We start from the raw sequence: 55,805 nt of genomic DNA, 5'->3' as shown, positions 1-55,805 counted from the left end.
GGCGCTCGCATGCGTGTCCTGCCACACCGACAGCGCCCACATGTGGAGATGCGTCCGGTTGAATGCGGCGGCTCCGGCGACGATGCCATCGTAGTCATGCGGGAAGCGCTGCGCTTCCATCAGCGCATTCTGGCCGCCGGTCGAGCATCCCGCGAAATAGGCCTTGTTCGCAGCCCGCGGATAGAACGCCTTGACGATCTCTTTGCCCCTCACCGTCATCAGGTGGATCGCGCGGTAGCCGAAATCCTTGATCCGTTCCGGATGCCCGAACAGGCCGGTCGACGGGTTGGCCGGATCGCCGAACGCGATGGCGAGGGCGTTGCCCTTGTTGCCGTCGGAGCCGCAGAACAGCGGATTGCAGCCGGAGGAACCGGTGCCGAGATCGGTGTTGGCGACCGCGTAGCCGGTCTGGATGCTGGTGGCGAGCTCGGAATAGGTGATGACGCCCTGATAACCGCCGCCGCCGGTGCCGAGGAAGCGTCCGTTCCAATTGTTCTCCGGCAGCCAGACCTCGATCTTGATGTTGGAATCGGCGGTCGGCGTCAGCGTCGCGGTGACGCGGCAAAACGGCGGCAGTCCGGTGATCGGCGTGGAACCCGGCGGCGTGAACGTGCCGCCGGTGACATCGGTTGCCGAGGTGATCGTGGTGTGCATGAGGTTGAGCGTCTGCAGATTGGTGCAGGGCGAGGCAGCGGCGGGCGTAGCTATGATCGCGACTGAGGCGAATAGGCCCAGCGCCGCAGCGACGAGATCGGGTCGATGCATGGTCGTCCTCCCGGATTTCGTTATGGTTTTAAGGACGCAGGCTAGCTGCGTCGCATAACCGGCTGATGACGATCGGAGGTTGTGCGATGCGGCACGCTGCGCCGGCCACGCTTGCCGTCCCGCAGGGTCGAGGGGTAAACAATCACAACCGGTCAGCTCAGCAGCTGCCCGACAGGTCTTGGGCCTGCTGGTCATGATACGCATGATCGTATCGCGTCGCCGCCCGACCTCAGGAGAGCAGCATGAGCTACTACTTCGCCAAGACGGTCGATCTCCCATTTCAGCAGGCAGTCGATAAAGCGATCGCCGAACTCAAGGCGCGCGGATTTGGCGTGCTGACCCGGATCGATGTGCAAGCCACGCTGAAGGAGAAGATCGGTGCCGACTTGCGACCTTATGTCATTTTGGGCGCCTGCAATCCGAAGATGGCTTATCAGGCGCTGCAGGCCGAAAACAAGATCGGCACCATGCTTCCATGCAATCTCGTCGTGCAGGAGATCGATGGCAAGACCGAGGTCGCCGCCGTGGATCCGGTGGCGTCCATGCAGGCCATCCAGAACAATGCACTGGCAACGATCGCGGGTCATGTCGCCGGCGAGTTGAAGGCTGTGATCGAGGCGATCTAGCTTGCGGCCTGGTCGCTCGTTGCGAGACGGGCGGCCGCGCTGTTCAGCATGCAGCGACGTCGCGTCATCGCACGGTCAGTCGGGAATGCTCGACAATTAGTTCGCCGCGCTTCTCCATCTGCGCGAGCGTGCGATAGAGCGCCTCGTGGGTCAGTCCGAGTTCTGCCGCCCAGTCCTTCTTGGATTGTTTCAGGTCGATCGCACCTCGCTCGCCCTCGGTCTCGATGAAATGGAGGATGCGCTCCCTTGCCGTCTTGAGGCTTAATCGTTCCGAATGAGCGCGCACCCTGCGAAGCTCGCGCGCCAGATGGGCAATCCACCCGTCGCGGAACGCCTCGACGGATAGCGCCTTGCTGAAGGCCCCTCGCGGGATCGCCAGCACGGTCGAGGGCTCCGCGGCAATCGCGCCACAATGGTAGGCCGGCTGATCGATGCTGGCTTCGGCGAGAAAGCCGCGTCGCGTCCGCTGAAGGATGGTCTCTCCGCCGGAGCTTGATCGGCGGACAAGCCGCACATCTCCTGAAAGCACGAAGAACATGGCCTTGGGATGGTCGCCCTGGTTGAATACCGAAGCATGGCGCGGGATATCGAGCAATCGCGTCACCCGCCGGGCAGGTCCGGGCAGCGCAGCCAGCACGGGCGATCCGAGCGTCAGGGACTTCCAATCGAGGACTGGAGCCGCCCGGGTCTCGTTCGGGGTTTTCTCGATGGGCATATGATCGTGATCATATGCGAGGCGTCGTCTCGTTGCTATCCTTCAAGCCGTCCATCGGGAAAATTCGTCATGCGCGCTAGACTCGCTCTCCTGGTTTCGGGGACGCTGGTTCTGTCGGTCGGATATGCCGGCGCCCAGCATCAGATGCATCATGACCATATGGACCACGGCTCGTCCGAAGCCGACGCGCGCGAGTTCGTCAGGTTTCCGCCGGAGCTGGTCGACCACACCACCGCGAACATGCGCGATCACCTCCTCGCGCTCCAGCAGATCAACGACGCGCTGGCCCGCAACGAGCCGGAGACGGCGGGAAAGATCGCCGAGGAGAGGCTGGGCATGAGTTCGTTGCGGCTGCATGGAGCCGCTGAGGTTGCGAAGTTTATGCCGCAAGGCATGCAGGATGCCGGAACAGCGATGCATAAGGCGGCCAGTCGCTTTGCCATCGAAGCGCAAAACGCCGCAGTGGCAGGCGACCTGAAGCCCGCCCTCGGAGCGCTCGGCGAGGTCATGGCCGCCTGTGTGAGCTGCCATGCCAGCTATCGCCTGAAATAGCGCAGTCCGCTATCGGCCGGGCGGCGGGCACGCGCTTGCAAGCGTTGGGTGCCGTTCTCGCACATAGATCAGACCGCGCGCCAGCGGATTGCCTCCGTCATACGTCTTGCGCAACCGCGGGCGCCACGATCGCATCGGCACACGCATTGTCACATCCTCGGCCGGCCACTATGAAAGTCATCCGAGCCAAAGCGGCACATGTTCTGCGTCGCGCCCCCCATCGAGAAGTCCGCCATGCACCTCTCCCACGATCCCGCCGCGCCCGCGGCGCCACAGATCTCCTTCGACCAGTTTCTCGCCGTCGATATCCGCGTCGGCACCGTCGTGGCGGCCGAGCCGTTCCCGGAAGCGCGCAAGCCGGCCCTGAAGCTCTCGATCGATTTCGGCCCGGCCATCGGCATCAAGCGCTCGAGTGCGCAGATCACGCAGCATTATGACCCCGCGACGCTGATCGGCCGGCAGGTCGCGGGCGTCGTCAATTTTCCGCCGCGACAGATCGGCAAGTTCATGTCGGAGGTGCTGACCTTGGGCTTTCCGGACGAGCAGGGCCATGTGGTGCTGTTCGCGCCCGATCAGCGCGTCCCCAACGGCGCCCGCCTTTTCTGATCCTTCAACCGTAAGTCACAAAGATCGTGGATACTACTGTCGCTCGTGCTAACCTGCCGCTCTCCAGTGTCGGCTCACGCATGTCTCTAAGACAGTTGCACCTGCTGCAATCCCCGATGGGCGGCACCTTGGTGCCGGGCGGCGCGACGTTCCGCGTGTTCGCGCCGCACGCCAAGGCGGTCTATGTCTCCGGCGACTTCAACGATTGGGCCCAGGACGACAGCTGTCGCCTGGCGCCGATCGGCGCCGGCTTTTGGGCGATCTTCATCCCGGGCTTAAGGGACGGCGATGCCTATATGTACTTCATCGAGGGGACGGGTTCGGCTGGCTACAAGCGCGATCCGCATGCGCGTCTTCTCACCGTCGAGCCGCCGTTTCCGTACTGCCGTTCGGTGCTGCGCAATCCGTACGCTTTTCCCTGGCATGAGGTCGATTTCAAGCCGCCGGCCTTCAACGAACTCGTGATCTATCAGCTCCATGTCGGCACTTTCGACATGAAACCAGGCAATCCCGACGGCTGTTTTCTCGATGTGATCGAGCGGGTGCCGCATCTCGCTTCGCTCGGCGTCAACGCGATCGAGCTGTTGCCGATCCAGGAATTCCCGACCGCATTCAGCATGGGCTACAACGGGACCGACCTGTTCAGCCCGGAAACGGAATATGGCGAGGCCGACCCGGCCCACCTTGCGGGTTACCTCGCGCGCACCAACGACATCCTGGTGAAGGCGGGGCAGGCGCCTTACGAGAGCGCGGACGTGCTCCGCCATTGCGACGACCAGCTCCGCGCGCTGGTCGATGTCTGCCATGTGCACGGCATCGGCGTGCTGTTCGACGTGGTCTACAATCACGCCGGTGGCGGCTTCGACGAGAACAGCATCTGGTTCTTCGACCGCCAGCCTTACGGCAACGCCAACGACAGCCTGTATTTCACCGATCAAGGCTGGGCCGGCGGCCAGGTGTTCGCTTACTGGAATGCCGACATCCGGCAGTTCCTGGTCGACAATGCGCTGTCGCTCTATCGCGAATATCGCATCGACGGCCTGCGCTTCGACGAAGTCAGCGTGATGGACCGCTTTGGCGGCTGGGCCACTTGCCAGCAACTGACGGCGGCGCTGCGCGCCGAGAGGCCGGAGGCCATCCAGGTCGCGGAATACTGGCCGGTCAATCCCTGGGTGGTGAAGGACCATGCCGAGGGCGGCGCCGGCTTCGACGCAACCTGGAGCGATCGCTTGCGCGAGAGCGTGCGCGCGGCTGTTCACGCTGCGGCCGGGGGCGCGACCGCGCCGGTCGCGATGCAGGCGATTGCCGAAGCGATCGCCGACGACAGTCTTGGCAAACGGGCCCGCGCGGTGCATTCGATCGAGAACCACGACATCGTCTATGCCGGCCGTGAGCCGCGGATCGCGCGGCTTGCCGACGCGCTCTCGTCGCGCTCCTGGTATGCGCGCAGCCGCAGCCGCGTCGCCACGGGCCTGCTCCTGACCGCGCCGGGCATCCCCATGCTGTTCATGGGCCAGGAGCTCCTGGAGGAGAAATCGTGGAGCGACACGCCGCATCCCGACACCCAGATCGCCTGGGCGCGGCTCGACGGCGGCGATGAGACGACGCTGGATTTCCTGCGCTTCACCCGCGAACTGATCGGCCTTCGGCACAGCCTGAAGGCGTTGTCAGGCGAGGGCAGCGCGATCGTCCATGTGCATGATGGCAACCGCGTGCTCGCCTTCGAGCGCTGGGCGGAGGGCTCGGATGACGTGCTGATGGTGGTCGTGAGCCTGAACGAGACCGCGTGGACCGATTATGCGATCGGCTTCCCGGCCGGCGGCGCGTGGCACCTGGTGTTCTGCAGCGAGGATTATGAAGAGGGCGCCCATCCCGCGGAGAACCGCGAGGTGATGGCGGAAGGCCCGCCGATGCATGGCCGGCCCTGCTCGGCGCACCTGACGATTCCCGCCAATGGGCTGTTGGTGTTTGCGCGGGGGTGATGGCCGTGGCCGTGGTTTGCAGCCGTCACACGATCAGGCGGCCCTGACGTTCGGCAAGCGTAATCGTGGCCTCGGCGCCGGAATTGAAGTCGAGCCGGTCGGCCTCGATGCCGTCACTGAAGATGACGCCGTTGTCCGGCATCAGCGAGCGCAGCCGCAAGCTCTCATCCGCGCCGAGGCTGCCGCAGACCAGGCGCGTTTGCGAACTCCGGCTCGGGAACGGCTCGCGCACGGCAAACCGCAGCTCGCGCGCGTCCCAAGGCAGGGCGTCATAATGGGCGCTCGCGGACGGAGCGCCAAAACTGCCGGCGATCGCCAGCGAACCGGTGACGATGCTCTTGAACCAGGCGGTCGAGCCGAGGCCGGTGGCGACGATCAGGCCGCTGGAGGATTGACGCTCGCGCTCGCCCCCGGTCGCGATCTCGTAAACGGCAGAGACATGCGAGCGCGCGCCGATGAAAAGGTCGTTGACGGCGTACAGCGTCTGGCCGTCGGAGAGACGCGCCTTCGCCATCGTCACTGCCTTCGCCGCGCGCTTGTCAGCCGCGACCTCCGGCAGCAGGGTAGGGAGGTCGTTCGGCTTGAACGGCAGCAAAATGCCGTCATAGCGGCCGGCGTCAGGGTTCAGTCCGATCAGCGGCTGGCCCTCGAGATATTTCATCGTGTTGGCGACGACGCCGTCCTGGCCCAGCGCCACCACGATGTCATGGGGGCCGAAGAGAAAGTTGGGCAGGAAGCCGCGGTCGATGATCTGGTAGCGGCCCCATTGCTCCAGCGTCTGCACCGCACGGAGCCGTGCGGACCGATAGACCTCGTGCTCGCGTTCGTAGTCGGAGAAATCGGCGCCGAGATGCTCGACATAGAACTTCGCCTGCCCGGCGGTGAGGAACCTCGCGACGAGGTCCTCGAGCCGCGTCTTTCTGACGACCAGCACCACCTTGCGGTCATTGGCGGCGGACACGGGCGGCCTCCCGGTCGATCTGGGCGGGCTTGTCCATCAGCGCGTTCAGAAGCTCCGGCGAGACGTTCAATTGCCCGATCTTTTCGGCCTTTTCGGCAAGGCCAGAGAACGCCTGCGCGATCAGCTGCCCCGGCTGCATGCCGCTCGCAGCGAGCGCCTGGATGACCCGGGTGTCGACGCCCTCGAAGATCTTCATCAAGGCGCCTACCCGGTAGGCCTCGGCATCGGCGAGGGTGCGGGTGTTGGTGGCGTTGAGTTCGACGAAATCCCTGCGCCGGCCTTCCAACGCGATGTCGGCGACCATGCCGGCCTCGCGCAGCTCGTTCTGCTTGGCCGCGACGCTGGCCTCCGCATCCATCTGCGTCTCGCGGATCGCGCGCTTTTTCTGCTCGACTGCAATATCGGTGTCGAGCTCGCTTTCGCGGATCGCGCGTTCCTGTTCGACGGCAAAATTGCGCCGGGCGAAGATCGCCTCGTCGGCGGTCTTCAGGATCGCCTCGCGCGCTTCGGCCTCCAGCGCCTTGGCGGTTTCGGGCGTCGGCTTCACCGCGCGCACGGAGACGGCGAGGATTTCCAGGCCGAGGGCCTCGACATCGGCGCGGCTCTTGAGGCCGTTTGCGATGGTATCGGCGATGTGGTCGGAGGCGCGCAACGCTTCTTTCAGCGTCATCTCCTTCACCGCCTGTTGCGCCAGCACCTCCACCGCACCGAGGATGCGCTGCGGCAGCTTCTCGGGATCGTCGGATTCATAGGTCTTGCCGTCCGCCCTGAGGGTGAAGTTCAGCATCGCGGCCGCCTTCCTCGGCTCGTTGATGCGGTAGGTGACATGGCCCTGCACGGTCAGGGTCTGAAAGTCGCGCGCGGTTTCCTGGAAGATGAAGGCGGCGTCGCGGCTGCCCACCGGGATCGCGACCAGCGAGGTGACCGGGCCGTAATAGAAGGTGGAGAGGCCGGCGCCTTCCTGGGTCACCTGGCCGGCGCGGTATTTGAGCAGGTAAGTCGTGGGCTGGGCCTTGATGAAACGAATGCCGAACATGGCAAGCCTCCTATAAGTGCGTCACACCAACTAAGTAAGTTGGACAGTACAACTAAGCATGCTATTGTCAAGCGGCAAGCGAAGGGAGTCAGACGTGGCCGAGAAGCCGGGACAGAAGGCGCAGCAGGAGAGAGGCCGGACAGCGGCGGGCTTGGACTTCCCGCGGCCCCTGACCACGGTGGACGTCGTGATCTTCACCATCCAGGCGGACGCGCTGCATGTGCTGCTGGTTCAGAGGGGACAGGGCAACAGCGAGCCGTTTCCGGGGGGCTGGGCGCTGCCCGGCGGCTTCGTCGATGTCGCCAAGGACCGCGATCTCGAGGCCTGTGCCGCGCGCAAGCTGAAGGAGAAGACGGGCGTCGCCAGTCCCTATCTCGAACAGCTCGGAAGCTGGGGCAGCGCGGCGCGCGATCCGCGCGGCTGGTCGGCCACACACGCCTATTATGCGCTGATGCCGGCCTCCGTGGCGGAGCGCGCGCTGGCCGCGGATGCGCAATGGTTTCAGATTCTCGGAGAGCGAGTCAAAGTCAAGCTCGCCTTCGATCACGACGAGATTCTGGCGGCCGCCGTGCAGCGGCTGCGCAACAAGGTCGAATACACCTCGCTTCCGGCCTATCTGATGCCGGAGGAGTTCACCTTGCCGGAGCTGCAGCGCACCTACGAGATCGTGCTCGGCCGGCCGCTGGAGAAGAGCGCATTCCGCACCCGCATGCTGTCGGCGGATCTGATCGAACCGGTCGCGAAAATGCGCAAAGGACCGAACCGGCCGGCGCAGCTCTACCGGCTCAAGGCGGCGAAGACGCCAGTGTACTTCACGCGGACGTTCAATCCGCCGGAATGATCCTTGCCGGCGGCGTGATGATCGTTCGGCAACAGAGCGTCCGATCCGAGGTCAAACCATCCGGCCGGACGCTTGCGAGGCGATGAGAGGGGAGATCGCTATCCAGCCGGTTCAGGCCGAATAGTCCAGCACCAGCGAGGTGCCGCTCGTGCTCGACGAGGTCGAGCCGTTCGCGCCGTAGGATGACGAGGAGGCGTTCTTGTTGGCATCCTGCAGGGCAGCCAGCAGCTTCTTCAACAGATCCGCGATATCCGAATCCGTGCTCGACGATGACGACGAGGCCGTGCTCGAGCTGGTGCTGGCGGAGTTGTCACTCGTCTGGGCCGCGGATGCGCTGCCGGGACCGGCTGAGAACGCGCTGGCGAACACGTTCTTCAGCTCGCTCGCCTGATCGGAGGTGAGCTTGCCGCTCGACACCTCTTTGTCGATCAGGCTGTCGATCTTGGACTGCATGTCCTGCGGCGATGGCGGCGCGCTGGAGCTCGTGCTGGACGACGAACTGCCGGCGCCGCTTTTCAGCGCGGAATCGATATCGTCGAGCGCCGAGGATAACGCGGTCTGGTCGGACGAACTGACCTTGCCGGAGGAGACCTCCTTGGCGAGCTCCTGCTTCAAGAGGTCGAGCGGCGAATAGGCGGTAGTAGAGGCAGCAGAGATTGACGTCATGGCTTGCTCCCAGGTCAAACATCAAAGCCTGTGAGCAGGTAAAATCGCCCGGAATTAACGGGCTCTTGCGCTGTGTTTCCCGATATGTACTGGCGCCGGTCACACACATAATGAAGCAATAAAGTCCGGCGCCTCCGTGGATTTACGTGCCGCTCGACGCGCTGGCACCTTCCCGGCGAGGCGTTTTGCATCCGCCGACCGAATCAGCCGAATCGAACTGATTCGCGATATGCACGCGAACATGCGTGCAAAGCCATGTCGGCTCTCTTGCGAGCCCGGCATATGAGGATGATGATACCTTGTAACTAACAAGCGCGTCCCCTTGCGCGCGGAAACGATGGCGGCAGACAGAAAATTAACACTGATCGCGAACTAATTGCCCGTCGGAAAATCCTGACCGCAAATGGACATAAGCATGAAGCTGCTCGCCGGCCTTTCGATCCGCATCATTCTCGGTTTCATCATCGGGGCACTTGCGTTGCTCTTGGTCGGGTGTCTCGGAGTGAACCTGGTGGAATCCTTCGGCCGCTATCGCGCCGCCCAGCGCGTTGCGCAGCTCGCCGCTGCGGACCAGCAATTGTTCGCGACGTTGATCGGCTTCCGCATCGAACGTGGCACCTTCCTTGCGACGCTGGTCGCCGATGGCGCGGCTGATGCCGCTGCGGATGCGCGGATCGCAGCCAACCGTCAGGTTTCGGAGAGCGCTTATAGGAACGTGCTCGAGGCTCTGTCCGGTCTTGCCGATCCGAGGCTTGCCAACCGGCTCGGCGCGCTGGGCGCGGCGCATGACCGTCTTGCGGCGTTGCGCCCGGATGCCGAGCGAGCCATCCATCTGCCCAAGACGTCGCGCGATATGCAGGCCGCCGACGCCTTCCGCAAGGCTGCGCAGGATTATCTCGACGGCATCCTCGTCTTCGCCGCTGATCTCGAAGAGACGCTGAAGCTGGTCGACCCGGTGGTCGACCAGATGGTCAACATCAAGCAGTCTGCCTGGGCCGCGCGCAATTTCGGCGGCCTGTTTGCGGTAAGGATCGAGAACGCAGCCGCCTCCGGCAAGCCGTGGAGCCCGGCTGAGATCGTGGCGGGCGCCGAGGATGTCGGCCGGCAGGCCCAGGCATGGAGCCAAGTGCTGGTGGCAGCGGCGCGACCGGATGCGCCGCCTGCGCTGCTCGACGTGGTGAACCGCTCCAAGCAGCCGGATGTGCAGGCGATGGCCGCGCAGCAGGCCGCCTACGTTTCTGCGCTCCGTAACAACCAGAGGATCGACGTCACATTCGCCGACCTCTCGAAACTCAATACCGCCATCCTGAACTACAGCGTCGAAGCAGCCAATGCCGCGCTGGCGGAAATGGTCGCTGTCGCCGGGGCGCAGATCAGTGCGGCGCGCCAGGGCCTCGTCGCCGCCAGCGTGACGATGCTGGTCGCGATTTCAGTGGCGGTTACGGGTCTGCTCGTCGTGCAACGACGCATCTCTGCCGCGATCCTGGACCTGACGGCTGCGATGCGACGGCTCGCCGACCGCGACTATGCAGTCGAGTTGGTCGGCCTCGATCGCAGCGACGAGATCGGCGAGATGTCGCGCACCGTCGCCGTGTTCAAGGAGAGCTTGATCGCGGGCGATCGTCTGGCCGGTGAAAAGGAGGCCGATCAGGAACGCAAGGAACGGCGCCAGAGTGCGGTCGAGAAGCTGATCAAGGCGTTCGAATCCACGGTGACGACATCGCTGCGGACGCTCGCCTCGGCTTCGACCGAGTTGAACGCGACCGCGCAATCGATGTCGGCGATCGCGGACCAGGGGCGCTCGAAGGCCTCGTCGGTCGCCAACGTGTCGGAACAGGCGTCCGGCAACGTGCAGATGGTTGCAGCCGCCACGGAGGAGCTCTCGGCCTCGATCAACGAGATCAGCCGCCAGGTTTCCGAATCCACCGCGATCGCCGGTGCTGCCGCGACGCAGGCCGAGAAGACCAATGAGCAGGTTCGTGCGTTGTCGGACGCCGCGCAGCGCATCGGCGATGTCGTGGCTTTGATCAGCGGCATTGCCGAGCAGACCAACCTGCTCGCGTTGAACGCGACGATCGAAGCGGCGCGTGCGGGCGAAGCCGGCAAGGGTTTTGCGGTGGTGGCGGCCGAGGTGAAGACGTTGGCGAACCAGACCGCGAAGGCGACCGAGGAGATCATTGCGCAGGTCACCGATATCCAGGGCGCCACGCGCTCATCGGTCGAAGCGATCCAGGCGATCAGCAGTACGATCCAGCGCGTCAATTATATCGCCTCGGCGATCGCGGCCGCCGTAGAGGAGCAGGGCGCAGCGACACGTGAGATTGCGCGCAATGTATTGCAGGCCTCCGAAGGCACGACCGAGCTTTCGCGTCATGTCGTCGGCGTCTCCGAATCCACTGCCGATACCGGCCGTGCGGCCGGCGAGGTGCTGGACTCGGCAAGCACATTGGCGCTGCTGGCGGCGGATCTGCGCCGCGACGTCGATCAGTTCGTCGGGCAGCTGCGCGTGGCCTGAGCCGGGACGCGCTTCGTCCGCCCTGCGTGCACTCTCGGCGCTTCCAGCTCCGGAGGTCAGTCCCGCACAGCGGGATGGCGGCATGCCGACAGCGCAGTGCTCTTGCTCCAAAAATAGTGTATCGCGAGAGGCTTCGCGGAGAACGCTCGCTGTTCCCGCGACAAGGAATAAGACTCTCGGAGGAATGTTCATGTCGGCGCTGCCGCTCTCTGGCATCAAGATTCTCGATCTCACGCGCGTGCTTGCAGGACCGTTGTCGGCGCAGATGCTGGCAGATCTCGGCGCCGAGGTGATCAAGATCGAGCGGCCGGGCACCGGCGACGACGCCCGCGCCTTCGGCCCGCCTTATCTGCCGGACCCCGAAGGCAATGCGAACAACAACAATTCCTTCTATCTCTGCGCCAACCGCAACAAGAAGTCGGTCACGGTCAACATCGCCTGCAAGGAAGGCCAGGACATCATCCGCGAGCTGGCCAAGGACTGCGACGTCTTCATGGAGAACTACAAGGTCGGGGATCTCAAGCGCTATGGTCTCGACTATGAATCGATCCGCGCGGTCAATCCCGACGTGATCTATTGCTCGGTGACCGGTTTCGGCCAGACCGGCCCTTACGCGCCGCGCGCCGGCTATGACGCGATCTTCCAGGCCATGGGCGGGCTGATGAGCGTCACCGGCCACATGGACGGCGAGCCCGGCGCGGGGCCGATGAAGGTCGGCCCGTCGATCGTCGACTACATGACCGGCATGAACACCTCGATCGGCATTCTCGCCGCGCTCTACCACAGGGACGTCAAGGGCGGCGGCGGCCAGCACATCGACGTCTGCCTGTTCGATACCGTGATCGCCTCGCTGTCGCATTACGCGCAGATCTATCTCGTCAACGGCAAGTCGCCGCCGCGCCGCGGCACCTGGGGCAATGGCGGCATGCCGGCCGGCGTATTCCGCTGTTCGGACGGCGAGTTGATGCTGGTGGTCGGCAATGACGCGCAGTTCGCGCGCACCTGCGCCGTGCTGGGCGCGCCCGAGCTCGCGACCAACCCGAAATTCGTCAAGAACAACGACCGCGTTGTCAACGGCAAGGAGATCATGGCGATCTTCGCCGGGCTGTTCCTGAAGAACACCGTGCAGCACTGGCTGGACGAATTGGAGAAGGCCGGCGTCCCCTGCGGGCCGGTCAACGATTTCGCCCATGTCTTCGCCGATCCGCATGTGCGCTCGCGCGGCATGGAGGTGAAGGTCAACCATCCGTTCGAGCCGCATCTGTCGCTGATCCGCAACGCGCTGACCTTCTCGGAGACTCCGGTCACCGACTATCGCGCGCCGCCGCTGCTCGGCGAGCACACGCAGGAGGTCCTGTCCGGCAAGCTCGGCTATGACGCGGACAGGATCGCCGCGCTGAAGGCGAGCGGCGCTATTTGACGCTGGCGGCGGCGCGGCCCGTGGCACGCATGCCGGGGGCTGCGGCGCTCGTCAGCGCCATCGCGGCGACTTTGACCACGCGCTCGATCACGGCCTCGACATCGTCGACATCGCATTTGCCATCGGACAATTTGGTCAGCCGCTCGCTGTCGCGCACGGTCTGCTGCGCCATGGCGAGCGCGAAGTGCAGCCCCCAATAGAGTTCGACCTCGTCGCAGCCGGGCAGGGCGCGCGCCATCGCCGCGATGAATTTGCGCAAATGGTCGATCTCGCGGTTGCGGATGCGGCGGATCGGCGGCACCGACTCGATATTGACGCGGATCATGAAGCGCGCCGCGGTGGAGCGCTGGTTCTCCGGCCCCAGGCAGCCGCGCAAGGTTGGGCCGACCAGGGCGCGCAGGATGTCGTGGATATCGGCCCGCCCGCCGCCTTCCTGCTCCGCCGCCCGCAATTCGCGCAGCCGCGCACGGTTGAGCGCGATCGAATGCGTCACGAACAATTCCGCGATCAAATCGTCCTTCGAGCCGAAATGATAGTTCACCGCCGCGAGGTTGACGTTCGCCTCCGCCACGATGTCGCGCAAGGTGACGTCGGAGAAACCGCGCTCGGCATAGAGCCGCTCGGCCGCGGCGATGATGGCGGTTCGGGTCTGATCGCTGGCCATGGGTCAGCCCTCACTTTTTTCTCAGTCCGCCGCGCGCATGAGAAGGCGATAACGGCGCGGAGCAGGGGAGTTGCTTTTCAAACACTTGTATGAAACTATCGTTTGAGGAGGCCGTGATGTCAAGGCGAGCGATTTCGCGCGGCGGCATTTCGGCGCTGCGGTGGCTCGCATCGTGATCGGCGCAGGCAAGATAGAGGCTTGCGGGCGCGCGAGGGCGGGCGAACACTGCGGCCAAAGACGACGAGGAAACACCCAAGGAGGGCCCGATGGACTTCACGATGTCAGCGAAGCAGCAGGAATGGCTGGAGCGGGTTCGCAGCTTCATGACCAAGCACGTCCGCCCGGCGGTGCCGATCTACAAGCAGCAGGACGCCCAGGGCGACCGCTGGAAGGTGATCCCGGTCCTGGAGGAGCTGAAGGCGAAGGCCAAGGCCGAGGGCCTCTGGAACATGTTCCTGCCGCCCTCGCCGCATGAGGACGATGAATTCCGCGGCGCCGGCCTCACCAATCTCGAATATGCGCTGCTCTCGGAAGAGATGGGCCACATCTCCTGGGCCTCGGAGGTGTTCAATTGCTCGGCGCCCGACACCGGCAACATGGAAGTGTTGATGCGCTATGGCAACAAGGAGCAGAAGCGGCAATGGCTGCGGCCCCTGATGGACGGTGAGATCCGCTCCGCCTTCCTGATGACGGAGCCGGCGGTGGCCTCGTCGGATGCGACCAATATCGAGACCCGCATCACCCGCGACGGCGATCATTACGTGATCAACGGCCGCAAATGGTGGTCGTCCGGCGTCGGCGATCCCCGCTGCAAGATCGCGATCCTGATGGGCAAGACCGATCCCTCCGCCGCCAAGCACCAGCAGCAGTCGCAGATCCTGGTGCCGCTGGATACGCCCGGCATCAAGGTGGAGAAGATGCTGCCGGTGTTCGGCTTCGACGATGCGCCGCACGGCCACGCCCAGGTGCTGCTGGAGAATGTCCGCGTGCCCGCCAGCAACCTCCTGCTCGGCGAGGGCCGCGGCTTCGAGATCGCGCAGGGCCGGCTCGGTCCCGGCCGCATCCATCACTGCATGCGCACCATCGGCAAGGCCGAGGAGGCGCTGGAGAAGATGGTCAAGCGGCTGATGTCGCGCACCGCCTTCGGCAAGAAGATCATCGAGCATTCGGTGTGGGAGCAGCGCATCGGCGAGGCCCGCACCAATATCGAGATGACCCGGCTCCTGTGCCTCAAGGCCGCCGACATGATGGACAAGGTCGGCAACAAGACCGCGCAGGGCGAGATCGCGATGATCAAGGTGGCGGCGCCGACCATGGCGCTCAAGATCATCGATGACGCGATCCAGGCCTTCGGCGGCGCCGGCGTGTCGGACGAGGCGGGCCTCGCCAAGGACTACGCCAACATCCGCACGCTGCGGCTGGCCGACGGTCCGGACGAGGTGCACAACCGCGCCATTGCCAGGCTCGAAGTCAAGAAGTATGCAAACACGAACCACTGAGTGACGAAGATGTAGGGGGGGGGCAAAGCGACCCGTCCGCCGTAGCCCGAAGGGCGTAGGCGGAAGCGTGCCCACCTGCTTCGTGACAAGGACGCAAGCCGTGGTGGGCGCGGCGCTTCGCGCGATGCATGAACGCGCCTTTGCCCACCTTACGCTTGCTGCCTCGGAACGACGATCGACGAAGAGACACAGAACTAAGTGAGACAGGGAGCCCCGTCTTGGCTGACGCCGTGAGGAAGGACGAAGATTTTTCCGGCACCAAGCCGGTCGAGGAGCGGCATCGCTTCGACGAGGCGAAACTCGCCGCCTGGATGGCGGAGCATGTCGCGGGCTTTGCCGGCCCTCTGACCGTGCTGCAGTTCAAGGGCGGCCAGTCGAACCCGACCTATCGCCTCAACACCCCGGCGCGCTCCTACGTGATGCGCCGCAAGCCGTTCGGCAAATTGCTGCCGTCGGCGCATGCGGTCGATCGCGAGTTTCGCGTCATTTCCGCACTCGGCAAGCAGGGATTTCCGGTGGCGCACGCCTATGCGCTCTGCCAGGACGATTCCGTCATCGGCGCCGCCTTCTACATCATGTCGATGGAGGAGGGCCGGGTGTTCTGGGATCCGACGCTGCCGCATGTCGATCCGTCCGAGCGGCCCGCGATCTTCGAGAGCAAGATCAAGACGCTCGCCAAACTGCATATGTACGACCCGAGCGCGATCGGCCTGTCCGAGTTCGGCAAGCCCGGCAACTACTTCGCGCGCCAGGTCGACCGCTGGACCAAGCAGTATCGGGCCTCCGAGACCCAGCACATTCCGGAGATGGAGAAGCTGATCGAGTGGCTGCCGCGCACCGTGCCCGCGCAGGAGCGCGTCTCGATCGTGCATGGCGACTACCGGCTCGACAACATGATCTTCCATGCCACCGAGCCGCGCGTCATCGCGGTGCTCGACTGGGAACTGTCGACGCTCGGCGATCCCATGGCCGACTTCACCTATCTGTTGATGCAATGGATCATGCCCGGTCTGGCCGGCGTCGATCATCGCGCGCTCAATATTCCGACCATGGAAGAAGCGGCGCAGATCTATTGCAGCGCCACCGGCATGAAGCTGCCCGATCTGAACTGGTACTTCGCCTACAATCTGTTCCGCCTGGCCGGCATCCTGCAGGGCATTATCGGCCGCATCCGCGACGGCACCGCCGCCAACGACAAGGCGATCGAATCCGTCAAGCGCATGGTGCCGATGACCAAGACCGCGTGGGAGTACGCCGAGAGGGCGGGCGCGAAGTAGGCAGCGGACCAGTCACGGTCACGAGGATTTTCTTAACTCGTGCCCGCTATGGTCATGTCAATCGCGGACGGCCTGCAAGGGCGACTCGCGAGCGTAATGCGTAAGGAAGCCCGCCGTCTCAACCCGGCGGGCTTTTCCGTGGGAAAGGTCGCCAATGTCAATCTCCTCAGCCAAGAACTACGCGCTGCGCGCCGAACGGTCGCAGGATCCCAAGGAGGCCGCAGACCTGCTGGCAAAAGCAGTGCTGGAACTGGCGGCCTCGATCGAGGCGACCGACGCCAAGGTGAAGAAGATGAACAAGTCAGGCTGATGGTTTTGCCGTCCGCCCGTCGGGACGGATGACGGGCTTCAGTTCGTAGCCCGCGTGCGCGATCCGCGAGGTCATTCCCCGAATGTCCTTGTCGCTCATCCGGGCTACTGCCGCAAAACATCCAGTCCATCAGCCTTCGAACACTGCGCGATCAATCTCTCGATCAAGCCCGCGCAACGTTCCAGCTCCGCCATCTCGACGTATTCATCGGCCTTGTGCGCCTGCGCGATCGCGCCGGGGCCGATCACCACGCTCGGGATGTCGGCCATCGCCACGAACAATCCGGCCTCGGTGCCGAACGACACCTTGATGTGGCTGTTGCGCCCGGCGAGAGTTTTGGCAAACGTCACCAGCGGATGATCGGCCGCCATGTCGAGCGCCGGATATTCGAGAATATCTTCGAATTCGACGCCGCTGTCGGCATGGCCGCGCCGCATCGCCGGCTCGATCTCGCGTTTGGCCCACGCGACGATCTCGCCGGTCTGTTGCCTGGCCTCGTGCACGCCGAGCCCGCGCGCCTCGAATTGCAGCTCGCATGTATCGGGCACGATGTTGAGCGCGGTGCCGCCCTGGATGACACTGCTGAGCAGGGTGGTGTGGGCGACCTCATAGAGCTCGTCACGTGCGCCATGTGCGGCGATCTCTCGCGCGCGGCGGCGCACCTCGGTGATCAGGTCGGCGGCATGTTCGACCGCGTTGACCCCGTGCGGCGCCAGCGCGGAATGACACGCCTGGCCGCGGAAGATCGCACGCAGCGCATGCTTGCCCTTGTGTCCGATCGCGACCTGCATCAGCGTCGGCTCGCCGACGAAGCAGGCGAGCGGCTTGACCGAGAGCTTGTTGATCTCATCGAGCAGCGGGCGCACGCCGACGCAGCCGACCTCCTCGTCATAGGACAGCGCCAGATGAATCGGCGAGGCCAGCTTCGCGCGCGCCATCTCCGGTACCATGGCGAGGCACACCGCGACGAAGCCCTTCATGTCGGCGCTGCCGCGGCCGTAGAGCCGGCCGTCGCGCTCGACGAGCGTGAACGGATCGGCGCTCCAGTCCTGCCCAGTGACCGGCACCACATCGGTATGGGCCGACAGCACGATGCCGGGCCTGTCGGCCGGCCCGATCGTCACCCACAGCGCCGCCTTACGGCCGGTCTCATCGACGATGCGCTGCGCGGTGAGGCCGAAGCCGGCGAGATAATCTTGGACGTAATCGACCAGCGCCAGATTGGACTTGTCGCTCACCGTGTCGAAGCCGACGAGATCGGCGAGGAGTGTCTTGATATGGTCGGTACGTTCACTTGGCATGATCGTCGGGAATCTCGGCCTGTATGCCCTTCGCCCAATGAGGACTGGAAGCAGGAATAGCGAAGCGCCATTATCGCTGATCGACGATGTGAATGAAAGATACGCGGCCCAACGGCCGGGTTAGGCAAATCACCTCCCGGGGGAAAGTGGCGCCGATGTGCTCGTGTGCCCGACGGGGCAGCACAAACAGCGTGCGCCGAGAAGCCAAATTCGCGTCCCCGATCAAGGCGATCACCCCTGTCCAGTCCCGGCGCGAAAAATATTTCTATTTCTCTTTTTCAGAAATTATGATTTCCTTACGCCATCCCGCCTCGATGAGAGGGGCGCTTCGCGATCGTCACGAGCGTTGGGTGCGGGATGCGGTGGGCGCATCGACGTTGCAGCGTGATCTCACGCGGACGAACAGCGTTGATGCGCGCGGTCAAGTCGTGTGGTCCAGGCATCCCGGTGCTGATGCCTGCGCAACGCGACGCGTAAGCGTCGTCGCATGGGGGCAAGAAAGCCGGTCCCCAGGGAGAGCACGAAGCAGCCGTTCCAACCATCGCGCAGGGAAGGCCGGGCGATTTCGGCTGCACCTGTGGTTCTGCCGCGTGCGTTTTTGCTGCACGCGGACCATGGGCGCCAGCCGGCGCCCGGTCTTCCCTGCGCCCTCGATATCGAAGAGGGTTTCAGATTCAGCATCACCCGGGCGCAATCGTACCGCGGGAACGCGAAGGTGTGTGTTCCAGGATCGTCATTGCGAGGAGCGAAGCGACGAAGCAATCCAGACTGCCGATGCGGGGATGGTCTGGATTGCTTCGCTATCGCTCGCAATGACGTCGCGGCGGCGAGTAAAAGGCTGTCGTCTCGCGGCTACGTTGCTCGCGAGACTTCGCGGTATGGCGACGAGCGCACGGCGCTCGCGCCGAGGTCCCCCCTTTGTGGGCCGACTGGAGAAGGGGGAGCTGCTGCGGTGTTAAATCGGCTTGCCCGCATAGGGCATCGAGGCGGTCAGCCCGCCATCGACCGGGAACGCCTGGCCGTTGACATAGGAGGCCTCGTCGCTGGCGAGGAACAGGCCCATCGCGGCGATCTCGTGCGGCTGGCCGGCGCGCTTGAGCGGATTGAGCTGGCCGATCTTGCCTTCGGTGCCGCGCTCCTTGGCGCCGTCGAAGATCGGCTTGGTCATGCCGGTTTCGATCAGGCCGGGGCACACCGCGTTGATGCGCACGCCGGTGCCGGACAGCGAATAGGCGGTGGTCTGCACCAGGCTGATCACGCCGGCCTTGCTCGCCGCATAAGGATGGCCCGAGGCGCCCGACTTCAAGCCGGCGACCGATGCCGTGCAGACGATCGCGCCGCGCTGCTGCCGCACCATGTGCGGCATCGCATATTTGATCGCCAGGAACGGCCCGATCAGATTGATGCGCAGGATCTCCTGCCAATGCTCGACGGTCTGCTCGGCGATCGGCTTCAGCCCGCCGGAAATGCCGGCATTGGCCCAGATCACGTCCAGCCGGCCATAAGTGGCGACGGCGCGGTCGACGAAGCCGATCACGTCCGCCTCGGAGCCGGCATCCGCAAGCACGGCCTCGGCGACGCCGCCTTGTTGTTTCACCAGTTCGACCGTCTCCTTGACGCCGTCAGTGCGGTCGACCGCGATCAGTTTGGCGCCTTCGCGGGTGAACAGCAGCGAGGCGGCGCGGCCGATGCCGCTTCCCGCGCCGGTGATAATGACCGATTTGCCTTGAAGGCGGCCCATGCTTTCCTCCTGCTCGCTGTTGTCCCGGCGGGTTGCCCGCACGATGGAATTCAAACGCCGTTTCAAACGTGCCCCATCGCGCGAAGTCACTTGAGACGGCCGTGCGTCTCACGTACAGCCACAATGCTGGACAGGGAAGAGTGATCGTGATGTCGGACAATCAGGATAAGCCGGCCGTCGTCACCACGCGCTGGTGGTGGGTGCGCCACGCTCCGGTCCGCAACGACGGCGGCAACATCTACGGCCAGACCGACATTGCCTGCGACACCAGCGACCGTATCGTGTTCGAGGCGGTGGCGAAGATCCTGCCGCGCAACGCGGTCTGGTATGCGAGCAATCTGAGGCGGACGCATCAGACCGCGGAGGCGATCTGGGCCACCGGCTTTCCGCAACCTGAGACGATGATCAAGGAAGCGGCCTTCGCCGAGCAGCATCTCGGGCAATGGCAGGGCATGAACCGCGCGGCGTTCCTGGCGAGCCGGCCGCCCGGCAGCAACTGGTTTGCCGCGATAGATCAACCCGCGCCCGGCGGCGAGAGCTTCATGGATCTCTACAGCCGCGTCACGGGAGCGGTCGTGCGGATCGGCGCCGAGCAGGCGGGCCGCGACATCATCGCGGTTGGCCATGGCGGCACCATCAAGGCCGCGGTCGGCTTTGCGCTCGGCGGTTTGGTCGAAAAGGCGCTGGCCTTCGATATCGATAATTGCTCGGTGACGCGGCTCGACCATGTCGCGACCGGAGACCTGAGCACCTGGCGTTTGCCGATGGTGAACCAGCAGCCCTGGATGGCCGCTTCAGCGCAGGCCGCGATGCATCAGCCGGCGGGGCCGGAGGTGACGACCAGCAAGCTGGCTTGATGAGAGCCGTCATTCGGGGCGGCCCCGCAGGGCTAAACGCGGAGTGGCGTCACACGTTCGAGGCTGCGGGTTCGTCGCTGGTGCGCCGCCCCGGACCGACATTCAGAAACGAGGAGGAAACACACATGACCCTGTTCGACATGACCGGCAAGGTCGCCGTCATCACCGGCTCCACCCGCGGCATCGGGCTTGCCATCGCCGAGCGCATGGCCGAGCACGGCGCCAAGGTGGTGGTCTCATCGCGCAAAGCCGATGTTTGCGATCAGGTCGCCAAAGAGATCAACGCCAAGTACGGCGCGGGCAGGGCGCTCGCCGTTCCCGCCAACATCTCCAGCAAGGAGAACCTGCAGCACCTTGTCGACGAGGCCAACCGCGCCTTCGGCAAGATCGACGTGCTGGTCTGCAACGCCGCCTCGAATCCATATTACGGTCCCTTGGCCGGCATCTCCGACGATCAGTTCAGGAAGATCCTCGACAACAACATCGTCGCCAACAACTGGCTGATCAGCATGGTCGTGCCGCAGATGATCGAGCGCAAGGACGGCTCCGTGATCATCGTGTCCTCGATCGGCGGCCTGAAAGGCTCGACCATCCTCGGCGCCTACGCGATCTCGAAGGCCGCGGACATGCAGCTCGCGCGCAATCTCGCCTGCGAGTACGGGCCGCACAATGTGCGCGTGAACTGCATCGCGCCTGGCCTGATCAAGACCGACTTCGCGAAGGCGCTGTGGGACAACCCGGACAATCTGAAGGCTGCGACGTCGCGCTCGCCGCTGCTTCGGATCGGCATCCCCGACGAGATCGCGGGCGCCGCGGTGTTCCTCGGCTCGGCAGCCGGCAACTTCATGACCGGCCAGACCATGGTGATCGACGGCGGCGCGACGATCAGTTGAGGGTAGGGATCATCCTAGTACTCCGTCATGGCCGGGCTCGTCCCGGCCATCCACGTCGAGCGACGGGCGCGGAAGAGCATTGGATGCCCGGGGCAAGCCCGGGCATGACGAGTGGAGAGAGGTGCGAAACTACTCCACCGCCGCATACACGACATCGCGCACGAGCGTGCGCAGATAATCGCGCTGGCCGGGACCTTGGGCCATGAAGACGCAAGTGAGCTCCTCCTTCGGATCGATCCAGAAGAAGGTGCCGGCGATCCCGCTCCAGAAGAATGTGCCGGGCGAACCGGGGAAAGGCGCGACGCCGGCGTCCTTGCGCACCGCGAAGCCGAGGCCGAAACCGTGACCGGGGGAGAGGATCGTGCCCTCGATCTTGCAGCCGTGCGGCAGATGATCGGAGGCCATCAGCTCCAGCGTCTTGCGGCCGATCAGGCGGACGCCGTCCAGACTGCCGCCATTGAGCAGCATCTGGCAGAAGCGGGCATAGTCCATGGCGGTCGAGACCAGCCCGCCGCCGCCGGACTCCATGATCGGGCGCTCGATCATGTTGAAGAGTTGGACCTGCTCGCCGGTCCAGGGATCGCGCTCGAGCGGCTCGGCCAGACGTCCGGCATTGTGCTGCTCGGTATAGAAGCCGGTATCCGCCATGCCGAGGGGGCCGAGGATGCGCTCGGCGAGAAGGCTGCCGAGCGGCTTGCCGGAGACGACCTCGATGACACGGCCGAGAATGTCGGTGGAGCGGCTGTAATTGAAGCCGGCGCCGGGCTGGCAGATCAGCGGCAGGCCGGCGACGATGGAGGCGTGTTCGGCATTGGTGATCTTGCGGCTGCGCACCCGCGACTGCTGGTACAGCTGGTGCACCGGGCCGGTCCCGGTGTGCTCGTAAGCGATCCCGGAGGTGTGGCGCAGCAGGTCCTGGATCGTGATGGGCCGCTCGAGCGGGACCAGTTCCAGCTCACCGCTGCCGGTCTCGACGCCGACCTTCTGGTCGGCGAATTCGGGAATGAACTTCGCGACGGGGTCGCTGAGCAGGAGTTCGCCGTCCTCGACCAGCATCATGATGGCGAGCGAGACGATCGGCTTGGTCATGGAGAAGATGCGGAAGATCGAATCCCGGGCCATCGGCGCATGGGAAGCCGGACTCTGCCGGCCGATGGCGTCGAACCAGCCGATCTGGCCGCGGCGGGCAACCAGCAGGGTCACGCCGGGCACGGTTCCCTTGTCGACCTCGCGCTTGAAGGCATCCGAGGCCCGCTGCAGCCGGGCCGCGGAGAGGCCGAGCTGCTCGGGTCGCGCTTCCGGGAGTGGCTGCGGGCGGGCACTCGAAGCGGGGCGGGCGGCGGGCACAGTCATGGTCTCTCCCTTGGATATTATTGTCGGCTTGCATCAAGTCTGGCCGAGATGCTGTGGTTTGAACAGCGGATTTGGCCCATTGCACCCTTGCATTCGGGGCTGCGACTATGCTTCAACGAGCGCGAACCGGCGACGCAGTCCCGGTTCGCTAGGAGTGTAGCTCAATTGGTAGAGCACCGGTCTCCAAAACCGGGGGTTGGGAGTTCGAGCCTCTCCACTCCTGCCAGCGAGATCAAGCACTTAAGCCCAGCTTTCAAAGAATCGGGTCGCGCAGGCGAAAGATCGGTTCGCGCTGTGAACGAGACGGGCGCAAGCGGCCTTGCGCATGCCCATATCTTGACCTTGGGCCCATCTGCCAGTAGATATCGCGCAACCTGCTGCCGGCCCGTGAGAAAAGCGGATTTCCGGCGCGGCTTTTCACTCCCCGAACAAGCGAGCCCGATTCCCGGCTCATCTCTCGAAACGAGGGTGGGCCAAAGACGGCTGTTCAAAAAGCACTGTTCGGATTCCATGCAAACTCTTTAATCGTCCGAAGACCTGATCGTCTGAAGACCACGCGGACCCCACGATGGCCACCAGCCCGTTCAAATTCCTGCAGGAAGTGCGCTCGGAGACCGCCAAGGTCACCTGGCCGAGCCGTCGCGAGACGATGATCACCACGATCATGGTGTTCGTGATGGTGGCGCTCGCCTCGGTCTTCTTCTTCGCCGCCGATCAGATCATTCGTTATCTCATCACCCTCGTGTTGGGCATTCACTGATGGCAACCGCAACGCAAACCGCCGACAAGCGCTGGTACATCGTCCACGCCTATTCGAACTTCGAGAAGAAGGTCGCTGAATCGATCCGCGAGCAGGCCAAGCAGCGCGGGCTGGAAGACCTGTTCGAGCAGGTGCTGGTGCCGATCGAGAAGGTCACCGAGGTGCGGCGCGGCCGCAAGTTCGATGCCGAGCGCAAGTTCTTCCCCGGCTATGTGCTGGTGAAGATGAAGCTGACCGACGAGGCGTTCCACCTGATCAAGAACACGCCCAAGGTGACCGGCTTCCTCGGCGCCGAGAACAAGCCGATGCCGATCTCCGAAGGCGAGGCGATGCGCATCCTGAACCAGATGCAGGAAGGTGTGGAGCGGCCGAAATCGACCGTTTCGTTCGAGATCGGCGAGAACGTCCGCGTCGCCGACGGCCCGTTCGCCTCGTTCTCCGGCGTGGTCGAGGAAATCGACGAGGCCCGTTCGCGCCTGAAGGTCGCGGTGTCGATCTTCGGCCGCGCGACCCCGGTCGAACTCGAGTTCAACCAGGTCGAGAAGATCGCCGGCTAAGCTGGGAGCAGGGCATCCCGTCCTGCTTGAGACTTTCCTTTTCGCCCGATCTCGTGTATCGGGCGCCCTTCGCTCTCGACCGGTGTCGGGGGCATTTCGCTCGTGGGAGGCGCGGCCGGCATTGCCAGCCGGAGCCAAGCGTGCCGCACCACGGTCCCAAACCATCGCCGCGGGTTTTCCCGCAGCGGGCGTCCGTAACAGGCAAAGCGCGGGCGCATTGGAGATTGAATAATGGCAAAGAAAGTAACGGGATACCTGAAATTGCAGGTCCCGGCCGGGGCGGCGAACCCGTCGCCCCCGATCGGCCCCGCGCTCGGTCAGCGCGGTCTCAACATCATGGAGTTCTGCAAAGCGTTCAACGCGCAGACCCAGAAGGAAGAGAAGAACACCCCGATTCCGGTGATCATCACCATCTACGCGGACCGGTCCTTCACCTTCGAGATGAAGACCCCGCCGATGTCCTACTTCTTGAAGCAGGCCGCCAAGATCCAGTCCGGCTCGAAAGCTCCGGGCCGCGACAAGGCCGGCAAGGTGACCAAAGCGCAGGTGCGCGAGATCGCCGAGAAGAAGATGAAGGACCTGAATTGCGACACCATCGAATCGGCCATGAAGATGGTCGAGGGCTCGGCCCGCTCGATGGGTCTGGAAGTTGCGGGGTAAGGCGCCATGGCGATCGGAAAACGCTTGAAGACCGCCCGCGAGGGCATTGACCGCACGAAGCTCTATGCGCTTCCCGAGGCGATCAAGATGATCAAGGAGCGCGCAACCTCGAAGTTCGACGAGACCATCGAGGTCGCGATCAATCTCGGCGTCGACCCGCGCCATGCGGACCAGATGGTTCGCGGCGTAGTCATGCTGCCGAACGGCACCGGCCGCACCCTGCGCGTCGGCGTGTTCGCGCGCGGCGCCAAGGCGGACGAGGCCAGGGCCGCCGGCGCCGACGTGGTCGGCGCGGAGGATCTGGTCGAGAAGGTGCAGAACGGCAATATCGACTTCGACCGCTGCATCGCCACCCCCGACATGATGCCGCTGGTCGGCCGTCTCGGTAAGGTGCTCGGTCCGCGCGGCATGATGCCGAACCCGAAGATCGGGACCGTGACCATGGACGTCACCGGTGCGGTCAAGGGGGCCAAGGGCGGCTCTGTCGAGTTCCGGGTCGAGAAGGCCGGCATCATCCAGGCTGGCGTCGGCAAGGCCTCGTTCTCCGAGGAGAAGCTGGTCGAGAACATCAAGGCGCTCGCGGACGCGGTGGTGAAGGCGAAGCCGGCCGGTGCCAAGGGCACTTATGTCCAGCGCGTCGCGGTGTCCTCGACGATGGGCCCGGGCGTCAAGGTCGAGCCGGGCACCGTGCTCGCCTGATTTGGCGGCACATCATGTGAGAGTTTGAGAGCGGGGCCGGGCAACTGGTCCCGCTCTTGCTTTTTGAAGAGCGCGATACCCGAGAGCGCCATGCCCGACAAAGTCCTGATCTACTCCCGCCTTCCCAAATCCCTGACCCAGCGTTTCTCTGCGGATTTCGACCTGCTCGACACCGCCGGCAAGCCGGCCAATGAAGTGTTTGCCGCCGAGGAATTGGCGCAGGTTCGCGCGCTGATCACCGCCGGCGGCACGCCGTTGCGCGCGGCAGACATGGACAGGCTGCCGGCGCTCGGGGCGATCATCTGCTACGGCACCGGCTACGATGGCGTGGACTTGAAGGCTGCCGCCGCGCGCAACATCGTGGTGGGTAATAGCCCGGGCGCCAACGCCTCGTCGGTCGCCGACGTCGCGCTGATGTTGCTGCTGGCGACGATGCGGCGGCTTCCGATCATCGATCCCTATGTGCGCAGCGGCGACTGGGTTGCGGCCAAGCCGTCGCCGCTGATGAGGCCGCCGTCAGGCCTGTCCGGCCGCAAGGTCGGCGTTTACGGCATGGGCGAGATCGGCCGCAAGATCGCGGCGCGCCTCGCGGCTTTCGAGACCGACATCGGCTATTTCAGCCGTACCCGCTACGACGACCTGCCGTATCGGTATTTGCCCAGCCTCGATGCGCTCGCCGAATGGTGCAGCGTGCTGATGATCGCAGTCCGGGCCAGCGCGGAGACGCATCATGCCGTCGATGCGGATCTCCTCAAGGCGCTCGGCGCCGATGGCTATGTCGTCAACATCTCTCGCGGTTCGGTGATCGATCAGGCTGCGCTGGTTGCTGCCCTGACCGATCATACGATCGCCGGCGCCGGGCTGGATGTGTTCGAAATCGAGCCGCATGCGCCTGACGAACTCACGCGACTGCCGAACGTGGTGCTGACCCCGCATATCGGCGGCAATACGCGGGAATCCCATGTCGCCATGCAGGGCTGTGTCGTCGCCAATCTGAAGGCGTTTTTTGCCGGGGAGAGGTTGCCGTTCCCGGTCAAGTGACACGAGATGGCCTGCGCGCAGGCTGGCGGTCCGAACGTGTTGGGCGCCCGAGCCGCTGGCCCCCGAACTGGTGTGAATTTTGCTCTTGGCAAGTCGGTGGAGACCGGCTAAATACCGCGCTCCGGACGTGCTGGCTTGGCTGGCACGTCCACGCTCGCATTCCGAATAGAGACGAACAGGAGATCATTCCTTTCAGGACGTCCCTCGCGGATCACCCGAAAGGAAGGATGGTCGTTCTCTTTTGCGGCGTGCGAGTCAGGGGCCTTTCGGCTTGCCGAGCGGCCCCGATCCTGTCCGAGACTGCAGGCGCCCGCGAGAATATGCGAATATTCTCTAAGGCTTAATCTGATGGCCTGCATAGACGGGTGAAGACCGGATTTCTCGCATCGCGCCGCTTTCGGCGGTTGGGATGCAGGTTTGGTTCGAACCTCGACACTCCGTCTCCTCAAAGGGGCGGAAGGGCAGGCTATTGAAGTCGTCGTGCCGCCCTGCGTGTCCTTAATGGTTCTTAACCGAAGGTCAGGTTTGGCGGGACGATGGGTGCAACCCGGCGGTCCCGCCTATGGCAAAGGCCGCCAACCGGAGAGAGCTTGCTGTGGAACGAGCGGCAAAGAAAGAGGCGGTCGAGCAGCTGCACGAGGTCTTCAAGACCACGGGCGTTGCCGTCGTCGCTCATTATTCCGGCCTCACCGTGGCCCAGATGCAGACCCTGCGCAAGCAGATGAAGCAGGCGGGCGCGTCGGTGAAGGTCTCGAAGAACCGTCTCGCCAAAATTGCTCTTGAAGGCACGGACGTCGTCGGCATCGGTTCCCTGTTGAAGGGGCCGACCGTGATCGCAACTTCGAACGATCCTGTCGCGGCGCCCAAGGTTGCCATGGAATTTGCCAAGGCGAACGAAAAGTTCGTCATCCTCGGCGGCTCCATGGGTAAAACCGTCCTGAATGTCGACAGCGTCAAGGCTCTCGCCTCGCTGCCGTCGCTGGACGAACTGCGCGGCAAGCTCGTCGGCCTGATCCAGGCTCCGGCGACCAAGCTCGCCCAGCTCGCCAATGCACCCGCGGCCAAGGTCGCGCGCGTCATTCAGGCTCATGCCTCAAAGGGCGAAGCGGCCTGACGCCCTTCGCAAACACTCACAACCTGGTTTCGAACCGAACCACATTAAGGAAGTACATCAATGGCTGACTTGCAGAAAATCGTCGACGACCTGTCGAGCCTCACCGTGCTCGAGGCCGCTGAGCTCGCCAAGCTGCTGGAAGAGAAGTGGGGCGTGTCCGCCGCGGCTGCGGTGGCTGTCGCTGCTCCGGGTGCTGGTGGCGCTGCCGCCGCTCCGGTCGAAGAGAAGACCGACTTCACGGTCGTTCTGGCCGCTGCCGGCGACAAGAAGATCGAGGTCATCAAGGAAGTCCGCGCCATCACCGGCCTGGGCCTGAAGGAAGCCAAGGACCTCGTCGAGGGTGCGCCGAAGCCGCTGAAGGAAGGCGTGAACAAGGACGAGGCCGAGAAGATCAAGGCTCAGCTCGAGAAGGCTGGCGCCAAGGTCGAGCTCAAGTAAGCACGGCTTGCTTCAGCTGAGATTCTGGCCGAGCGACGGCGAGGTTGGGGTCTTTTGCCAAATGTTTCGGTGGTCGGGAGGGCGAAAGTCACCCGGCCATCGCGCACGAGAGATTGTGGTGGTATCCCGTGCTGGATCGGGCGCCCTGCGGGAGCTGGTGCAAAAGGCGTGCAAAGGGAGCGTCCAATGCGCGTCAAACACGAAAATGTGTGGGGATCTAGGGGCTTGCCCCTCGAATCTCGGTTATTGTCGCCCCATATTGGGTCGGCAGCACGAAAAGCCGATCGTGCAGGGAGCGGCGAGGTTTCCTGTGCAGGCCGTTGGGAGATAGGCAATTTCGGGCTTTTGCAGTCCGTAACGAGATGGTTCTGACGAGCGGGTGCGTCTTTGCGCCCCGCGCGTCGTTTTGCGTTTTGATGGTCTGAAGAACGAATTTGGGACGCTTCGGTTCCGAACCTTGTGCTTCCGATCTTCGAGATGGATCGAAATTCAACCCGAATAGCGGTGGCAGCCGCAGGTTCGGAAGGTCCGCCCCTCCGGGCGACGAAATGAGAGGCCACGATGGCGCAGCAGACATTCACCGGTCGCAAACGCGTTCGCAAGTTTTTTGGACACATCAAGGAAGTCGCCGAGATGCCGAACCTCATCGAGGTTCAAAAGGCGTCTTATGACCAGTTCCTGATGGTGGACGAGCCGGCAGGCGGCCGGGCGGACGAAGGCTTGCAGGCGGTGTTCCGCTCGGTGTTCCCGATCTCCGATTTCTCGGGCACCTCGATGCTGGAGTTCGTTCGCTACGAGTTCGAGCCGCCGAAATACGACGTCGACGAGTGCCGTCAGCGCGGCATGACCTTTGCTGCGCCGCTCAAGGTGACGCTGCGCCTCATCGTGTTCGATATCGATGAAGAGACCGGTGCGAAGTCGGTCAAGGACATCAAGGAGCAGGACGTGTACATGGGCGACATTCCGCTCATGACCATGAACGGCACCTTCATCGTCAACGGCACCGAGCGCGTCATCGTCTCGCAGATGCACCGTTCGCCGGGCGTGTTCTTCGACCACGACAAGGGTAAGACCCACTCCTCGGGCAAGCTCCTGTTCGCCGCTCGCGTCATTCCCTATCGCGGCTCCTGGCTCGACATCGAGTTCGACGCCAAGGACGTAGTGTTCGCGCGCATCGACCGTCGCCGCAAGATTCCGGTGACGTCGCTGATGTTCGCGCTCGGTCTCGATGGCGAGCAGATCCTGTCGACCTTCTACAAGAAGATCATCTACAAGCGCGCCAAGGACGGTTGGCGCGTGCCGTTCGATGCCAACCGGTTCCGTGGCTACTCGACCGCCAACGACCTGATCGATGCCGATACCGGCAAGGTCGTGCTCGAAGCCGGCAAGAAGCTCACCGTGCGTGCCGCCCGCCAGCTTCAGGAGAAGGGGCTGAAAGCCCTGCGCATGGGCGACGAGGAACTGCTCGGCAATTACATCGCCGAGGACCTCGTCAACCCGAAGACCGGCGAGATCTTTGCCGAAGCGGGCGATGAGATCACCGACAAGCTCATGAAGGTGTTGAACGAGCAGGGCTACAAGGACCTGCCGCTGCTCGACATCGACCACGTCAATGTCGGTCCCTACATCCGCAACACACTTTCGGCCGACAAGAACATGACGCGCGAGGACGCGTTGTTCGACATCTACCGCGTGATGCGTCCGGGCGAGCCGCCGACGCTCGATTCGGCGCAGGCGATGTTCCAGTCGCTGTTCTTCGATGCCGAGCGTTACGACCTCTCCGCGGTCGGTCGCGTCAAGATGAACATGCGCCTCGAGCTCGATGCGCCGGATACCCAGCGCACGCTGCGCAAGGAAGACATCCTGGCGGTCATCAAGACCCTGGTCGACCTGCGCGACGGCAAGGGCGAGATCGACGACATCGACCATCTCGGCAACCGCCGTGTCCGTTCGGTCGGCGAGCTGATGGAGAATCAGTACCGCATCGGCCTGCTCCGCATGGAGCGTGCCATCAAGGAGCGCATGTCGAGCGTCGACATCGACACCGTGATGCCGCAGGACCTGATCAACGCCAAGCCAGCCGCGGCCGCGGTGCGCGAGTTCTTCGGCTCGTCGCAGCTGTCGCAGTTCATGGACCAGACCAACCCGCTGTCGGAGATCACCCACAAGCGCCGCCTGTCGGCGCTTGGCCCGGGCGGTCTGACCCGCGAGCGCGCCGGCTTCGAAGTGCGCGACGTGCACCCGACGCATTACGGCCGTATCTGTCCGATCGAGACGCCGGAAGGTCCGAACATCGGCCTGATCAATTCGCTCGCGACCTTTGCCCGCGTCAACAAATACGGCTTCGTCGAGACGCCGTATCGCAAGGTAAAGGACGGCCGCGTCACCGACGAAGTGGTCTATCTGTCGGCCATGGAAGAGGGGCGTTATCGCGTCGCGCAGGCCAACGTGCCGCTGGATGCGAAGGGGCGCTTCACCGAAGACCTCGTGGTCTGCCGTCATGCCGGCGAAGTCGTGCCGATGACGCCGGACAAGGTCGACTACATGGACGTGTCGCCGAAGCAACTCGTCTCCGTCGCCGCGGCGTTGATCCCGTTCCTCGAGAACGACGACGCCAACCGCGCGCTGATGGGCTCGAACATGCAGCGCCAGGCGGTGCCGCTGGTTCGCGCCGAGGCGCCGTTCGTCGGCACCGGCATGGAGGGTGTCGTGGCCCGCGACTCGGGGGCTGCGATCGCGGCCCGCCGTTCGGGCGTCATCGACCAGATCGACGCCACCCGCGTCGTCATCCGCGCCACGGAAGATCTCGATCCGACCAAGTCGGGCGTCGATATCTACCGGCTGATGAAGTATCAGCGCTCCAACCAATCGACCTGCATCAACCAGCGTCCGCTGGTGAAGGTCGGCGATATCGTCAAGAAGGGCGACATCATCGCCGACGGTCCGTCGACCGATCTCGGCGAGCTCGCGCTCGGCCGCAACGTGCTGGTCGCGTTCATGCCGTGGAACGGCTACAACTTCGAAGACTCGATCCTCTTGTCCGAGCGGATCGTGAAGGAAGACGTCTTCACCTCGATCCACATCGAGGAGTTCGAGGTGATGGCCCGCGACACCAAGCTCGGTCCTGAGGAAATCACCCGCGACATTCCGAACGTCTCGGAAGAAGCGCTGAAGAACCTCGACGAGGCCGGCATCGTCTATATCGGCGCGGAAGTGCGTGCCGGCGACATCCTGGTCGGCAAGATCACGCCGAAGGGCGAAAGCCCGATGACGCCGGAAGAGAAGCTGCTCCGCGCCATCTTCGGCGAGAAGGCCTCCGACGTGCGCGACACCTCGCTGCGGGTGCCGCCGGGCGTGCAGGGCACGATTGTCGAAGTGCGAGTGTTCAACCGCCACGGCGTCGACAAGGACGAACGTGCTCTGGCGATCGAGCGGGAAGAGATCGAGCGTCTGGCCAAGGACCGCGACGACGAGCAGGCGATCCTGGACCGCAACGTCTACAGCCGTCTCGCCGACATGCTGGAGGGCCGGCAGGGCATCTCCGGTCCGAAGGGCTTCAAGAAGGACACCAAGATCACGCGCGCGGTGCTCGACGAGTATCCGAAGTCGCAGTGGTGGCTGTTCGCCTCGCCGAACGACAAGCTGATGGCCGAGATCGAGGCCATGCGGAAGCAGTACGACGAGTCGAAGAAGGGGCTTGAACAGCGCTTCCTCGACAAGGTCGAGAAGCTGCAGCGTGGCGACGAGCTGCCGCCGGGCGTGATGAAGATGGTCAAGGTCTTCGTCGCGGTGAAGCGCAAGATCCAGCCGGGCGACAAGATGGCCGGCCGTCACGGCAACAAGGGCGTCGTCTCCAAGATCGTTCCGATCGAGGACATGCCGTTCCTCGAGGACGGCACCCATGCGGACATCGTGCTGAACCCGCTCGGCGTGCCCTCGCGCATGAACGTCGGGCAGATCCTCGAGACCCATCTCGGCTGGGCTTGCGCCGGCCTCGGCAAGCGCATCGCCCAGACGGTCGATGCCTACCTGTCGAAGCAGGACGTCAAGCCGCTGAAGGAGACCTTGAAGCGGATCTACGGCGATGACGAGACCATCAAGACGCTCAACGACAACGAGTTGATCGAGCTTGGTCACAATCTGAGCCGCGGCGTGCCGATCGCCACGCCGGTGTTCGACGGCGCCAAGGAGGCCGACATCGAGGAGATGTTGAAGCTCGCCGGCCTCGACGCATCCGGTCAGTCGACGGTCTATGACGGCCGCACCGGCGATGCGTTCGATCGCAAGGTGACGGTCGGCTACATCTACATGCTGAAGCTGCACCATCTGGTCGACGACAAGATCCATGCGCGCTCGATCGGCCCGTACTCGCTGGTCACCCAGCAGCCGCTGGGCGGCAAGGCCCAGTTCGGCGGCCAGCGCTTCGGCGAAATGGAGGTGTGGGCGCTCGAAGCTTACGGCGCGGCCTACACGCTGCAGGAGATGCTCACGGTGAAGTCGGACGACGTCGCCGGCCGCACCAAGGTCTACGAGGCGATCGTCCGCGGCGACGACACGTTCGAAGCCGGTATTCCGGAATCGTTCAACGTGCTGGTCAAGGAAATGCGCTCGCTCGGCCTCAACGTCGACCTGCACAACTCCAAGATGGGACCGGCGCCGACATCGGAAGCCGCAGAGTAGTTCAAGTCATCAGGCCCGGCCGTGAGTGACGGCCGGGCATCGGCATCTTGCCCACGGGTCAGGGCAGGGCGCTTTATGAAAGAGATTTTCGAATTTGCTGCCGGCCCCGATCGGCATGCGAGGAGAAGACGATGAACCAAGAAATTATGAATCTCTTCAATCCGACGACGCCGGCTCAGGTCTTCGACCAGATCCGGATCTCGATCGCGAGCCCTGAGAAGATTCTGTCCTGGTCCTACGGCGAGATCAAGAAGCCGGAAACGATCAACTACCGCACCTTCAAGCCCGAGCGCGACGGATTGTTCTGCGCCCGCATCTTCGGGCCGATCAAGGACTATGAGTGCTTGTGCGGCAAGTACAAGCGGATGAAGTACAAGGGCATCATCTGCGAAAAGTGCTCGGTCGAGGTGACGCTGTCGCGCGTCCGGCGCGAGCGCATGGGCCATATCGAGCTTGCAGCTCCCGTCGCCCACATCTGGTTCTTGAAGTCGCTGCCCTCGCGCATCGGCCTCCTGCTCGACATGACGTTGAAGGATCTCGAGCGGATCCTGTACTTCGAATATTACGTCGTGCTGGAGCCGGGAACGACCACGCTGAAGGAACGTCAGCTGCTGTCGGAAGACGAGTATCTGAAGGCGCAGGACGAGTTCGGCCAGGACAACTTCACCGCCATGATCGGCGCCGAAGCGATCCGCGAGCTGTTGCGCGGGCTCGAGCTTGAGAAGCTCGAGGCCACCTTGCGCGTGGAGATGCAGGAGACCGACTCCGACATCAAGCACAAGAAGCTCGCCAAGCGGCTGAAGATCGTGGAAGCGTTCCGCCATTCCGGTAACAAGCCGGAATGGATGATCATGACCGTGGTTCCGGTGATCCCGCCGGATCTGCGGCCGCTGGTGCCGCTCGACGGCGGTCGTTTCGCGACTTCGGACCTCAACGACCTCTACCGCCGCGTCATCAACCGCAACAACCGCCTGAAGCGGCTGATGGAGCTGCGCGCTCCTGACATCATCATCCGCAACGAAAAGCGCATGCTGCAGGAGGCTGTCGACGCATTGTTCGACAACGGCCGCCGCGGCCGCGTCATCACCGGCGCCAACAAGCGGCCGCTGAAATCGCTCGCCGACATGCTGAAGGGCAAGCAGGGCCGCTTCCGTCAGAACCTGCTCGGCAAGCGCGTCGACTATTCGGGCCGTTCGGTGATCGTGGTCGGTCCCGAGCTGCGCCTGCATCAGTGCGGCCTGCCGAAGAAGATGGCGCTCGAGCTGTTCAAGCCGTTCATCTATTCGCGGCTTGACGCGAAGGGCCTGTCGACGACCGTCAAGCAGGCCAAGAAGCTGGTCGAGAAGGAGCGGCCCGAGGTCTGGGACATCCTGGACGAGGTCATCCGCGAGCATCCGGTGCTCTTGAACCGCGCGCCGACCCTGCATCGCCTCGGCATTCAGGCGTTCGAGCCGGTGTTGATCGAGGGCAAGGCGATCCAGCTGCATCCGCTGGTCTGCTCGGCGTTCAACGCCGACTTCGACGGCGACCAGATGGCCGTGCACGTTCCGCTGTCGCTCGAAGCGCAGCTGGAAGCGCGCGTCCTGATGATGTCGACCAACAACATCCTGCATCCGGCCAACGGTCAGCCGATCATCGTGCCGTCGCAGGACATCGTGCTCGGCCTCTACTACGTCTCGATCATGCGCGAAGGCATGGCCGGTCAGGGCATGGCGTTCGGCAACATGGCCGAGCTCGAGCATGCGCTGCATGCCAAGGCCATCCATCTCCACAGCAAGATCAAGTATCGCTGGGAGGGCATGGACGAGACCGGCAAGGTCGCCAAGCGCTGGATCGAAACCACCGCGGGCCGCGTGATGCTCGGCAATCTCCTGCCGAAGCATCCGCGCGTGACGTTCGAGGTCATCAACAAGCTGATGACCAAGCGCGAAATCTCGGGCGTCATCGATCAGGTCTATCGTCACTGCGGCCAGAAGGAGACGGTGATCTTCTGCGACCGCATCATGGCGCTCGGCTTCTACAACGCCTTCAAGGCGGGCATCTCGTTCGGCAAGGACGACATGGTCGTGCCGCAAGGCAAGTGGAAGATCGTCGACACCACCCGTACGCTGGCGAAGGATTTCGAGCAGCAGTACAATGACGGTCTGATCACCCATGGCGAGAAGTACAACAAGGTCGTCGACGCTTGGTCGAAGGCCAGCGAAGAGATCGCCAAGGAGATGATGAAGGAGATCTCCGTCACCAAGAAGACGGCGACGGGGGCGGATGCCGACATCAACTCGATCTACATGATGTCGCATTCCGGTGCGCGCGGTTCGCCGGCCCAGATGCGTCAGCTCGCCGGCATGCGCGGCCTGATGGCCAAGCCGTCGGGTGAGATCATCGAGACGCCGATCATCTCGAACTTCAAGGAAGGTCTCTCGGTTCTCGAGTACTTCAACTCGACCCACGGTGCCCGCAAGGGCCTCGCGGACACCGCGTTGAAGACCGCGAACTCGGGTTACCTGACCCGTCGTCTGGTCGACGTCGCGCAGGACTGCATCATCACGCAGGACGATTGCGGCACTCATCTTGGCATCAAGATGCGCGCGATCGTCGACGCCGGCACCCTGGTGGCTTCGCTCGGCTCGCGCATCCTGGGCCGCGTGCCCTGCGATGACGTGCGGGATCCCGCCACCAACGCCGTGTTGGTCAAAGCCGGCACGCTGATGGAGGAGAGCCACATCGACGCCATCCAGCAGGCGGGCGTGCAGGAGGTGAAGATCCGTTCGGCGCTGACCTGCGAGCTGGTCAACGGCATCTGCAAGATGTGCTACGGCCGCGACCTCGCACGCGGTACGCCGGTCAACCACGGTGAGGCTGTCGGTGTCATCGCCGCGCAGTCGATCGGTGAGCCCGGCACCCAGCTGACGATGCGCACCTTCCACATCGGTGGCGCTGCGCAGCTGAACGAGCAGTCCTTCGTCGAATCGAACTTCGAAGGCAAGGTGGTCATCAGGAACAAGGCGATCGCTCGCAACAGCGAAGGTCACCTGATCGCGATGGTCCGCAACATGGTCGTGACGATCGTCGACCCCGACGGCACCGAACGTGCGACGCACCGTATCCAGTACGGCTCGCGCATGCATGTGGACGACGGCGACATGATCAAGCGCGGCCAGCGCATCGCCGAGTGGGATCCTTACACCCGCCCGGTGCTGTCGGAAGCCGAGGGCACCATCGACTTCGAGGATCTGCTCGAAGGCCAGTCGATCTCCGAGACGCTCGACGAGTCGACCGGTATCGCCAAGCGTGTCGTCATCGATTGGCGCTCGACGCGTGGCGGCGCCGATCTGCGGCCCGCGATCGTGGTCAAGGGCAAGGACGGCAAGGTGCTGAAGCTCGCCCGCGGCGGCGACGCCCGCTACATGCTTCCGGTCGACGCCATCCTGTCGGTCGACGTCGGATCGACGGTCAAGTCGGGCGACATCCTGTCCCGTATCTCGACCGAGAGCGCCAAGACGCGTGACATCACCGGCGGTCTGCCGCGGGTGGCGGAACTGTTCGAAGCGCGCAAGCCGAAGGACGCAGCGATCATCGCTGAGATCGCAGGCACCATCCGCTTCGGCCGGGACTACAAGAACAAGCGTCGCATCTCGATCGAGCCCGTCGACAAGACCGAGGAGCCGCGCGAGTACCTGATCCCGAAGGGCAAGCACATCCACCTGCAGGACGGCGATATCGTCGAAAAGGGCGATTTCATCGTCGAGGGCAATCCGGCACCGCACGACATCCTGGCCATCAAGGGCATCGAGGAACTCGCGGCCTATCTGGTCAACGAGATCCAGGAGGTCTACCGGCTGCAGGGCGTGCTCATCAACGACAAGCACATCGAGGTGATTGTCCGTCAGATGCTGCAGAAGGTGGAGATCACCGACCAGGGCGACACCGACATGATCTCGGGCGAACAGGTCGACAAGATCGAGTTCGACGCGACCAACGCGAAGGCGAAGGAGGAGGGCAGGAAGCCCGCCACCGGCACCCCGGTTCTGCTCGGCATCACCAAGGCGAGCTTGCAGACCCGTTCGTTCTTCTCGGCGGCATCGTTCCAGGAGACCACGCGCGTCCTCACGGAAGCGGCGGTCAACGGCAAGATCGACCCGCTCGAGGGCCTGAAGGAGAACGTCATCGTCGGTCGCCTGATCCCGGCCGGCACCGGCGCCTCCATGGCGCGCATCCGCGAAGTCGCCGTGAAGCGGGACAAGCTCATTCTCGACGAGCGCGAGAAGCAGGCCGCGATCGTGCCGAGCACTCCGGAGCCGCAGCCGCTCGCGTTGCCGCCGGCGGAGTAGCCGTAAATCTACGGAGCGCGCGTCGGCGCGCTCCGGCGTTCATTCATCGAACGGAGAAAAGGCCGGCTGTCGCCGGCCTTTTTTTAACATTTTTTTGTCCTGTTGCAGGGGCACATCCCCGTTGTTCATCTTCCCTTCAGGCAAAGAGGCGCTTCTGGTGCCGTCTGATCCGCCATAATGATCTCCACCGACCGCCATCACGACGCGCCGATTTGCTTAAGCGCAAACCCTGTGTGGACTGGCTGCGCTATGGCCGATCGAGCCCCGAGGGTGGCAGAACCCCCTGAGATCGACGACCGGCGACGTCACGGACGTCCGGAGATAGCGGAACGCAGATGCTTGACCTTGCGATTGTAGGCGGTGGCCCCGGCGGGCTGATGAGCGCCTGGTACCTCAGGAAAAAGTTGGGTGACCTTTGCAAGGTCACGATCTTCGAAGCGTCCGATCGGCTGGGCGGCAAGATCGTCACGCGCAAGTTCGATACCGCGCCTGCGATCTACGAAGCGGGCGTCGCCGAAATCTACGATTATTCGATGAGCGGGCCGGATCCCCTGCGCGAGCTGATCCAGCATTTCGGCCTGCAGACCATCCCGATGGATGCGCTCCAGGTGCAGCTCGACGGCGAGTTGCTCGACGACGTTCCCGGCCTGCGCCGCAAATATGGGCCGAAGACGGCCGCCGCCGTCGAGGCGTTCCGCCAGCGCTGCACCGAGGTGATGTCACCGGTCGAATATTACGAGGGCGTCGGCGCGCACGATAACGAGCATCCCTGGGCCTATGTCTCCTGCGAGGAGCTGCTCGACAAGGAAGTCGATGATCCCACCGCCAAGCGCTTCTTCAAGGTGATGGCGCGCTCCGACATCGCGACCGAGGCCCACAGCACCAATGGGCTGAATGCGCTGAAGAACTTCGTGATGGATATCGACGGCTATATCGGCCTGTATTCCATCCAGAACGGCAATGAGCAGCTGATCGAGGGCTTGCGCTCCGAGGTCGACGCCGACATCCAGCTCAATCATCGTGTGCTGAAGGTCGGCAAGACCGCGTCCGGCCGCTACCGGATCAACATGATGAACGGCAAGGGGCCGGAGACGCGGGAGTTCGACTTGGTGCTGGTCTGCCTGCCGCATTCCTGGCTTGCCACCCTCGGCTGGGAAGGTGAAAGCCTGCGTAAGTCGATGGTCAAGCACGTCGCCTATTTCGACCGTCCTGCGCATTACTTGCGCGTCTCGATCCTGTTCGATGAGCCGTTCTGGGGTGACAAGATCCCGGGCTCCTGGTTCATGTCGGAAGCGTTCGGCGGCTGCTGCATCTACAATGAGGGCTCGCGCCATGATGTCGGCCGGCACGGCGTCCTGAACTGGCTGATTGCCGGCTCGGATGCGCTCGCCTTCGCCAATCTGTCAGATCAGGAATTGATCGACGCTGCGCTGAAATCGCTGCCGGCGGCGTTTGGCGACGCCCGCGCGCATTTCATGGAAGGCAAGATCCATCGTTGGCTGTCGTCGGTGAACGCCTTGCCGGGCGGCTTGCCGGTGCGCGATGTCATGACCAATCATCGGCCCGATCCGAAGGAGCATCCCGGCATCGTGCTGGTCGGCGACTATCTGTTCGATTCGACCTTGAACGGTCTGCTCGATTCGTCGGACGCCGCGACCGACATCATCCTGACCGAGATGATACGGCTGCGTCGCGCCCGGGCGCAGTCCGAGAAGCCGCTCTCGGACAAGATCGATCGCGAGTATTTCGAGAACTATCGCGGGCAAGGGCCTTATAGCGAGGCCTGGCAGCAATTCACCGATCCGGCCTATCTGACCGACCTGATCAAGATCGTCTGGAACCGCGCCCGCGGCTACAAGCTCCTGGTTGCCGGGTCGGCGAGCGGCGAACTGGTCGGCGCGTTGCGCGACCGCGGTATCGATGCCTGGGGCATCGAGAACAACCGCTACATCCATGGCAAGACGCCGAAGGCGCTGAAGAAGTTCAACAAGCTCGGTTCGGTCACCGACATGCCGTTCAAGGATGGCGAGTTCGACTTCGTGTTCGAAACCAGCCTCTGCCATGTGGCGGAAAGGCAGGTGCCTCGCGCAATCCGCGAACTCAACCGCGTGGTCAAGACGGGCCTGGTGTTCGGCTCCATCACCTCCGACATGGCGCCGGCGCTGATCGACCGCTACGATCTGTTGCGGGGCGTGAAGAAGCTCGGCACCTGGTGGGAATGGTCGGAGCTGTTCTTCGGCAACGGCTTCGACCTGTCGATGCATCGCCACGACTGTACCGACGCATTGTGGGCGGCGACGCTGGCCGCCAACAAGGGGCCGGGCCACTGGTATGCCGACGCGGACAGCCTGCGCTATTCGTTCTTTGACAAGGTCAAGGACGAGGACTGAGGCGGCCGCGCCTGTCGTGCCCCTATGTGCCGGGGGCATGTTCCGAAAAACGGAAGCCGGACGGCAAATGCCCGCCCGACTGTGCAGAAGGCCCGCGAGCAACGGTCTTCTGTCATCCATGATGCGTCGCGTTGTCGTGGGAATGCTGGCTGCGGCGGATCGCAGATGTTAAAGCCGGAGCGCTCGAGTCTTCTACGGTCAGGCCGGCCGTGCAGCATCGGTTGGTTCAATGGCGTCCAAAACTTCAATGTCTGACGGTCGGCAACCTGCGTCCGAAGGCGATCCCGCCTCGGATCCGGCCAAGCTCGTTGTGGCCAAATCCGAAGCCCTCAAGACCGAAGCTCCAAAGACGGGCGCGCCGAAACCTGCCGTGCCCAAAGGGCCGGCCGCCGGCAAACCGCCGGCTCCGGTCGACGATGAGGATGACGAGGACGAAGACGAAGACGAGCAGGACGAGGAGGAGGAGGGCCTCGACCTCGATGATGATGACGACGACGAAGACCTCGTCGTCTTTACTGCACGCGAAGCCGCCGGTGCGTTGGCGACGGTCTATGGCTTCGTCGCGCCGCTGCTGGCCAAATACAAGAAGATGCTGGCCTTCGTCACCTTGGGCGTCCTTGTCGAGACGCTGTTCAACGTGATCATGCCGCTCAGCCTCAAGTTCCTGATCGACGACGCGCTCGGCGAGGAGGATTTCGAGGCGCTCTATCGCATCCTAGGCGTGCTCGCCGCCGCCGGCATCTTCACCTCGATCGTCGCTGTGCTGTACGAGCGCTGGGACGCGCGGCTCGCCGCCTGCGTCATCTCGGATGTGCGCACGCGGCTGTTCGAGCACGTCCAGAATCTCCCTGCAGCCTATTTTCAGCGGACCAAGCGCGGCGAGATCCTGTCGCGTTTCTCCGTCGACATGTCGGCGTTCGAAGGGGTGGTGAAGAGCTTCTCGAACAGCGCGGCACTGCCGTTTCTGGAACTGATCGCGGGCATCATCCTGATGCTCTTCCTGAACTGGCAGCTGGCCGTGGTGGCGCTCCTGGTGTTTCCGATCACGCTGATCGGCCCGCGGATTCTGACGCCCATGGCGGTGGTGGCCAATTACGAGCAGAAGGTCAACGAGTCCTCGCTGCTCGGCGTGATCCACGAGAACATCGCAGCTCAGGCGGTGATCAAGGCGTTCAGTCTGCACCGCAAGGTGTTCGGCTGGTTCACCCTGCGCAATGACGCGGCCCGGCAGAAGATGGCCTCTGCCATGTTCCTGTCGACCATGGTCGAGCGCACCGTGACGATCGCGGTGCTGTTGCTCCACCTCGTGGTGCTGGCGCTCGGCGCCTATCTCGCCACCAAGGGCCAGATCACGGTCGGGACCTTCGTCACCTTCGAAAGCGCGTTCTGGGAGGTGTCCTACAACATCGCCCATGTCATGCATTTCATTCCGGTGTCGATCTCGTCCGCCGCGGCCATCCGCCATATGCAGGAGCTTTTGGACGAGCCGACCCGTGGCGCAGACCGTCCGGGCGCGCCGGACCTGCCGCGCATCAGCCACGACATCACCTTCGAGCGCGTCACCTTCCAATACGAGGGCAGCGCGACGCCGGTGCTCGACAATCTCAGCCTCAAGCTTGAGGTCGGCAAGCGGATTGCGATCGTCGGCCCGTCAGGCTCGGGCAAGAGCACGCTGCTCAACCTGATCCTGCGGCTCTATGTTCCGGACGAAGGGCGCGTCACCATCGACGGCGTCGACATCCGCAAGGTGACCCGCGACTCGCTGCGCCGGAGCATGGCGGTCGTGTTCCAGGAGAACATGTTGTTCAACATGTCGCTGCGGGAGAACATCCGACTCGGTAAGGAGGGCGCAACCGACGCCGAGGTCGTGGAAGCCGCGAAGAAGGCCGAGATCCACCGCTACATCATGAGCCTGCCGCAGAAATACGATACGTTGGTGGGTGAACGCGGCGACACGCTGTCGGGCGGGCAGCGCCAGCGCATCGCCATTGCGCGGGCGATCATCCGCAATCCCTCGGTGCTGCTGCTGGACGAGGCGACCTCGGCGCTCGACCAGACCACCGAGGCTGCCATCAACCACACGCTGCTGAAGGTCGCCAAGGGCCGTACCATGATCTGGTCGACCCATCGCCTGACCTCGGTCGTCGAGATGGACGAGATCATCGTGATCTCCGGCGGCCGCGCGATCGAGCGCGGCACGCATGCTGAACTGCTCGCCAAGAACGGGGTCTATCGCAAGCTCTGGGACGACCAAGGGCACATGCCGCAGACGGCCGATTCGGCCAATCGGACCGATCCCGACGATGATGATGACGACGAGGACGACGACGCGGCGTGAACGGGATCGTCGCGCGGGGTGGTGGCCGGCCATTTGCGTGGGTTGCGTAGGCCGGGGCGGTCGGCGAATCCCATCGCGGCAGAATCGATCTGTCTGCGGCGCCAAGCGCCTCCGGGCGCCCTGACGAACTTGCGATTCCCGGCGCCTCGTCTGCATGCCCCTGATCTGAATTCAAAAAAAATCAAATAAAATCAATTACTTTTCCGAGATCTTCAATCCGAAGCTCGCAAAGCGAATCGACCGCGAAAGGGCGCGAACTGTTGGAATCGCAGCGCCGGCGAGCGCAAAATCCAGCGGATCGGGCCGTCAAGATCGGCGAGGGGGCGCAGTTCGGCGGCGACGCCGACAGGACAAGCCGGCCGGCCGCCGCCAAGGGATGACGGTCCTCGATGCCAACACCTGCGCTGTCTTTGGTGGCCGCTCGATGCTGCCTTGCGGAATGCAAAGAAAGACTTATCTCGTTGGAACATCGGTATATTCTCAATCGGATGCACATGCGGACAGGCGCCCTCGCGGGGGCACGTCCCGGCTCGGGCCGCCGCCTGCGGTGCCGCGGAAAGCGCAGCTGCCAGAGGCCTTTCTTCTGGTCTCTTGCAGCATCGTTTTGCTTGACTTGGGTATTTACCGCTTATAAAACGCGCCCACTTAACGACAGGCGGTGAGCTTCGCCAGCGTCGGTACGGAACACCCGGACCACCCCGAAACGGGCAGGGATGGGCACCACCCTCGACGAATGCCGCTCAAACGCTGTCGATTATAGCTAGGCAATGCCAGGACGATTTTAGTTCTCTTGAGCAAGTCCTCTTGAGATCGAATTCGGATGCATGACCTCAGGTGGTGGCCGTCGGCTGTGCCGACCGGCTCTGACTGCGGTCCTCTGTGGCGTCAAGCGCTTTCCGTTCAGCGATGAGCGGTTGGCGCACTTTCGCTTTGCGCAGATGTTTTTCGCGCTGGCGGCCCGGTGAGGCGGGGAACCTCAGTAGGAATTTGCGGGCACCACGCGACGTGGTTTTCGTAAGAACGTTGAGAAGGGTGAAGGCCAAGATGCCGACGATCAACCAGCTGATCGCAAATCCGCGCGTTGTGCAGAAGTCGCGCAAGAAGGTGCCGGCGCTGCAGCAGTCGCCGCAGAAGCGCGGTGTTTGCACGCGCGTCTACACCACGACGCCGAAGAAGCCGAACTCGGCGCTTCGTAAGGTCGCCAAGGTGCGCCTGACCAACGGCTTCGAGGTGATCGGTTACATCCCGGGTGAAGGCCATAACCTTCAGGAGCACTCGGTGGTCATGATCCGCGGTGGTCGCGTCAAGGACTTGCCGGGCGTGCGCTACCACATTCTCCGCGGCGTCTTGGATACCCAGGGCGTCAAGAACCGTAAGCAGCGCCGTTCGAAGTACGGCGCCAAGCGGCCCAAGTAAGACGTTCGAGATAAGCGGGAACAGAACACATGTCGCGTCGCCACTCTGCCGAAAAGCGTGAAGTGCTTCCGGATCCGAAGTTCGGGAACGTCGTCATTACGAAGTTCATGAATTCGGTGATGTATGCCGGCAAGAAGTCGGTCGCCGAAAGCATCGTTTACGGCGCGCTCGGCGTCATCGAGAGCAAGACCAAGCAGAATCCGCTGACGGTGTTCGAGCAGGCGCTCGACAACGTGATGCCGACCATCGAGGTGCGCTCCCGCCGCGTCGGCGGTGCGACCTACCAGGTTCCGGTCGAAGTGCGTTCGACGCGTCGGCAGGCTTTGGGAATTCGTTGGCTGATCTCCGCGGCGCGCGATCGCAACGAGAAGACGATGACCGAGCGGCTCTCGGCGGAGCTACTCGACGCCTCGAACAACCGGGGGAACGCCGTCAAGAAGCGTGAAGACGTGCATCGCATGGCGGAAGCCAACCGCGCCTTCTCGCACTATCGCTGGTAACGGCGACCCGAACGGAAATTTAGGAACAGGTCCATGCCCCGCCAACATGCCATCGAGGACTACCGTAACTTCGGTATCATGGCGCATATCGACGCCGGTAAGACCACGACCACCGAGCGCATTCTGTATTACACCGGCAAGAGCCACAAAATCGGCGAGGTGCACGAGGGTGCCGCGACGATGGACTGGATGGAGCAGGAGCAGGAGCGCGGCATCACGATCACGTCGGCCGCGACCACCGCGTTCTGGAACGGCAAGCGTCTGAACATCATCGATACGCCCGGCCACGTCGACTTCACCATCGAGGTGGAGCGTTCGTTGCGCGTGCTGGACGGCGCCGTGTGCGTGCTCGACTCCAACCAGGGCGTCGAGCCGCAGACCGAGACTGTCTGGCGCCAGGGCGACAAGTACAAGGTGCCGCGCATCGTCTTCGCCAACAAGATGGACAAGACCGGTGCCGACTTCTTCAAGTGCCTGGCGGACATCGTCGATCGCCTGGGCGCGAAGCCGGTTGCGATCCAGCTGCCGATCGGTGCTGAGAACAATTTCAAGGGCGTTGTCGACCTCGTGAAGATGCAGGGCATCGTCTGGAACGACGAGTCGCTCGGTGCGAAGTTCGACTATGTCGACATTCCGGCGGATCTTGCCGACCAGGCCAAGGAATATCGCGAGAAGCTGGTGGAAGCCGCCGTCGAGCTCGACGACGACGCCATGGCTGCCTATCTCGACGGCAAGGAGCCGGACGAGGCGACCTTGAAGAAGCTGCTCCGCAAAGCGGTTCTGACCGGCGCCTTCTATCCGGTGCTATGCGGCTCGGCCTTCAAGAACAAGGGCGTGCAGCCGCTGCTCGACGCCGTTGTCGACTATCTGCCGTCGCCGCTCGACGTGCCTGCGATCAAGGGCACTGACGACAAGGGCAACGAAGTCGTGCGCAAGGCGGACGACAAGGAGCCGCTGTCGCTGCTCGCGTTCAAGATCATGGACGACCCGTTCGTTGGCACCATCACCTTCTGCCGCATCTATTCGGGCATCCTGCAGAGCGGCACCGGCGTCGTGAACTCGACCCGCGAGAAGAAGGAGCGCATCGGCCGCATGCTCTTGATGCACGCGAACAATCGCGAGGACATCAAGGAAGCCTATGCCGGCGACATCGTCGCGCTGGCTGGCCTCAAGGAAGCGCGCACCGGTGATACGCTCTGCGATCCGACCCACCAGGTGATCCTGGAAAAGATGGAATTCCCGGAGCCGGTGATCGAGATCGCGATCGAGCCGAAATCGAAGGCGGACCAGGAGAAGCTCGGCATCGCGCTGGCGAAGCTGGCGGCGGAGGATCCGTCGTTCCGGGTGTCGACCGATCACGAGTCCGGCCAGACCATCCTGAAGGGCATGGGCGAGCTTCATCTCGACATCAAGGTCGACATCTTGAAGCGGACCTACAAGGTGGACGCCAATATCGGCGCGCCGCAGGTGGCGTTCCGTGAGCGCATCACCAAGCCTGCCAATGTGGATTACACCCACAAGAAGCAGACCGGCGGCACCGGCCAGTTCGCGGCCGTCTCGCTGGTGGTCGAGCCGAACGAGCCGGGCGGCGGCTACGTGTTCGAATCCAAGATCGTCGGTGGTGCGGTTCCGAAGGAATACATCCCCGGTGTTGAGAAGGGCATCGAGAGCGTGCTCGGCTCTGGCGTGGTCGCCGGCTTCCCGGTGGTCGACGTCAAGGTGGCGCTGGTCGACGGTAAGTATCACGACGTCGACTCTTCGGCGCTGGCCTTCGAAATCGCATCGCGCGCGGCCTTCCGCGAGGCGCTGCAGAAGGGCAAATCGGTTCTGCTCGAGCCGATCATGAAGGTCGAAGTGGTGACGCCGGAAGACTACACCGGTTCCGTCATCGGCGACTTGAACTCGCGGCGTGGCCAGATCCAGGGCCAGGACATGCGCGGCAATGCCAACGTCATCAACGCGATGGTGCCGCTCATGAACATGTTCGGTTACGTGAATAACCTGCGCTCGATGAGCCAGGGGCGCGCGACCTTCACGATGCAGTTCGACCACTACGCGGAAGCGCCGGCCAACGTGTCGGCGGAAGTCCAGAAGAAGTTTGCCTGATTGTCGTTAGCTCAAGTTAGCGACTGAACGGAGAGTCAAATGGCCAAAGCAAAGTTTGAACGTAACAAACCGCACTGCAACATCGGCACCATCGGTCACGTCGACCACGGCAAGACGTCGCTGACGGCTGCGATCACCAAGATCCTGGCCGAGACCGGTGGCGCGACGTTCACTGCATACGACCAGATCGACAAGGCGCCGGAAGAGAAGGCCCGCGGCATCACCATCTCGACCGCGCACGTCGAGTACGAGACCAAGAACCGCCACTACGCGCACGTCGACTGCCCCGGCCACGCCGACTACGTGAAGAACATGATCACCGGCGCCGCCCAGATGGACGGTGCGATCCTGGTCGTGTCGGCTGCTGACGGCCCGATGCCGCAGACCCGCGAGCACATCCTGCTCGCCCGCCAGGTCGGCGTTCCGGCGCTGGTCGTGTTCCTCAACAAGTGCGACATGGTCGACGATCCGGAGCTGCTCGAGCTCGTCGAGCTCGAGGTCCGCGAGCTGCTCTCGAAGTACGAATTCCCGGGCGACAAGATCCCGATCATCAAGGGTTCGGCGCTCGCCGCTCTGGAAGATTCGGACAAGAAGCTCGGTCACGACGCGATCCTCGAGCTGATGCGCAATGTCGACGAGTACATTCCGCAGCCGGAGCGTCCGATCGACCAGCCGTTCCTGATGCCGGTGGAAGACGTGTTCTCGATCTCGGGCCGCGGCACCGTGGTGACCGGCCGTGTCGAGCGCGGCATCATCAAGGTTGGCGACGAAATCGAGATCGTCGGCATCCGTCCGACCCAGAAGACCACGGTCACCGGCGTAGAGATGTTCCGCAAGCTGCTCGATCAGGGTCAGGCGGGCGATAACATCGGCGCGCTGCTTCGCGGCACCAAGCGCGAGGAAGTCGAGCGCGGCCAGGTGCTGTGCAAGCCGGGTTCGGTCAAGCCGCACACCAAGTTCAAGGCTGAGGCTTACATCCTCACCAAGGAAGAGGGCGGCCGTCACACGCCGTTCTTCACCAACTACCGTCCGCAGTTCTACTTCCGCACCACCGACGTGACCGGTGTCGTGCATCTGCCGGAAGGCACCGAGATGGTGATGCCGGGCGACAACATCGCGATGGAAGTGCACCTGATCGTGCCGATCGCGATGGAGGAGAAGCTGCGCTTCGCCATCCGCGAGGGTGGTCGCACCGTCGGCGCCGGCGTCGTCGCCGCGATCATCGAGTAACAAGCGATAGGGAATGGCGAGTGGCGGGTGGACCAGATCCATTCGCTACTCGCTACTCGCCACTCACTAGAGAAAGCATACGGCAATGAACGGCCAGAACATTCGCATCCGTCTCAAGGCGTTCGACCATCGTATCCTCGATACGTCGACGCGGGAGATCGTGAACACGGCGAAACGGACCGGCGCGCAGGTTCGCGGACCCATTCCGCTGCCGACCCGCATCGAGAAGTTCACCGTCAACCGTTCGCCGCACGTCGACAAGAAGAGCCGCGAGCAGTTCGAGATGCGCACCCACAAGCGCCTGCTCGACATCGTCGATCCGACCCCGCAGACCGTTGACGCGCTGATGAAGCTCGATCTGGCCGCCGGTGTCGACGTCGAGATCAAGCTCTAAGATTTTTGGATTCACGTCCGCGTGTTGCGGACACACAGAAGAACAGGATGCACGCCGATGCGCTCCGGAGTGATCGCACAAAAGGTCGGGATGACGCGGGTCTTCACGGAGACCGGCGAACATATCCCCGTGACCGTGCTGAAGCTCGGCAACTGCCAGGTGGTTGGTCACCGCACCAAAGACAAGAACGGCTACGTCGCGCTGCAGCTCGGCGCCGGCAGCCGTAAGACCGTGTACATGCCGAAGGCCGAGCGCGGTCAGTTCGCGGTCGCCAAGGTCGAGCCGAAGCGCAAGCTCGCCGAATTCCGCGTCAGCGAGGACGCGCTGATTCCGGTCGGCGCCGAAATCCAGGCTGACCACTTCGTTGTCGGCCAGTTCGTCGACGTCACCGGCACCTCGATCGGTAAGGGGTTTGCCGGCGGTATGAAGCGCTGGAATTTCGGCGGTCTGCGCGCCACTCACGGCGTGTCGATCTCGCATCGTTCGATCGGTTCGACCGGTGGTCGTCAGGACCCCGGCAAGACCTGGAAGAACAAGAAGATGCCCGGTCACATGGGTGTGGAGCGCGTCACCACGCTGAACCTGCGTGTGGTGCAGACGGATGTCGAGCGCGGCCTGATCCTGGTGGAAGGCGCGGTGCCCGGTTCCAAGGGCGGCTGGATCTCGGTGCGCGACGCCGTGAAGAAGCCGCTGCCGAAGGAAGCGCCGAAGCCCGGCAAGTTCAAGGTCGCTACCGAGCAGGCTGCGGAAGCTGCGGCCGTGCAGGAGGGCGCATAACATGGAACTGAAAGTCACCACCCTCGAGGGCAAGGAAGCCGGCTCGGTCCAGCTGTCCGACGCCATCTTCGGTCTTGAGCCGCGCGCGGATATCATCGCGCGTTGCGTTCAGTGGCAGCTGAACAAGCGCCAGGCCGGCACTCACAAGGCCAAGGGCCGCGCCGAAGTCTGGCGCACCGGCAAGAAGATGTACAAGCAGAAGGGCACCGGCGGTGCTCGTCACGGCTCGGCTCGCGTGCCGCAGTTCCGTGGCGGCGGCCGCGCCTTCGGTCCGGTGGTGCGTTCGCACGCCACTGATCTGCCGAAGAAGGTGCGCGCGCTTGCGCTCAAGCATGCGCTGTCGGCCAAGGCAAAGGACGGCGACCTGGTCGTGCTGGAGAACGCGACGCTCGAGACCGCCAAGACCAAGGCGCTGGTCGGGCACTTCTCCGGCCTCGGGCTCACCAACGCGCTGATCATCGACGGCGCCGAGCTGCACGGCGGGTTCGCCAATGCGGCCCGCAACATCCCGAACATGGACGTGCTGCCGATCCAGGGCATCAACGTCTACGACATTCTGCGCCGTCAGAAGCTGGTGCTGACCAAGGCGGCGATCGATGCGCTGGAGGCGCGCTTCAAATGAAGACCATCGATCCGCGCCACTACGACATCATCCTTTCGCCGGTCGTGACCGAGAAGGCGACCTACGCCTCCGAGCACAACAAGGTTCTGTTCAAGGTGGCCGCCAAGGCGACCAAGCCGCAGATCAAAGAGGCGATCGAGAAGCTGTTCGACGTCAAGGTCAAGAGCGTCAACACGCTCGTGCGCAAGGGCAAGACCAAGATGTTCCGCGGCCATTTCGGGTCGCAGTCGGACTCCAAGCGCGCGATCGTGACCCTCGAAGAGGGCCACCGCATCGACGTGACCACCGGGCTATAAGGCTGTACTGCCATGGCATTGAAGACATTCAACCCCACGACGCCGGGCCAGCGCCAGCTGGTGATGGTCGATCGTTCGGCGCTCTACAAGGGCAAGCCGGTCAAGGCTCTGACCGAAGGCAAGCTGTCGAGCGGCGGCCGCAACAACACCGGCCGCATCACCGTCCGCTTTCTTGGTGGCGGCCACAAGCAGTCGTACCGCACGGTCGATTTCAAGCGCGACAAGGTCGACGTTCCCGCCACCGTCGAGCGGCTGGAATATGATCCGAACCGCACCGCCTTCATCGCCCTGGTCAAGTATCAGGACGGCGAGCTGGCCTACATCCTGGCCCCGCAGCGCCTTGCGGTCGGCGACACCATCGTCGCCGGCAACTATGTCGACGTGAAGCCGGGCAACGTCATGCCGCTCGGCAACATGCCGGTCGGCACGATCGTCCACAACATCGAGGTCAAGATCGGCAAGGGTGGTCAGCTGGCGCGTTCGGCCGGCACCTACGCCCAGATCGTCGGCCGCGACCAGGACTACGTGATCCTGCGCCTGAACTCGGGCGAGCAACGCCTGGTGCACGGCCGTTGCCGTGGCACGATCGGCGCGGTGTCGAACCCGGACCACATGAACACCTCGATCGGCAAGGCCGGCCGCAAGCGTTGGATGGGCCGTCGGCCCCACAACCGCGGCGTCGCCATGAACCCGATCGATCACCCGCACGGCGGCGGCGAAGGCCGTACTTCCGGCGGTCGTCACCCGGTCACGCCGTGGGGCAAGCCCACCAAGGGCAAGAAGACCCGCACCAACAAGTCGACCGATAAATTCATTCTGTTGAGCCGCCACAAGCGGAAGAAGTAAGGAACGCCGAGATGGTTCGTTCAGTCTGGAAGGGCCCGTTCGTCGAGGCGTCGCTGCTCAAGAAGGCAGATGCGGCGCGGGCGTCTGGCCGGCACGACGTGATCAAGATCTGGAGCCGCCGTTCGACCATCCTGCCGCAGTTCGTCGGGCTGACGTTCGGCGTCTACAACGGCCAGAAGCATGTGCCGGTGGCGGTCAACGAGGAGATGGTCGGTCACAAGTTCGGCGAGTTCTCGCCGACCCGGACCTTCCACGGCCATTCCGGCGACAAGAAAGCCAAGAAGGCCTAAGAGTAGGCTTGAGGATTAAGCGATGAGCAAACCAAAGCGCGAACGGAGCCTCCCGGACAACGAGGCCAAGGCGGTCGCCAGGATGTTGCGGGTGAGCCCGCAGAAGCTCAACCTGGTCGCCCAGATGATCCGCGGCCGGAAGGCCTCTTCTGCGCTCGCCGACCTGCAGTTCTCGCGCAAGCGGATCGCGGTCGACGTCAAGAAGTGCCTGGAATCGGCGATCGCCAATGCCGAGAACAACCATGACCTCGACGTCGACGCCCTCGTCGTGTCGGAGGCCTTCGTCGGCAACGGCATCGTCATGAAGCGGTTTTCGCCGCGCGGCCGTGGCCGCTCGGGCCGGATTTTCAAACCATTTTCGCAGCTGACGATCGTCGTTCGTCAGGTCGAGGCGAGCGCGTAAAGGCGCTGGGAGAATACGATGGGTCAAAAGATCAATCCGATCGGCTTGCGTCTCGGCATCAACCGGACCTGGGATTCGCGCTGGTTCGCGGGCAAGGCCGAATACGGCAAGTTGCTGCATGAGGACGTCAAGATCCGCGAGATCCTGCACAAGGAGCTCAAGCAGGCGGCCGTCGCGCGCATCGTCATCGAGCGTCCGCACAAGAAGTGCCGCGTCACCATCCACTCGGCGCGTCCGGGTGTCGTGATCGGCAAGAAGGGCGCCGACATCGACAAGCTGCGCAAGCGCGTCGCCGACATCACCTCGTCGGACGTCGTCATTAACATTGTCGAGATCCGCAAGCCCGAGCTCGATGCGACCCTGGTTGCGGAATCGATCGCGCAGCAGCTCGAGCGCCGCGTCGCGTTCCGCCGCGCCATGAAGCGGGCGGTGCAGTCGGCAATGCGTCTGGGTGCCGAAGGCATCCGTATCAACTGCTCGGGCCGTCTGGGCGGCGCGGAAATCGCCCGCATGGAGTGGTATCGCGAGGGACGGGTGCCGCTGCACACGTTGCGCGCCGATATCGACTACGGCACGGCGACCGCATTCACCACGTTCGGCACCTGTGGCGTGAAGGTCTGGATCTTCAAGGGCGAGATCCTCGAGCACGATCCGATGGCGCAGGACAAGCGGATGGCAGAAGGCGACGGTGGCGGCTCGCAGCGCTCCCGCCGCGACGCGGCCTGATCGATCGCCGCGAGAACACAGGTTTGAGGGCTAACAGCCATGATGCAACCAAAGAAAACCAAGTTCCGAAAGGCGCATAAGGGCCGTATCCACGGCGTTGCGTCCTCGGGCGCGACGCTGGCCTTCGGCCAGTTCGGGCTGAAGGCCATGGAGCCGGAGCGCGTCACCGCGCGCCAGATCGAAGCCGCCCGTCGTGCGCTGACCCGTCACATGAAGCGCGCCGGCCGCGTCTGGATCCGCATATTCCCGGACGTTCCGGTGTCGAAGAAGCCGGCCGAAGTCCGCATGGGCTCCGGCAAGGGCTCGCCGGAATTGTGGGTGGCGCGGGTGAAGCCGGGCCGCGTGATGTTCGAGATCGACGGCGTGAGCAACCAGATCGCGCGCGAGGCGCTGACGCTGGCGGCCGCCAAGCTGCCGATCAAGACGCGCTTCGTCGAGCGCATTGCGGAGTAACGGTCATGGCCGAGATGAAAGTTTCCGATATTCGCGCGATGAGCCCCGATCAGATGGAGGACGCGATCCTCAACCTGAAGAAGGAGCGCTTCAACCTGCGTTTCCAGCGCGCCACCGGGCAGCTGGAAAACACCTCGCGGCTGCGTGAGGCGCGCCGCGACATCGCCCGCATCAAGACCATCGCCGCGCAGCAGCGCGCCAAGACGAAGTAAGAGGCTCGACACATGCCGAAACGGACCCTCCAGGGCGTTGTCGTCAGCGACAAGCAGGCCAAGACCGTGGTAGTGCGCGTCGACCGGCGCTTCACCCACCCGATCTACAAGAAGACGATCCGCCGCTCGAAGAACTACCACGCCCATGACGAGAACAACGAGTTCAAGCCGGGCGACACGGTCTGGATCGAAGAGAGCCGGCCGGTCTCGAAGTTGAAGCGCTGGACCGTGATCCGGGGCGAACACAAGAAAACCGCCTGAGGCGAGCGGGCCCTTTCGGGGCCGGTTTCGCTTTCGGGAGCAATCAAGGCGCGACTGTCTCGCGCGAGCATATAAAGAGGACGAGGTGCATCAATGATTCAGATGCAGACCAACCTCGACGTGGCCGACAATTCTGGCGCACGCCGTGTCATGTGTATCAAGGTGCTGGGCGGTTCCAAGCGCCGCTACGCCACCGTGGGCGACATCATCGTGGTGTCGATCAAGGAAGCCATTCCGCGCGGCAAGGTGAAGAAGGGCGACGTCATGAAGGCCGTCGTGGTGCGCGTCCGCAAGGACATCCGCCGCGCCGACGGCTCGGTGATCCGCTTCGACCGCAACGCGGCCGTTCTGATCAACAACCAGTCGGAGCCGGTCGGCACCCGTATCTTCGGGCCGGTGCCGCGCGAGCTGCGCGCCAAGAACCACATGAAGATCATTTCGCTTGCGCCGGAGGTGCTGTGATGGCTGCCAAGATCCGCAAGGGCGACAAGGTGATCGTGCTGACCGGCCGCGACAAGGGTCGCACCGGCGAGGTGTTCGAGGTGCGTCCCGACGAGAGCACCGCATTGGTGCGCGGCATCAACATGGTGAAGCGCCACCAGAAGCAGACCCACAATCAGGAGGGCGGCATCATCTCCAAGGAAGCGCCGATCCACCTGTCCAACATCGCGTATGTCGGCAAGGATGGGAAGCCGACCCGCGTCGGATTCAAGGTTCTGGCAGACGGCAAGAAGGTTCGCGTCGCCAAGAGCTCGGGAGCAGAGATCGATGGCTGAGACCGCTTACGTGCCGCGCCTGCGCGCGGAATATGACCGCAAGATCAAGAGCCAGCTGACCGAGAAGTTCGGCTACGCCAACGTCATGCAGGTGCCGCGGCTCGAGAAGGTCGTGCTGAACATGGGTGTCGGCGAGGCTGTGAACGACCGCAAGAAGGCGGAGACGGCGGCGGCCGACCTGTCGCTGATCGCCGGCCAGAAGGCGGTTGTGACCTATTCCCGCAACGCGATCGCGACCTTCAAGCTGCGCGAGAACCAGCCGATCGGCTGCAAGGTCACCTTGCGGAAGGCGCGCATGTACGAGTTCATCGACCGCCTGATCAACGTCGCGCTGCCGCGCGTCCGCGACTTCCGCGGCCTGAACCCGAAGAGCTTCGATGGCCGCGGCAACTACTCGCTCGGCATCAAGGAGCACATCATTTTCCCCGAAATCGACTTCGACAAGGCGGGGGAGAGCTGGGGCATGGACATCACGGTGTGCACCACGGCGAGCAACGACGAAGAGGCGCGTGCCCTTCTGACCGCATTCAATTTCCCGTTCCGGCAGTGAGACGCTGACTTCGAGCCTCTCAAACGCGGATACCTAGGAGCCAAGCATGGCAAAGAAGAGTTCAATCGAGAAGAACAACCGGCGCAAGCGGATGGCGAAGAACGCCGCCCCGAAGCGCGCGCGGTTGAAGGCGATCATCGCCGACAAGGAAAAGCCGATGGAGGAGCGGTTCGCCGCCACCCTGAAGCTCGCCGAAATGCCGCGCAATTCGTCGGCGACGCGCATCCGCAACCGCTGCGAGCTGACCGGGCGTCCGCGCTCGAACTATCGCAAGAACAAGCTGAGCCGCATCGCGCTGCGCGAGCTCGGCTCGAAGGGCCTGATTCCGGGCCTCGTGAAGTCGAGCTGGTAAGGAGGATCGCTCATGTCAACGCACGATCCCATCAGCGATCTGATCACCCGCATCCGCAACGCGCAGATGCGCTCGAAGTCGAAGGTCTCGACCCCGGGTTCGAAGATGCGCGCCAGCGTGCTCGAGGTCCTGAAGTCGGAAGGCTACATTCGCGGCTATGCCACGGTGGAGCATTCGTCGGGCCGCAGCGAGATCGAGATCGAGCTGAAATATTTCGACGGCGAGCCCGTGATCCGCGAGATCGAGCGGGTTTCGAAGCCCGGCCGGCGCGTCTACACCTCGGTGAAGAATTTGCCGCGCGTGAACAACGGGCTCGGAATTTCAGTGTTGTCGACCCCGAAGGGAATCATGGCCGATCATGACGCGCGGGACGCGAATGTCGGCGGTGAAGTTCTCTTCACGGTGTTCTAAGAAGGATTGAGCAATGTCACGTATTGGCAAGAAGCCTGTGGCGGTGCCGTCCGGTGTGACGGCCTCCGTCGATGGCCAGACCGTCAAGATGAAGGGGCCGAAAGGCCAGCTTCAGTTCATCGTCCATGACGATGTCGAGGTGAAGTTCGAGGGCGGCCAGGTCAAGGTCGCTCCGCGCGCCGAGACCAAGCGTGCGCGTTCGCTTTACGGCACCGCGCGCGCCCAGATCGCCAACCTGGTCGAAGGCGTCACCAAGGGTTTCGAGAAGAAGCTCGAGATCACCGGCGTCGGCTATCGCGCCGCGATGCAGGGCAAGAACCTGCAGCTCGCGCTCGGCTACAGCCACGACGTGGTCTATCAGATCCCGGAAGGGATCACGATCACCGTGCCGAAGCCGACCGAGATCACGGTCACGGGCATCGACTCCCAGCGGGTCGGGCAGGTCGCGGCCGAGATCCGTGCCTATCGTCCGCCGGAGCCCTATAAGGGCAAGGGCGTGAAGTACGCGAACGAATTCATCTTCCGCAAGGAAGGCAAGAAGAAGTAACGGAGCCGGTCATGTCGAGAGCCAAGGTTACGAATGCCCGGCGCAAGCAGCGCGTCAGGCTGGCGTTGCGCCGCTCCGCGAACGGTCGGCCGCGTCTGTCGGTGTTCCGTTCGTCGAAGCACATCTATGCGCAGGTCATTGACGACCAGAAGGGCGAGACGCTCGCCTCTGCCTCGTCGATGGAGAAAGAGATGCGTTCTTCCAGCAACACCGGCGCCAATATCGATGCCGCCAAGGCGGTGGGCAAGCTGCTCGCCGAGCGGGCGGTGCAGGCGGGCATCAAGGAAGTTGTGTTCGATCGCGGCAGCTATCTCTATCACGGCCGCGTCAAGGCATTGGCGGATGCGGCGCGCGAGAGCGGGCTGAGCTTCTAACTTATTCGGATAGATCAAGAGGCTCAGGGCCTCCTTAGAGATTGGATAGCACCATGGCAGGTGAACGCGAACGCGGCGGCCGCGAACGGAGCAGGGAGCGCGAGGAGCGCGACAGCGAGTTCGTCGACAAGCTCGTCCACATCAATCGTGTCGCGAAGGTCGTGAAGGGTGGTAAGCGCTTTGGCTTTGCCGCGCTCGTCGTGATCGGCGACCAGAAGGGCCGGGTCGGGTTCGGCCATGGCAAGGCCCGTGAGGTGCCGGAGGCGATCCGCAAGGCGACTGACTCGGCGAAGCGCAACCTGACCCGGGTGGCGCTCCGCGAGGGCCGCACGCTGCACCACGACATCTTCGGCCGCCACGGCGCCGGCCGCGTCTACCTGCGTGCCGCTCCGGCCGGTACCGGCATCATCGCCGGCGGCCCGATGCGCGCGGTGTTCGAGACGCTCGGCATCCAGGACGTGGTTGCGAAGTCGATCGGCTCGTCGAATCCGTACAACATGGTGCGGGCGACCTTCAACGCGCTGAAGCACCAGGACTCGCCGCGCTCGGTGGCGGCGCGCCGCAACATCAAGGTGTCGACCCTGCAGGCTCGCCGCGTCGGCGGCGATGCCGAGGCCGCGGCCGACTAATCATTCGCGCTGCGGGGCTCGCAGCGCATCTTGGAGTTAAAACGAT

The 55,805-nt window shown here is 63.7% G+C and carries 56 protein-coding genes and 1 tRNA gene (2 of these 57 only partly in view); 48 read left to right on the top strand and 9 right to left on the bottom strand.

The genetic code is table 11. The features are described 5' to 3' along the window. Positions 1-765, bottom strand: the beginning of a protein-coding gene (locus QX071_RS29715) for a tannase/feruloyl esterase family alpha/beta hydrolase (RefSeq protein ID WP_315705604.1). 954 nt of this gene lie to the left of the window's left edge; the window shows 765 of its 1,719 coding nt (coding positions 1-765); its start codon is at positions 763-765; the stop codon falls past the left edge of the window. A 242-nt stretch (positions 766-1,007) separates the two neighbouring features. Here QX071_RS29715 and QX071_RS29710 point away from each other — a divergent pair, with 242 nt between their 5' ends. Then, entirely contained in the window at positions 1,008-1,391 is a 384-nt protein-coding gene (locus tag QX071_RS29710) for a DUF302 domain-containing protein (RefSeq protein ID WP_315705605.1), read from the top strand. A gap of 64 nt (positions 1,392-1,455) precedes the next feature. Here the strand turns inward: QX071_RS29710 and QX071_RS29705 are convergent, their stop codons facing one another. Further along, on the bottom strand, positions 1,456-2,106 hold the full coding sequence (locus tag QX071_RS29705) for a Crp/Fnr family transcriptional regulator (RefSeq protein ID WP_315705606.1): 651 nt from the start codon (positions 2,104-2,106) through the stop codon (positions 1,456-1,458). Positions 2,107-2,265: 159 nt separating this feature from the next. Here QX071_RS29705 and QX071_RS29700 point away from each other — a divergent pair, with 159 nt between their 5' ends. The 3 genes from QX071_RS29700 (at position 2,266) to QX071_RS29690 (ending at position 5,246) form a co-directional block, all read left to right on the top strand. Further along, positions 2,266-2,658: a hypothetical protein gene (locus tag QX071_RS29700; RefSeq protein ID WP_315705607.1), complete on the top strand. Its 393-nt coding sequence runs from the start codon at positions 2,266-2,268 to the stop codon at positions 2,656-2,658. 234 nt (positions 2,659-2,892) lie between these two features. Further along, a complete protein-coding gene (locus tag QX071_RS29695; protein WP_315705608.1) occupies positions 2,893-3,264 on the top strand; it encodes a tRNA-binding protein in 372 nt (123 codons plus the stop codon). Between the two features lie 80 nt (positions 3,265-3,344). Then, a complete protein-coding gene (locus tag QX071_RS29690; protein WP_315705609.1) occupies positions 3,345-5,246 on the top strand; it encodes an alpha amylase C-terminal domain-containing protein in 1,902 nt (633 codons plus the stop codon). Positions 5,247-5,271: 25 nt separating this feature from the next. Here QX071_RS29690 and QX071_RS29685 read toward each other — a convergent pair whose 3' ends face one another. Continuing rightward, positions 5,272-6,207 (bottom strand): sugar kinase, encoded by a 936-nt coding sequence (locus QX071_RS29685; RefSeq protein WP_315705610.1) that lies wholly within the window; start codon positions 6,205-6,207, stop codon positions 5,272-5,274. Then, positions 6,191-7,243 carry an SPFH domain-containing protein gene (locus tag QX071_RS29680; RefSeq protein ID WP_315705611.1) on the bottom strand — a complete coding sequence of 351 codons (1,053 nt, stop codon included), beginning with the start codon at positions 7,241-7,243 and terminating at the stop codon, positions 6,191-6,193. Before QX071_RS29680 ends, QX071_RS29685 begins: the two co-directional genes overlap by 17 nt. 94 nt (positions 7,244-7,337) lie before the next feature. Between QX071_RS29680 and QX071_RS29675 the strand changes: the two genes are divergently transcribed. Beyond that, a complete protein-coding gene (locus QX071_RS29675; RefSeq protein ID WP_315705612.1) occupies positions 7,338-8,084 on the top strand; it encodes an NUDIX hydrolase in 747 nt (248 codons plus the stop codon). 111 nt (positions 8,085-8,195) lie between these two features. On the opposite strand, the gene QX071_RS29670 is transcribed toward QX071_RS29675, so the two are convergent. Continuing rightward, positions 8,196-8,750 (bottom strand): hypothetical protein, encoded by a 555-nt coding sequence (locus QX071_RS29670; RefSeq protein WP_315705613.1) that lies wholly within the window; start codon positions 8,748-8,750, stop codon positions 8,196-8,198. A 415-nt stretch (positions 8,751-9,165) separates the two neighbouring features. Here QX071_RS29670 and QX071_RS29665 point away from each other — a divergent pair, with 415 nt between their 5' ends. Together QX071_RS29665 and QX071_RS29660 are read left to right on the top strand one after the other, a co-directional pair. Then, positions 9,166-11,265 carry a HAMP domain-containing methyl-accepting chemotaxis protein gene (locus QX071_RS29665; RefSeq protein ID WP_315705614.1) on the top strand — a complete coding sequence of 700 codons (2,100 nt, stop codon included), beginning with the start codon at positions 9,166-9,168 and terminating at the stop codon, positions 11,263-11,265. Positions 11,266-11,455: 190 nt separating this feature from the next. Then, positions 11,456-12,685: a CaiB/BaiF CoA-transferase family protein gene (locus QX071_RS29660; RefSeq protein ID WP_315705615.1), complete on the top strand. Its 1,230-nt coding sequence runs from the start codon at positions 11,456-11,458 to the stop codon at positions 12,683-12,685. On the opposite strand, the gene QX071_RS29655 is transcribed toward QX071_RS29660, so the two are convergent. Continuing rightward, positions 12,678-13,349: a TetR/AcrR family transcriptional regulator gene (locus QX071_RS29655; RefSeq protein WP_315705616.1), complete on the bottom strand. Its 672-nt coding sequence runs from the start codon at positions 13,347-13,349 to the stop codon at positions 12,678-12,680. The genes QX071_RS29660 and QX071_RS29655 overlap by 8 nt on opposite strands. A gap of 266 nt (positions 13,350-13,615) precedes the next feature. Between QX071_RS29655 and QX071_RS29650 the strand changes: the two genes are divergently transcribed. The 3 genes from QX071_RS29650 to QX071_RS29640 all read left to right on the top strand — a co-directional run bounded on the left by QX071_RS29650 (position 13,616) and on the right by QX071_RS29640 (position 16,435). Then, positions 13,616-14,848 carry an acyl-CoA dehydrogenase family protein gene (locus QX071_RS29650; protein WP_315705617.1) on the top strand — a complete coding sequence of 411 codons (1,233 nt, stop codon included), beginning with the start codon at positions 13,616-13,618 and terminating at the stop codon, positions 14,846-14,848. Between the two features lie 218 nt (positions 14,849-15,066). After that, positions 15,067-16,125 (top strand): phosphotransferase, encoded by a 1,059-nt coding sequence (locus QX071_RS29645; protein WP_315705618.1) that lies wholly within the window; start codon positions 15,067-15,069, stop codon positions 16,123-16,125. 154 nt (positions 16,126-16,279) lie between these two features. Further along, positions 16,280-16,435, top strand: a complete 156-nt coding sequence (locus QX071_RS29640) for a hypothetical protein (protein ID WP_315705619.1) — start codon at positions 16,280-16,282, stop codon at positions 16,433-16,435. Positions 16,436-16,539: 104 nt separating this feature from the next. Here QX071_RS29640 and argE read toward each other — a convergent pair whose 3' ends face one another. Further along, entirely contained in the window at positions 16,540-17,736 is a 1,197-nt protein-coding gene (gene argE, locus QX071_RS29635; protein WP_315705620.1) for an acetylornithine deacetylase, read from the bottom strand. Positions 17,737-18,691: 955 nt separating this feature from the next. Beyond that, complete coding sequence (locus QX071_RS29630; protein WP_315705621.1) at positions 18,692-19,477, bottom strand: SDR family oxidoreductase; 786 nt, start codon at positions 19,475-19,477, stop codon at positions 18,692-18,694. A 149-nt stretch (positions 19,478-19,626) separates the two neighbouring features. On the opposite strand from QX071_RS29630, the gene QX071_RS29625 reads away from it, so the two are divergent. Together QX071_RS29625 and QX071_RS29620 are read left to right on the top strand one after the other, a co-directional pair. Next, entirely contained in the window at positions 19,627-20,334 is a 708-nt protein-coding gene (locus QX071_RS29625; RefSeq protein WP_315705622.1) for a histidine phosphatase family protein, read from the top strand. Between the two features lie 125 nt (positions 20,335-20,459). Continuing rightward, the gene (locus tag QX071_RS29620) at positions 20,460-21,227 is read left to right on the top strand and encodes an SDR family oxidoreductase (protein WP_315705623.1); all 768 of its coding nucleotides are present in this window, start codon (positions 20,460-20,462) and stop codon (positions 21,225-21,227) included. A 129-nt stretch (positions 21,228-21,356) separates the two neighbouring features. Here QX071_RS29620 and QX071_RS29615 read toward each other — a convergent pair whose 3' ends face one another. Beyond that, positions 21,357-22,580, bottom strand: a complete 1,224-nt coding sequence (locus QX071_RS29615) for a serine hydrolase (protein ID WP_315705624.1) — start codon at positions 22,578-22,580, stop codon at positions 21,357-21,359. 150 nt (positions 22,581-22,730) lie between these two features. On the opposite strand from QX071_RS29615, the gene QX071_RS29610 reads away from it, so the two are divergent. The 36 genes from QX071_RS29610 to rpmD all read left to right on the top strand — a co-directional run. Next, positions 22,731-22,806: transfer RNA gene (locus tag QX071_RS29610), tRNA-Trp, on the top strand. 342 nt (positions 22,807-23,148) lie between these two features. Further along, positions 23,149-23,340, top strand: coding sequence for a preprotein translocase subunit SecE (secE, locus tag QX071_RS29605; protein ID WP_315705625.1), 192 nt, complete (start codon positions 23,149-23,151; stop codon positions 23,338-23,340). Beyond that, on the top strand, positions 23,340-23,897 hold the full coding sequence (gene nusG / locus QX071_RS29600; protein WP_315705626.1) for a transcription termination/antitermination protein NusG: 558 nt from the start codon (positions 23,340-23,342) through the stop codon (positions 23,895-23,897). Before secE ends, nusG begins: the two co-directional genes overlap by 1 nt. Positions 23,898-24,128: 231 nt before the next feature. Then, positions 24,129-24,557 carry a 50S ribosomal protein L11 gene (gene rplK / locus QX071_RS29595; RefSeq protein WP_011088164.1) on the top strand — a complete coding sequence of 143 codons (429 nt, stop codon included), beginning with the start codon at positions 24,129-24,131 and terminating at the stop codon, positions 24,555-24,557. A 6-nt stretch (positions 24,558-24,563) separates the two neighbouring features. Next, positions 24,564-25,256: a 50S ribosomal protein L1 gene (gene rplA / locus QX071_RS29590; RefSeq protein ID WP_315705627.1), complete on the top strand. Its 693-nt coding sequence runs from the start codon at positions 24,564-24,566 to the stop codon at positions 25,254-25,256. Between the two features lie 90 nt (positions 25,257-25,346). Further along, positions 25,347-26,297 carry a 2-hydroxyacid dehydrogenase gene (locus tag QX071_RS29585; protein WP_315705628.1) on the top strand — a complete coding sequence of 317 codons (951 nt, stop codon included), beginning with the start codon at positions 25,347-25,349 and terminating at the stop codon, positions 26,295-26,297. Between the two features lie 595 nt (positions 26,298-26,892). Continuing rightward, positions 26,893-27,411, top strand: coding sequence for a 50S ribosomal protein L10 (gene rplJ, locus QX071_RS29580; protein WP_315705629.1), 519 nt, complete (start codon positions 26,893-26,895; stop codon positions 27,409-27,411). A gap of 60 nt (positions 27,412-27,471) precedes the next feature. Beyond that, a complete protein-coding gene (gene rplL / locus QX071_RS29575) occupies positions 27,472-27,849 on the top strand; it encodes a 50S ribosomal protein L7/L12 (protein WP_315705630.1) in 378 nt (125 codons plus the stop codon). Between the two features lie 561 nt (positions 27,850-28,410). Beyond that, a complete protein-coding gene (gene rpoB, locus QX071_RS29570; protein ID WP_315705631.1) occupies positions 28,411-32,529 on the top strand; it encodes a DNA-directed RNA polymerase subunit beta in 4,119 nt (1,372 codons plus the stop codon). 131 nt (positions 32,530-32,660) lie between these two features. Beyond that, the gene (rpoC, locus tag QX071_RS29565) at positions 32,661-36,860 is read left to right on the top strand and encodes a DNA-directed RNA polymerase subunit beta' (RefSeq protein WP_315705632.1); all 4,200 of its coding nucleotides are present in this window, start codon (positions 32,661-32,663) and stop codon (positions 36,858-36,860) included. Positions 36,861-37,195: 335 nt separating this feature from the next. After that, a complete protein-coding gene (locus QX071_RS29560; protein WP_315705633.1) occupies positions 37,196-39,250 on the top strand; it encodes an FAD-dependent oxidoreductase in 2,055 nt (684 codons plus the stop codon). A gap of 229 nt (positions 39,251-39,479) precedes the next feature. Continuing rightward, a complete protein-coding gene (locus QX071_RS29555) occupies positions 39,480-41,588 on the top strand; it encodes an ABC transporter ATP-binding protein (protein ID WP_315705634.1) in 2,109 nt (702 codons plus the stop codon). 1,044 nt (positions 41,589-42,632) lie between these two features. After that, on the top strand, positions 42,633-43,004 hold the full coding sequence (rpsL, locus tag QX071_RS29550; protein ID WP_008969396.1) for a 30S ribosomal protein S12: 372 nt from the start codon (positions 42,633-42,635) through the stop codon (positions 43,002-43,004). Between the two features lie 29 nt (positions 43,005-43,033). Then, a complete protein-coding gene (rpsG, locus tag QX071_RS29545) occupies positions 43,034-43,504 on the top strand; it encodes a 30S ribosomal protein S7 (RefSeq protein ID WP_315705635.1) in 471 nt (156 codons plus the stop codon). 33 nt (positions 43,505-43,537) lie between these two features. Continuing rightward, complete coding sequence (gene fusA / locus QX071_RS29540; protein WP_315705636.1) at positions 43,538-45,610, top strand: elongation factor G; 2,073 nt, start codon at positions 43,538-43,540, stop codon at positions 45,608-45,610. Positions 45,611-45,649: 39 nt separating this feature from the next. Then, complete coding sequence (tuf, locus tag QX071_RS29535) at positions 45,650-46,840, top strand: elongation factor Tu (protein ID WP_315705638.1); 1,191 nt, start codon at positions 45,650-45,652, stop codon at positions 46,838-46,840. 85 nt (positions 46,841-46,925) lie between these two features. Next, complete coding sequence (gene rpsJ / locus QX071_RS29530) at positions 46,926-47,234, top strand: 30S ribosomal protein S10 (RefSeq protein ID WP_002712302.1); 309 nt, start codon at positions 46,926-46,928, stop codon at positions 47,232-47,234. 57 nt (positions 47,235-47,291) lie between these two features. Next, positions 47,292-48,011: a 50S ribosomal protein L3 gene (gene rplC, locus QX071_RS29525; protein WP_315705639.1), complete on the top strand. Its 720-nt coding sequence runs from the start codon at positions 47,292-47,294 to the stop codon at positions 48,009-48,011. Between the two features lies 1 nt (position 48,012). Then, positions 48,013-48,633, top strand: coding sequence for a 50S ribosomal protein L4 (gene rplD / locus QX071_RS29520; protein WP_315705640.1), 621 nt, complete (start codon positions 48,013-48,015; stop codon positions 48,631-48,633). Beyond that, positions 48,630-48,929, top strand: a complete 300-nt coding sequence (locus tag QX071_RS29515) for a 50S ribosomal protein L23 (protein ID WP_315705641.1) — start codon at positions 48,630-48,632, stop codon at positions 48,927-48,929. Before rplD ends, QX071_RS29515 begins: the two co-directional genes overlap by 4 nt. Positions 48,930-48,941: 12 nt before the next feature. After that, positions 48,942-49,775 carry a 50S ribosomal protein L2 gene (gene rplB, locus QX071_RS29510; RefSeq protein ID WP_315705642.1) on the top strand — a complete coding sequence of 278 codons (834 nt, stop codon included), beginning with the start codon at positions 48,942-48,944 and terminating at the stop codon, positions 49,773-49,775. Positions 49,776-49,786: 11 nt separating this feature from the next. Continuing rightward, positions 49,787-50,065, top strand: coding sequence for a 30S ribosomal protein S19 (gene rpsS / locus QX071_RS29505; RefSeq protein WP_008963465.1), 279 nt, complete (start codon positions 49,787-49,789; stop codon positions 50,063-50,065). A 22-nt stretch (positions 50,066-50,087) separates the two neighbouring features. Further along, positions 50,088-50,468: a 50S ribosomal protein L22 gene (rplV, locus tag QX071_RS29500; protein ID WP_315705643.1), complete on the top strand. Its 381-nt coding sequence runs from the start codon at positions 50,088-50,090 to the stop codon at positions 50,466-50,468. Between the two features lie 18 nt (positions 50,469-50,486). Continuing rightward, entirely contained in the window at positions 50,487-51,194 is a 708-nt protein-coding gene (gene rpsC, locus QX071_RS29495) for a 30S ribosomal protein S3 (protein ID WP_315705644.1), read from the top strand. 39 nt (positions 51,195-51,233) lie between these two features. Further along, the gene (rplP, locus tag QX071_RS29490; RefSeq protein ID WP_315705645.1) at positions 51,234-51,647 is read left to right on the top strand and encodes a 50S ribosomal protein L16; all 414 of its coding nucleotides are present in this window, start codon (positions 51,234-51,236) and stop codon (positions 51,645-51,647) included. A 5-nt stretch (positions 51,648-51,652) separates the two neighbouring features. Beyond that, positions 51,653-51,859: a 50S ribosomal protein L29 gene (rpmC, locus tag QX071_RS29485; RefSeq protein ID WP_315705646.1), complete on the top strand. Its 207-nt coding sequence runs from the start codon at positions 51,653-51,655 to the stop codon at positions 51,857-51,859. A gap of 12 nt (positions 51,860-51,871) precedes the next feature. Then, the gene (rpsQ, locus tag QX071_RS29480) at positions 51,872-52,120 is read left to right on the top strand and encodes a 30S ribosomal protein S17 (protein ID WP_315705647.1); all 249 of its coding nucleotides are present in this window, start codon (positions 51,872-51,874) and stop codon (positions 52,118-52,120) included. A gap of 93 nt (positions 52,121-52,213) precedes the next feature. Next, on the top strand, positions 52,214-52,582 hold the full coding sequence (rplN, locus tag QX071_RS29475) for a 50S ribosomal protein L14 (RefSeq protein WP_006611848.1): 369 nt from the start codon (positions 52,214-52,216) through the stop codon (positions 52,580-52,582). Continuing rightward, positions 52,582-52,896 (top strand): 50S ribosomal protein L24, encoded by a 315-nt coding sequence (gene rplX, locus QX071_RS29470; RefSeq protein ID WP_315705648.1) that lies wholly within the window; start codon positions 52,582-52,584, stop codon positions 52,894-52,896. Before rplN ends, rplX begins: the two co-directional genes overlap by 1 nt. Continuing rightward, positions 52,889-53,446 carry a 50S ribosomal protein L5 gene (gene rplE, locus QX071_RS29465; protein ID WP_315705649.1) on the top strand — a complete coding sequence of 186 codons (558 nt, stop codon included), beginning with the start codon at positions 52,889-52,891 and terminating at the stop codon, positions 53,444-53,446. The genes rplX and rplE overlap by 8 nt, the downstream gene beginning before the upstream one ends. A gap of 46 nt (positions 53,447-53,492) precedes the next feature. Continuing rightward, positions 53,493-53,798 carry a 30S ribosomal protein S14 gene (rpsN, locus tag QX071_RS29460; RefSeq protein ID WP_315705650.1) on the top strand — a complete coding sequence of 102 codons (306 nt, stop codon included), beginning with the start codon at positions 53,493-53,495 and terminating at the stop codon, positions 53,796-53,798. 12 nt (positions 53,799-53,810) lie between these two features. Beyond that, positions 53,811-54,209, top strand: a complete 399-nt coding sequence (rpsH, locus tag QX071_RS29455) for a 30S ribosomal protein S8 (RefSeq protein WP_315705651.1) — start codon at positions 53,811-53,813, stop codon at positions 54,207-54,209. A gap of 13 nt (positions 54,210-54,222) precedes the next feature. Then, positions 54,223-54,756: a 50S ribosomal protein L6 gene (gene rplF, locus QX071_RS29450; protein ID WP_315705652.1), complete on the top strand. Its 534-nt coding sequence runs from the start codon at positions 54,223-54,225 to the stop codon at positions 54,754-54,756. An 11-nt stretch (positions 54,757-54,767) separates the two neighbouring features. Further along, positions 54,768-55,130 (top strand): 50S ribosomal protein L18, encoded by a 363-nt coding sequence (gene rplR / locus QX071_RS29445; RefSeq protein ID WP_315705653.1) that lies wholly within the window; start codon positions 54,768-54,770, stop codon positions 55,128-55,130. 53 nt (positions 55,131-55,183) lie between these two features. Next, entirely contained in the window at positions 55,184-55,759 is a 576-nt protein-coding gene (rpsE, locus tag QX071_RS29440; protein ID WP_315705654.1) for a 30S ribosomal protein S5, read from the top strand. Between the two features lie 44 nt (positions 55,760-55,803). Next, positions 55,804-55,805, top strand: partial view of a 50S ribosomal protein L30 gene (gene rpmD / locus QX071_RS29435; RefSeq protein ID WP_315705655.1) — a 2-nt sliver only. 190 nt of this gene lie beyond the right edge of the window; only 2 of the gene's 192 nt are visible here; only part of the start codon is in view: it crosses the right edge, with 2 bases visible at positions 55,804-55,805; the stop codon falls past the right edge of the window.

The organism is Bradyrhizobium sp. SZCCHNS1022, from assembly GCF_032484835.1.
Taxonomy (GTDB): domain Bacteria; phylum Pseudomonadota; class Alphaproteobacteria; order Rhizobiales; family Xanthobacteraceae; genus Bradyrhizobium.
Note: the sequence above shows the minus strand (reverse complement) of the source record. Positions and strands in the feature narration are given on the sequence as shown.

Bases quoted from the DNA above. Each gene is read 5' to 3' on its own strand.
- QX071_RS29710 (WP_315705605.1), top strand. From the start codon at position 1,008: ATGAGCTACTACTTCGCCAAGACGGTCGATCTCCCATTTCAGCAGGCA.
- QX071_RS29705 (WP_315705606.1), bottom strand. From the start codon at position 2,106: ATGCCCATCGAGAAAACCCCGAACGAGACCCGGGCGGCTCCAGTCCTC.
- QX071_RS29700 (WP_315705607.1), top strand. From the start codon at position 2,266: ATGGACCACGGCTCGTCCGAAGCCGACGCGCGCGAGTTCGTCAGGTTT.
- QX071_RS29695 (WP_315705608.1), top strand. From the start codon at position 2,893: ATGCACCTCTCCCACGATCCCGCCGCGCCCGCGGCGCCACAGATCTCC.
- QX071_RS29690 (WP_315705609.1), top strand. From the start codon at position 3,345: ATGTCTCTAAGACAGTTGCACCTGCTGCAATCCCCGATGGGCGGCACC.
- QX071_RS29680 (WP_315705611.1), bottom strand. From the start codon at position 7,243: ATGTTCGGCATTCGTTTCATCAAGGCCCAGCCCACGACTTACCTGCTC.
- QX071_RS29670 (WP_315705613.1), bottom strand. From the start codon at position 8,750: ATGACGTCAATCTCTGCTGCCTCTACTACCGCCTATTCGCCGCTCGAC.
- QX071_RS29665 (WP_315705614.1), top strand. From the start codon at position 9,166: ATGAAGCTGCTCGCCGGCCTTTCGATCCGCATCATTCTCGGTTTCATC.
- QX071_RS29660 (WP_315705615.1), top strand. From the start codon at position 11,456: ATGTCGGCGCTGCCGCTCTCTGGCATCAAGATTCTCGATCTCACGCGC.
- QX071_RS29655 (WP_315705616.1), bottom strand. From the start codon at position 13,349: ATGGCCAGCGATCAGACCCGAACCGCCATCATCGCCGCGGCCGAGCGG.
- QX071_RS29650 (WP_315705617.1), top strand. From the start codon at position 13,616: ATGGACTTCACGATGTCAGCGAAGCAGCAGGAATGGCTGGAGCGGGTT.
- QX071_RS29640 (WP_315705619.1), top strand. From the start codon at position 16,280: ATGTCAATCTCCTCAGCCAAGAACTACGCGCTGCGCGCCGAACGGTCG.
- argE (WP_315705620.1), bottom strand. From the start codon at position 17,736: ATGCCAAGTGAACGTACCGACCATATCAAGACACTCCTCGCCGATCTC.
- QX071_RS29630 (WP_315705621.1), bottom strand. From the start codon at position 19,477: ATGGGCCGCCTTCAAGGCAAATCGGTCATTATCACCGGCGCGGGAAGC.
- QX071_RS29625 (WP_315705622.1), top strand. From the start codon at position 19,627: ATGTCGGACAATCAGGATAAGCCGGCCGTCGTCACCACGCGCTGGTGG.
- QX071_RS29620 (WP_315705623.1), top strand. From the start codon at position 20,460: ATGACCCTGTTCGACATGACCGGCAAGGTCGCCGTCATCACCGGCTCC.
- QX071_RS29615 (WP_315705624.1), bottom strand. From the start codon at position 22,580: ATGACTGTGCCCGCCGCCCGCCCCGCTTCGAGTGCCCGCCCGCAGCCA.
- secE (WP_315705625.1), top strand. From the start codon at position 23,149: ATGGCCACCAGCCCGTTCAAATTCCTGCAGGAAGTGCGCTCGGAGACC.
- nusG (WP_315705626.1), top strand. From the start codon at position 23,340: ATGGCAACCGCAACGCAAACCGCCGACAAGCGCTGGTACATCGTCCAC.
- rplK (WP_011088164.1), top strand. From the start codon at position 24,129: ATGGCAAAGAAAGTAACGGGATACCTGAAATTGCAGGTCCCGGCCGGG.
- rplA (WP_315705627.1), top strand. From the start codon at position 24,564: ATGGCGATCGGAAAACGCTTGAAGACCGCCCGCGAGGGCATTGACCGC.
- QX071_RS29585 (WP_315705628.1), top strand. From the start codon at position 25,347: ATGCCCGACAAAGTCCTGATCTACTCCCGCCTTCCCAAATCCCTGACC.
- rplL (WP_315705630.1), top strand. From the start codon at position 27,472: ATGGCTGACTTGCAGAAAATCGTCGACGACCTGTCGAGCCTCACCGTG.
- rpoB (WP_315705631.1), top strand. From the start codon at position 28,411: ATGGCGCAGCAGACATTCACCGGTCGCAAACGCGTTCGCAAGTTTTTT.
- rpoC (WP_315705632.1), top strand. From the start codon at position 32,661: ATGAACCAAGAAATTATGAATCTCTTCAATCCGACGACGCCGGCTCAG.
- QX071_RS29560 (WP_315705633.1), top strand. From the start codon at position 37,196: ATGCTTGACCTTGCGATTGTAGGCGGTGGCCCCGGCGGGCTGATGAGC.
- QX071_RS29555 (WP_315705634.1), top strand. From the start codon at position 39,480: ATGGCGTCCAAAACTTCAATGTCTGACGGTCGGCAACCTGCGTCCGAA.
- rpsL (WP_008969396.1), top strand. From the start codon at position 42,633: ATGCCGACGATCAACCAGCTGATCGCAAATCCGCGCGTTGTGCAGAAG.
- rpsG (WP_315705635.1), top strand. From the start codon at position 43,034: ATGTCGCGTCGCCACTCTGCCGAAAAGCGTGAAGTGCTTCCGGATCCG.
- fusA (WP_315705636.1), top strand. From the start codon at position 43,538: ATGCCCCGCCAACATGCCATCGAGGACTACCGTAACTTCGGTATCATG.
- tuf (WP_315705638.1), top strand. From the start codon at position 45,650: ATGGCCAAAGCAAAGTTTGAACGTAACAAACCGCACTGCAACATCGGC.
- rpsJ (WP_002712302.1), top strand. From the start codon at position 46,926: ATGAACGGCCAGAACATTCGCATCCGTCTCAAGGCGTTCGACCATCGT.
- rplC (WP_315705639.1), top strand. From the start codon at position 47,292: ATGCGCTCCGGAGTGATCGCACAAAAGGTCGGGATGACGCGGGTCTTC.
- rplD (WP_315705640.1), top strand. From the start codon at position 48,013: ATGGAACTGAAAGTCACCACCCTCGAGGGCAAGGAAGCCGGCTCGGTC.
- QX071_RS29515 (WP_315705641.1), top strand. From the start codon at position 48,630: ATGAAGACCATCGATCCGCGCCACTACGACATCATCCTTTCGCCGGTC.
- rplB (WP_315705642.1), top strand. From the start codon at position 48,942: ATGGCATTGAAGACATTCAACCCCACGACGCCGGGCCAGCGCCAGCTG.
- rpsS (WP_008963465.1), top strand. From the start codon at position 49,787: ATGGTTCGTTCAGTCTGGAAGGGCCCGTTCGTCGAGGCGTCGCTGCTC.
- rplV (WP_315705643.1), top strand. From the start codon at position 50,088: ATGAGCAAACCAAAGCGCGAACGGAGCCTCCCGGACAACGAGGCCAAG.
- rpsC (WP_315705644.1), top strand. From the start codon at position 50,487: ATGGGTCAAAAGATCAATCCGATCGGCTTGCGTCTCGGCATCAACCGG.
- rplP (WP_315705645.1), top strand. From the start codon at position 51,234: ATGATGCAACCAAAGAAAACCAAGTTCCGAAAGGCGCATAAGGGCCGT.
- rpmC (WP_315705646.1), top strand. From the start codon at position 51,653: ATGGCCGAGATGAAAGTTTCCGATATTCGCGCGATGAGCCCCGATCAG.
- rpsQ (WP_315705647.1), top strand. From the start codon at position 51,872: ATGCCGAAACGGACCCTCCAGGGCGTTGTCGTCAGCGACAAGCAGGCC.
- rplN (WP_006611848.1), top strand. From the start codon at position 52,214: ATGATTCAGATGCAGACCAACCTCGACGTGGCCGACAATTCTGGCGCA.
- rplX (WP_315705648.1), top strand. From the start codon at position 52,582: ATGGCTGCCAAGATCCGCAAGGGCGACAAGGTGATCGTGCTGACCGGC.
- rplE (WP_315705649.1), top strand. From the start codon at position 52,889: ATGGCTGAGACCGCTTACGTGCCGCGCCTGCGCGCGGAATATGACCGC.
- rpsN (WP_315705650.1), top strand. From the start codon at position 53,493: ATGGCAAAGAAGAGTTCAATCGAGAAGAACAACCGGCGCAAGCGGATG.
- rpsH (WP_315705651.1), top strand. From the start codon at position 53,811: ATGTCAACGCACGATCCCATCAGCGATCTGATCACCCGCATCCGCAAC.
- rplF (WP_315705652.1), top strand. From the start codon at position 54,223: ATGTCACGTATTGGCAAGAAGCCTGTGGCGGTGCCGTCCGGTGTGACG.
- rplR (WP_315705653.1), top strand. From the start codon at position 54,768: ATGTCGAGAGCCAAGGTTACGAATGCCCGGCGCAAGCAGCGCGTCAGG.
- rpsE (WP_315705654.1), top strand. From the start codon at position 55,184: ATGGCAGGTGAACGCGAACGCGGCGGCCGCGAACGGAGCAGGGAGCGC.